Source organism: Siphonobacter sp. BAB-5385 (genome assembly GCF_002261125.1).
Classification (GTDB): Bacteria; Bacteroidota; Bacteroidia; order Cytophagales; family Spirosomataceae; genus Siphonobacter.
Window position 1 is genome coordinate 1 of record NZ_NMPS01000033.1, and the last position, 50,752, is coordinate 50,752.

Consider the following 50,752-nt stretch of genomic DNA (forward strand, 5'->3'; position numbering starts at 1 on the left):
TGACTTTGCCCGTGACCATCATTTATACCGGGCAGAAACGCTGACGGACTCAGCGATGCACCGGATTGTTTCCAAATACTATAACCGCTTACCGGAGCCCGAAGTGGTATCATTACCCGAACCAGTGAAGCAATTGGGCTCGAGTGCTGCTTAAACGTGAACTAGAAAGTCCGCCTGTGAAAAAAGATAGGTGCAGGAGAGAAGAGGCGGACTTTCTAGGAAAGCGTAACGTTTTCGTTAACGGGCTTAAGTCGATTAATCACGTCACGTAAAACGATGATTTGTTCTTTCAGTAGAGCAATCACTTCATCACGGTCACTGACCTGTTTTTCAAGGAATTGAATTTGTTTTTGTAGTAATTCCACGCCGAGTAAGGGGCCTTCCGTTTCCGCATTAATGCTTTCAGAAGGTACTACAGGCGTAAGCGTGATGTACGTCTGACCCGTGCCACGAAGTAACCAGTTACAGTCCAGGTCATGGTAAACCGTGGCAATGGAAGTAAGGGTATCGTAGCTGGGCTGCGTTTTCCCCTTAAGAATCGAGTACAATTTAGCGGGTTTCGAAAACCCTAGTTCCTGACTGAAACGATAAGGCGTCAGCTTCTTGAGCTGGATGAGGTGAGAGAGTCTTTCGTAGATAGTCGTCATTGAAGATGATTCCATAGTGATGCAAGAGTTGTTGTGGCGTGCAGCAAAAGTAGTCAATCGTTTTTTAAATTCTTGCGTCAACTGCTCAACAAATTTTTGATGTTTCTAAAATAACGGGAATAGTTCCTGATTCTGAAATGATCAAACTTCATTCTGAACCGATACTGGGCCGCTTGTCCTCGCAACCTTCGGTGGAGCACCAATTGTTGCAGGGCCTGACATCCCTGAGCATACGTCAGGCAGCTACGCCTTCGGCAAGTATGCTGGAATTATATGAACACTTACGGGAAAATTCCACCTTTGGTACAGCCTGGCGTTTTCCCAAGTGTAGTGAAATCGGGCGAAAGCTGGGAAAAGATACGGTAGTAAAGCTTTTGTGCGTAACCCTGGCTGACTTATCGATAGCTGCTCAGGCAGACTGTCGGTTGTTGCCCGCTCAGATTAGCTCGCTGGCCGAAGAATTGGCTCAGCAGTTTCCCTACGAAAGTTACCGTGAATTTGTGGTGGCGTTTAAGGAAGTACGTTCACGCGTGAGTCGTTGGCGTAGACCGTTAAGCCGTCGCCGTATTGTTCAGCTTTTGCACAGTCACTTTGAGCGGCGGGCTGAATATCTGGAACGTTTTCATGGCAGTTTTTCCGAGAAAAATACGGCCTACCCCCAACGGGCCTAGTCTATAGATTGTTTTAACTAACTGAGTACCAAAAAGAAGTAAGCCATGCCTTCAAAAATAACCCCATCGCCGGTTCTTCCCGTTGAAGCAATGGCTTCAGTCGCTAGTCGTTCGCGTAAAGTAACGAAGGTGCCTAAAGATCTTATTGAAAAAGTTTCGCCGCAGGTTTGGCAGGAAGTTCAGGCCCTCAAGCACGAGTACAAAGAGCCTAAACGCTGGCCAACGCGGTTGCTACTCGATACACCGACGCTGGATTATCTCATTCGTGACGCGTACCGCCTTTCTCAAACGGCCGTGGTTGCCATTAACGAGCCGGGTACGGTGTGTTTCGTTAGTGAATGTTCCTGGCTCGAGCTGGCTGAAAAAATGAAACAGGGCTTGTACGGAATCCGGGTCAACTTTGGTGAGTTCATGCAACAGGTCATGAATCACTATAAGTTACAGTTACTACCTATGGATGCCCAGGCCCTTGAAAAATACCGTAATCTGACGGCTCTGACCGCCCCGACAAAACGCATTACCTGCGGCTGGCTGGCTGCTCAGGCCCTGGCAACCGGAGCAACGCTGATTTCCCCCGACGGCCATTATGAGTTATACCGTTCGCAGGGAGTGAAACAGCTTTGGTAAGCCTTGCAGCAAATTGTTTATTCTACCCACCTATACCTAACTAGGCCCGGTCTGTTTCAGGCTGGGCCGCTTTTTTTGCTAGGCAGGGTATCAGCCTTTAGGAAAAATGGAAAAGAAACCGTCGAAAAAAGCCTTTCAGTATGATCTGGACTTTCGGAAAACCAATTTTCGGGAGCATCCGGAATTGTATCGCGTAGGCGTAGGAGAGCAGGGGGTATTGCTAGTCGAACCCTATAAATCAGAAATCCTGCCCCTGTGGCGATTTCGGACCGAAGCCATTGCTCAGGAATCGGCGGAAGCGATTTATAAAAAATTTGAAACGTATCTGGCCGAGCAGGATTTTGTGGGAGCAGATATGGCCCGGAAGTATTTACAAATGGGCTTTACGCGAGCCCGACGATACGCCAACCATGCCAGCGGAAAAAAGTACACGGAACAGGAAAGCGATTATGAACCCGAAACCCGGGCGTATCCGTATTCTTCCGGAAGTATTCACAAGAAAAATCCGCTCCGTCCGCAGGAGGAAGATGCGTTGACCAGCGAAAAAGCAAAGGCCGCCACGGTCTTTAAAGCGTACTGGGATCAGGCCCGTCAGCACCCGGAATACCTGAAGCAAAAAGAAGCCTTTAACGAAAAGTACGTAAGAGGGAAGTAGCCGAAGTTGAAAATCTTCCCGAAAGCCCTAAGCCTTCGGGAAGAACGATCGAGCGATCGTTGATAATCAGGCAACCAGACGCCAGGGCTCACCCTGATTGAAATCAAAGTTTACTTCTTTCCAGGTTTCCAGCAGAAACTGATACTTCTTACGACCCTCTGCCAGAAATTCCGGCGTTGTTTCAAACCAGAAAATATCGTACGGTTCTTTCTTCTGAACGCCTACGAAAATAAACTGCTTCCCCGTACCTCCCAGGCTATCCAGATAAAAGGCCGCCTGCCGGTCATATTCCAGATTATGACACTGACTGATAAAGTCCTGATACGAACGGGCTGAAGTAGTCTTCAAATCCAGTACGACCCGGTTTTGATACACCATATCCAGACGAGCCTTGCAGAGTAAATCCGTAGCCGAATCCGTAAATAACTGAGCGTGCTCCTTTTTGGAGTACTGACGGTACCAGTTAAACGCTTTATGGGAACGCAGATTCTTCTCTAGTAAAGCCAGTCGTTCCTGGTCTGCGGTATGTACCTCAATTTGCGGAACGTTCGGCTCCAGTAGCGTTGCGTGCAAAGCCCGGCCAAAAGTGGCAGTACGGGGAGGGATATACGATTTCTTACCAAATAAGTAATCCCGAAAGCGGCTTAGGTCGCTATTCGAGATCCGGCGAAGCTGCCGGTAACTTTCTTCATTCATTTTCGTCTCCATTGCTGATATAATTCCAGTCCCTGTGAAGTAGCCTGCGATAATTCGCGGGCCGTAAGTTTACAATCCCGATAGATCCTCATTCCCTCGGGCGTCAAGTGCCCATGCCGGGCTACGTCCTGACGAATACAGAGCAATGCGAATGATTTATTAGACATACGGGTGGCTGAAATTAAGAGGCAATTTTACCCGGCGTGAATGGAATTTCGTCGGCCACTTTCGGAGCCATATTGCGTAACAACGCCTCGGTCTGATTGAACGCGTGGGCGTACGCAGCGGCTGAAGTAGGTACGCAGCCATAGGCGTACAACATACCGGGCCAGTACCGAAGCCGCTGAATGGCCGGACACTCTTCCCGGTACGCCACGATCGTTACAAAACCGTCTTCCTGACGGAAAAAATGTTCGCCATCGGGCGTCTGATAGAACAAATCTCGTTGAATAATCATCGCGTGGAATGGTCAATAGTTGATATACAAATATACATAAATAGTTGAATAATTGACTCAAAAAAATAGATTTTATTTCAGTTTTTTACTTTTAATGCTGGCAACTATGCAAATGTTTGGGTATATTTGAATAAAAAAGATAATCACCGATGGAAGAAAATATTGTTCGTCAGAAAACGGTGAAGGATGCCGATCGGGAATTTGAACGGGCGTTGCGTCCCCTCTCGTTCGACGACTTTACGGGTCAGGAAAAAGTGCTGGAGAACCTGAAGATTTTCGTTCAGGCGGCGAAGCAACGCGGCGAAACGCTCGACCATGTATTGTTACACGGACCTCCGGGTCTGGGCAAAACGACGCTCTCTCACATTCTGGCTAACGAGATGGGAGCCGGACTGAAAGCAACCACTGGACCCGTACTGGAAAAGCCCAGTGATCTGACGGGCGTGCTAACTACCTTACAAATGGGCGACGTACTGTTCATTGATGAGATTCACCGGCTCAATCCTGTGGTAGAAGAGTACCTGTACTCGGCCATGGAAGATTACCGGATTGATATTTTGCTCGATTCCGGGCCTAACTCCCGAACCGTACAAATCGGTTTAAATCCTTTTACTTTGATTGGAGCCACGACGCGGGCGGGGCTGCTTACCTCACCGTTACGGGCCCGGTTTGGTATCAACTGCCGACTGGAATACTACGACGCGGATTTGTTGTCCAGCATTATTACCCGTTCTTCGACCATGTTGGGTACGCCCATCGAGCCGGAAGGAGCCATGGAGCTGGCTCGCCGGAGTCGGGGTACGCCGCGGATTGCCAATAACCTGCTGCGTCGTACGCGTGACTTTGCTCAGGTCCTGGGGAATGGAATCATTACGCGGGATATAGCCTCGCTGTCTTTGAAAGCCCTGGAAGTAGATGAGGGAGGGCTGGACGAAATGGACAACCGGATCCTACTGGCGATTATTGAGAAATTCAAGGGAGGTCCGGTAGGTCTTTCCACCATTGCCACGGCTATCGGGGATGAAGCGGAGACAATTGAAGAAGTATACGAACCGTTCCTCATTCAGGAAGGATACCTAATGCGTACACCCCGGGGTCGGGAAGCTACCGAAAAAGCGTATCGTCATTTAGGTTTTGATTTTCCTACAAAGACAAACGCCTTTCAAATCGCTGCTTAAAAAGGATTTTGAAGCTTAGTAGTAATCTGAATTTCAGGAAAAGAACAGGTAAAAAGAGTTGGTATTACCGACTCTTTTTTTTGTATCACCTGAGCTGATTTTAAAAGATTGAATTACCAGAAATGTAAATTTAATCAAACATAAACCAGACAGGTAATTAAGGATTTATTAGGAAATTATACCTAACATAAAAGACGAAGTATTGAAAACTAGTATGAGGCTTAAATAATGATAGTTCATTAAGTCATACAAGCCTTATCAATCATTAAAATGTTCAGCGTATAAATGTATGAATATAAAGCAGAGCCTCAATAACCGTATTTTTTTAAGTTTAATTTAAAAATTGATCATTGATAACTGCTACGAATAGAAGCTGATTGCCTACTTTTGCACGTCTCCTTTTAAACAGGAGATTTAATTGAAGTAAGTTTGGCGGCTTAGCTTCAATTTATGTAAAGTAGAAGCGTCGATGTTTTTAATATCGACGCTTTTTGTTTGAAAAAAAGAGGATAATAGATTCTGAAAAGAAGAAGATTAGAGTACTAATAAAAGCAAATTAAATTTTTTCAAGAATCTAAAAGGATCAACAAATAAGAAAATAAAGTAAGGATTAGTGGGCTGGATTTTATTCGCCACCAGCCGTACGCTAACAGGTACGGCTGGCGATTCATCGTCTTACGCTCGGTTGGTCGTTTCGCTTAAGACTACGGGTAAATCCAACAGGCGGGCCACTCGCATTTCGGCTTCTCTGAATTCACTTTCTGTACAGGGATCGCAGGCCAGTTTGCCCAGCGTGTCCGGACGCATACGAGTCCGTTCAACAAGCGGATTAAACTCATACAAACAGATAATCTTCACTTCGTCACCCTGGCATTTAAAATACTGGCCACCGCCTTTTGATTTCATAAAAATGGTTTCCTGAGTCATGGCTGTTAACTGGGTTGAGTAGGGTTACAATCTATTTCGGGTTTACTTGCTCAGGCCGCAATCTGGCCTGATAACGGAAACAACCGTGTATCTATCTCGGGCCGAATCCGCTCGGTAAAACGTCTTTGAACAAAACTGTTCTGTAAGTATTCGGGCAACGTAGCCAGAAACTCACGGTACGCCGCTACACCCATCGCTTTCACTACATACGCTTCGTGTACGGCGTTGATATGGTCCACGATGTCAAGCAGACATACATTGAAAAGCTTAAAATCCAGGTCAATATTCACGAAACGTTCTATCTCGCGATTCGTAGAGGAAATCCGGAGTCGCGAAAACAAATCCAGAAACGTTGTTAAACCAACCCGGTCGGAGAGTTCCTGCCAGTTTCGCTGACTGAATTTTTCCAGAATCTTACCCGTACGTTCACTCCGTAAAGCAATAGCAGGGTTGGTCTGTAATTTCTGCCGCAGCGAACGGAGCTGTAGGGTCCGCGTCGTACGCAAAAACTGTCCTACCTGAGCCTGAGCTTCAAAGGGAGTATCTGCCAGTAATAAACCCGGTTTCCGATGCCCACGCGGCAGTCGGTGCACGTGGTAATGATCCAGCGGACCGTCGGCGTAAAAGCTTAGGTAACGGGGGTAGTATGAATTAGCGACCAGTCGACTGGTACGTCGGCGAATGTTCATCTCGTCGTTGGTCAGTACGCCCTGCGTAGCCAGAAACGCCCGCAGGCTATACCACACGCAGTAATAGGCCTGGGGGAAGGTCCAGTGTAAGGCATTCGACAGAAACGAGTCATCACCCATGGAGGCTGTATTCCGCAGTGCATATTCGGTATTCCAGGCATTCAGTAACATCCGCTTGGTCATGTCCAGACTTGCCTCGTTCATACGGGGAGCGTAGGTACGGAATCGATCCAGATCAGCTAATTTGCTATTCTCTTCCGTATGCCGGATGTGGTAGTGAATACCAAAAAAGTGGTTCAGAAAAACGCGGGCGGCAATGGACTGTTTCCACTGCTCGTCCTCTTCCTGATGTATCGCTAAGGACTGATTATTTTCTTGCATTTTTTCAAGGAGGCTTATGGATTAATAGAACATCCTTTACTAGACTTATGTTCCTTAAAGATAATTATTTTGTAGGAGATAGTAATCTGATAATCAATATTTTAATACTATATTTTTTGCGATTTTGAAATATTTTTCTGACTTCAAAAAAACAGGATTCTGGCGGGTCGAATCGGACGCTTATTCAAGCGAAAATCAGAGCGTTTTTACGTCAGAAATCGTCGGAATCCAGCCCCGTCGTCCGTCCGACAAACGAATGAATTCGTGGGCGGCAGCAGTGCCCAGTACGTCGATAGTCGTTCCTTTAGGAAGTGTATCCGCTACGGCTTCCGTGAGGTTTTCCCGGAAGATTCCCATCGTCGTAAGTTTCCGTCGACTGAGCCGTTTATCCGTAGGCTGAATACTGCTGGCGAGTACATACCCTCGCTGCCCTTCGGGGGTCTGGACCCGGAAGTATCCCTTGGTGGCCGCTTCCACCCATACGATCGCGTGTCGGGGCAACCGTTGTCGGGTCGTACGCGACGGGGGCAAACTACTGAAGAGGGCGGTCGCTTCCCGGGTTCGCAAGGTATCCGCGGATCGTTTGGAAACCGTAGCGGCGGGCAATTCCGGGGCCTGTACGTACGGGAGGGGATCAACCGCCCCGCCTGAGCGATAGATGCCAAAATGCAGGTGTGGAGCCGTCGTGATGGCGTTGCCCGTATTGCCAACCGTTCCCAGCGTATCGCCCGCTCGTACGCGTTGCCCGGACTGAACCAACTGCTGGTCGAGGTGAGCGTAGTAGAGCGAGAGATTCAAGCCATCGGCGGAAAGATGAACGACGTTACCTCCCAGCGGATTCGTACCCGTGCGAGTGATGTAACCCGGCACCGAAGCCAGTAGGGGCGTACCGCGAGGAGCAATCACGTCAATTCCCTCATGTGAGCGGGCTCCGCCATCGCGGGCGGCTCCCCAGAAACTAATAATGTGTTGGGCGGATTTCCCGGCAACGGGGAAAGCCAGCAGGGGTTCCGTCCGTAAACGAAGCGAAAACTCACCTTCGGATTGTGAAAGCTGCGGTTGCAGGCGGAGCAAAAGCGGCGTATCGTCCGTCGCCTCCCAGCGGAGGATGCGGTTTTTCTCCGATACATATGCCAGACGTTGAGGGGAGGCATTTTCCCGGAGCTGAAACAAGTCGAGAAAGTACAGACTATCCGTACTGTTCAACTGAACTTCCAGCCGCCGACCCGCGGGTAGGGTAAACTGGTACGTAAACACCCGCTGACCACCCGCCGGGAATACGCCGTCTTCCCGAAACGGCAGTGAAACAATCAACGAATCGCGAAGGGCCGTTTCGCCCGCATGAAGCCATTGCTGTACGGCTTCTGTTTCGAGCATGCCCTGTTTGCGTAAGGTACGGACGTAGGTGTCACGGGGAGATTGTTCACCCAGGAGTGCCTGAATGACGGTGCTTGGCTTATTGCAGGCACTCAGCAAGCCAAGCAGCAGCAGCGTGACCAGTGTATATGATTTCATAGCTATACTTCGGAATAATCAGACGGGTATTCCAGAAAAGAGAATGCCAGAGAAAAGGGCCAAAATCAGGGTGGTTTTTCGGGTCAGGCTAGGGATGCGTTCACCGGATCGCGTCTTTATAGCGAATGATGCTGTATCGATGCTATGAAGAAAATCCTTGTTTTTGCCAGTTTGCTGGTTAGTCTCTCGTTTCAAACCCTCGATTCCCGGAAGCAGGTCTTCCTGATTGGCGATTCGACCCTGGCTACTAAACCGAATCCACAGGACCCCGAACGGGGTTGGGGACAAATGCTGCCCGAATTTCTGGATGAGACCGTAGTGGTTCGTAATCACGCCGTTAACGGTCGCAGTACGAAAAGTTTCATTAACGAAGGTCGCTGGAAGAAGGTGCTGGACGAGCTGCACGCGGGGGACTGGGTACTAATTCAGTTTGGGCACAACGATGAAAAAAAGGAAGATTCCACCCGATATGCCGATCCGCAAACGACGTACCGCGAAAACCTGACCCGTTTTATTCGGGAAACGAAAGCGAAGGGAGCACATCCCGTACTGATTACGCCCGTGATGCGTCGCCGGTTTGACGAAAAAGGAACGGTTCAGGATACGCACGGCGACTATCCGGCGGCCGTAAAAGCCGTGGCTCAGCAACAGAACGTACCTCTGGTGGATTTGCATCAAAAAAGCCGTCAATTGCTGCAAACCATGGGCGTAGAACCCTCCAAACGCCTGTTTTTGTGGTACACGCCCGGCTACTTTGCCAGTCGGCCCAAAGAAGTGAAAGACGATACGCACTTTTCGGCGTACGGGGCTGCTCATATGGCCGCTCTCGTGGCCGATGGCCTGCGGGAAGAGAAAACGGAATTGGCCAAAGCTCTGAAAAAGAGTCCATTTCAGGAAAAGCTGGCCTACGAACTTCCCCAGATTTATCAGCCTGTTTTCCGGAAAGATACCTTTCGGATTGAAAACTACGGAGCCAAAGCTGACGGACAGACCCTAAATTCTATCGCCATCAATAAAGCCATTACAACCTGTAGCGAAGCCGGTGGCGGCACGGTACTGATAGCCTCGGGCTTGTGGTTAACGGGACCAATTGTCCTGAAAAACAACGTCAATCTGCACCTGCAACGCGGAGCTTTGTTGCAATTCAGCGATCGTAAAAGTGATTATCCCTTGGTAAAAACAACCTGGGAAGGACTGGACGCCATTCGTTGTCAGGCTCCCATTAGTGCTACCGACGTACACGACATTGCCATTACGGGCGAAGGTTTTATCGATGGAGCCGGAGATGGCTGGCGAGCCGTGAAAAAAGCAAGTTAAACCCGCCCGCCTGGGAGAAACTCGTGGCCTCGGGCGGTGTTGTAGACGGGGAAATCTGGTACCCGTCCGAGCAGTCACTCAAAGGGGCTAAAGTGAAAGGAGCGGTAAGTCTGGCGAATGGCTTTGATTTCAAGAAGTCCGAAGAAATCCGGGATTTCCTGCGGCCCAATATGCTGAGTCTGACGCGTTGCCAGAACATTCTACTTGAAGGCGTTACTATTCAAAACTCACCTGCCTGGTGTGTACACCCGCTTTTATGTCAGGATATTACGCTGAAAAACGTGACGGTACGGAATCCCTGGTACGCTCAGAATGGCGACGGACTGGATCTGGAATCCTGCAAAAACGCTCTGATCGACGGCTGCACCTTCGACGTAGGGGACGACGGCATCTGTATCAAATCAGGCCGCGATGAAGAGGGTCGCAAGCGGGGAGTACCGACCGAAAATGTTATCGCCCGCAACAGTACGGTCTTTCACGCCCACGGCGGTTTTGTAGTAGGAAGCGAAATGTCGGGTGGTGCCCGGAATCTATTCGTATCGAATTGCTCGTTTCTGGGAACGGATGTCGGACTGCGGTTCAAAACTACGCGTGGCCGGGGTGGAATCGTGGAGGATGTATTCATCTCCGATATTCAAATGACCCGCATTCCCGGCGAAGCCATCTTGTTTGATATGTACTACATGGCAAAAGATCCCGTTCCGCAGACGGGCGACAAATCCGATCCGTTGCCGATCGAAGCCAAGCCCATCAATGAAGGTACGCCGCAATTCCGTCGGTTTTTCGTTCGGAACGTGGTTTGTAAAGGGGCCGAAACGGGAATCCTCGTACGGGGTTTGCCAGAAATGAATATTCAGGATATTCTGATTGAAAATTCCGTAATCGAATCCAATAAAGGATTGGTTTGTATTGAAGGACAGCGTATTACGTTAAAGAATGTACAGCTACTGAGCAAACAGATGCCAGTCATGCAGGTACAGAATAGTCAGGCGATTACACTGGATCGGATCGGGTATTCGCCTGCTTCTTCGCTCTTACTGAAAGTTTCGGGAGACCGTTCGAAACAGGTCGAATTGTTACATACGGATACTTCCAAGGCTAAAAAAGTACGGGAAGACGCTCGCTAAGGCGGACCTTCTGGATAGGAATGCCTTTCTTTGAGGCCGATTAACTCCGAGAATTATGGATCCGAAAGAATTACGTTTTGTGAAAGCTGATGACCTCTCCTGGGAAACCGTAGGTGAAGGCTTACGTCGGAAAGTACTCAGCTACGATTCCAGTTTAATGATGGTTAGGGTGGATTTCGAGCGGGGAGCGGTAGGAACGATTCATCAGCATCCGCATACGCAGATGAGCTACGTGGAAAGCGGTGTATTTGAAATCATCATCGGCGAAGAACGTCAGATGCTACAGAAGGGCGATGCCTACTACATTCCGCCCCATATGCCCCACGGAGCCGTGTGCCGCGAGCCGGGGGTACTGGTGGATGTATTCACACCGATGCGGGAGGACTTTGTGTAAATGCCACGGGTACCCGTGCAAATACCAAGGGTTGCTCCCATGGCTAGTTGTATGGAACTCCTTCGGAGTTTGTAATTTCAACCCCGAAGGGGTTCAAACTGATTAGCCCCGCATGCAATGCGGGGTATTATTTGCACCAGTCGTATGCCAACCCCGGAGGGATATACCCCCACATACAATGCAGGGACCCCATAGAAAAAGGGATACGGAACACCTTCCGTACCCCTTTTTCTATGTTCAAACAATCCTTACTTCGGTAATAAAGAAGTCAGGTGAGCTACAAACTCATCACTGTTATAATTAGCCATCCCTTCGTTCCGATCCACAATCTTGCCGTTGGCATCGATCACGAACGTTACAGGAATCGCCTGTGTTTCAAACGCTTTCGGTAGCGGTCCGGTAGGAGCGTACACGGGAAAGGAATACCCTTCTTTCTTGATAAAATCACGGGCGGCCTGAAGCTCCTCGTCTACGGTCAGCATCACAAATTCTACCGGTTTGCCCTGCATTTTTTTGTACAGCTTTTCAATGTCCGGCAACTCTGCCCGGCAGGGAGGACACCAGGTTGCCCAAACGTTCATGAATACGACTTTTCCTTTCAGGTCCGAAAGATTGATCGTTTTGCCGTCGAGCGTTTGTAGCGGAAAATCACCGGCTTCGGTTGTAGCCGTTTGAGCTGATTCTGCGGTCTTATTTTCGGTGTTTTCGGCCTTGGGTGAACTCTGACAACCCGTCAGAAACAACCCGGTAGTACAAAAGAGCATCGCTAATACCGACACCGTACTTTTTTTCAAGTTCATGAAACCTCTATTTATTTTTTAATCCAGTCTATCGCCCCAAAGCAGTTTTCTATTCAACATGCTTCTTGCGTAAAGATAAGCAAACCCTACGGCTTCCGGGCTATCCTGGGTGATTACATCGCATCGACGGGCTGAGGATGGGTAGGCTTGGTTAGCTTGCCAATGGTAAGGCCCTGGGCGATGAGTGAGAATACCACCACGAAATAGGTGATGGATAGAAATAGTTCATTGTTTAAGTGACTGTCAATGGAAAGGGCCAGAGCTACGGAAACACCACCGCGAAGACCACCCCAAACCAGAATCACCATCGATTGACGGTCGAGTTTTTCCCGAAACGGAATAATGCGGGAAGGAACGGCGATGGAAATCCAGCGAGCCAGCAGCACAATCACGATGGCAATCGTACCCACCAGCCAGTATTTACCCAAATCAGGGATCAGAATCAGTTCAAAGCCAATGAGCAGGAACAGACAGGCATTCATGATTTCATCAATCAGTTCCCAGAATTTTTCCAGGTAATCCTGCGTAATTTCCGACATCGCCTGCGTTTTTCCGTAGTTCCCTACCACCAGACCAGCCGCCACCATCGTCAGCGGACCAGAAATGTGTATGGCCTGGGCCAGCAGATAACCACCCATGACCACAGCCAGCGTAATCATAACGGATACTTTATAGTCATCGATACGTTTCATGGATTTGGAAGCAATAAAACCCAGAATGAGACCGACCAGCAGACCACCGACTGCTTCCTTTACGAGTAATAACGAAATAGAGGCTAGTGAAAATTCCGTACTGCTTTCGCGGGCCATTTCCAGCAACGTCAGGAAAACAACGACGGCTACGCCATCATTAAAGAGCGATTCACCCGCAATTTTGGTTTCCAGAGATTTAGGAACACCCGCCGCTTTTAGAATACTTAGTACCGCAATGGGATCGGTAGGGGAGATCAAAGCTCCAAAGACCAGACACTGAATGAGCGGAATATCCATATGTAAAAATCCCAGCGTAAGGTAGAGCAATCCGCCCACGAGTAAGGTAGATAGAATAACGCTGATGGTGGAGAATACAATGACGTACCGTTTTTCTTCCCGCAAATCACCAATGTGAATGTGAATGGCCCCGGCAAAGAGCAGGAAGTTCAGCATGGCTCCCATGAGAATCTCTTCGAGGTTGGCTCCTTTGATAAAGCGGGCGGCATCATCGAAAAAATGCGGCCAGAAGCGTCCAAAGCCTACCAGAAAAACGGAAGAAACCAAGGCCATCACCATGATACCGATAGTAGCCGGCAACCGTAAAAACCTAAGATTCAGGTAGGAAAAAATAGCGGAGACAACGATAAGAACGGAGAAGGTGTAATATAATTCCATAGATACAAGGACGTTGGTATGTCTTAAAAAGTAACGTAGACGCTAGAAAGATGTTTTTTCGGGCGTACAGAATCCAGCCCTTTTAGGATTAGAAAATTTTAATGTCCGGTTGCATAACTATTTCTTTAAAATCCTTGCCAGATGCCGTATCGTTCCCATAAACGCTGGTTTTCTGGAGAAGTCCTAATCAGGAGCATCGGAGAAATAGCAAGTCCTGGCTACCTAAAATAACGATGCTACCAAAGATCCATAGGCTATGAATTAAGGAACGATCCTACAGAGAATGCCCGGGATTGCCGCAGGTTTTTAGGTTGATTCCTCTATCTTTGCCCCCCGAATTCCGTTTTCTCAAACTTCGATTTTTCGAAAAACCTTTTATGGCCGAACAACAGGAACCCGCTGGCTCGCTCAAGGACATCATCGCCCATGCCAAGGAGTACGGCTTTGTTTTCCCCTCCTCTGAAATTTACGATGGCTTACAGGCCGTATACGATTACGGTCAGTATGGCGTCGAACTGAAAAATAACCTCAAATCAGTCTGGTGGAAAGCCATGACGATGCTGCATGATAACGTCGTAGGAATTGATGCCTCGATTTTCATGCATCCGCTTACCTGGAAAGCTTCCGGTCACGTGGATTCGTTCAACGATCCGATGATCGACAATAAAGACTCCAAAAACGGTACCGGGCCGATCAATTGCTCGAAGCAAAAGCCGAAGAATACGCCAATAATGGTCATCCCGAACGCGGTGGAACCTTGCTAAACCGCATGGGTCGTCTGCTGGACGCCAATGATCTGGAAGGCGTACGCGAACTGATTATTTCAGAAGGAATCGTTTGCCCGGTTTCTGGTACCGATAACTGGACGGAAGTACGCCAGTTCAACCTGATGTTCTCGACCCAGGTGGGAGCCGTATCCGACGATGCCAGTTTGATTTACCTGCGTCCGGAAACGGCTCAGGGGATCTTCGTAAACTTCCTGAACGTACAGAAAACGGGTCGGATGAAAGTTCCCTTCGGTATTGCCCAGATTGGGAAAGCCTTCCGGAACGAGATCGTAGCCCGGCAGTTTACCTTCCGGATGCGGGAGTTTGAGCAGATGGAAATGCAATTCTTCTGCCGCCCCGGTACCGAAATGGAATGGTACGACAAGTGGAAAGAGACTCGGATGAAATTCCACCAGGCCCTGGGTATTCCAGCCAGTAAGCTTCGTTTCAAACCCCACGATAAGCTGGCTCACTACGCCAATGCCGCCGTGGATATTGAGTTTAAGTTTCCTTTCGGCTTCCGGGAAATGGAAGGTATTCACTCCCGTACAGATTTCGATCTCAAAAGCCATCAGGAGCTTTCGAAGAAAAAACAGCAGTACTTTGACAACGACCTCAACGAAGACGGCAAGCCGTACGGAAATTATATTCCATACGTAGTGGAAACGTCAGTAGGAGCCGATCGTCTGTTCCTGGCCGTATTGTGCAATGCGTATACGGAAGAAACTAGCGAAGACGGAAAGACCCGTACCTATCTGAAACTGCATCCCGCCGTGGCTCCGATCAAGGCTGCAGTATTACCTCTGGTGAAAAAAGACGGCCTGCCCGAGAAAGCCCGCGAGATTCAAAACCAGTTGAAATACGATTTCAACGTATTTTACGAAGAACGCGATAGTATCGGAAAACGTTATACCCGTCAAGATCTGATTGGTACACCGTTCTGTATTGCGGTGGATTATCAAACGCTGGAAGACAACACCGTAACCATTCGTCACCGCGACTCAACCGAGCAGGAGCGTATTGCCATCGCTGATCTGAAAGCAAAAATCGGTCACGCTGTATCCCTAGAGCGGATTTTCGAAAATTTATAATGCATAATGAATTACGATAAAGCCCGTACCCTTCCCGCGAAGAGTACGGGCTTTATCGTACGTAAGAACTATGATTGAAGTACAAATTGAATCCGTACAGTCAGCAGATGCTCAGTTTTTATTGGCTGAAGCGGTACAAGAGCTGCAACGTCGTTACCCCGATTTCCCGGCCAATGAATATCATTCTGCCGAAGCTCCGGGTTCAGCCTTTGTCATTGCCCGCATCGAAGGAGCAGCGATAGGGTGTGGAGCCCTACGACCTTATGCTCCGGGGGTAGTTGAAATCAAACGAATGTTTGTACTAGAAAGCTACCGTCGGCAGGGAGTGTCCCGGCGACTGTTGGAAACGTTGGAGGAAGAGGCCCGTCGCCTGGGTTACCGTCGCGTTATACTGGAAACAGGTGTTCGTCAACCCGAAGCGATTGAGCTGTATCGACGTACGGGCTACGAGCAAATTCCCAACTATGGCTACGATGGTGAAGACAGCCTTAGTGTATGCTTTGGTAAGGATTTATAAATCTGTGGCACAGCTTTTTACGAAAACCATTTTTGTTCAATTATCCTGCACTTTGAGGAATAATGAGAAAAAAATAGGAAAAAAAATAAAAAAATATTGAAATTTTTCCTCTCAATATCCGCTTTAGACAGCTTTTGGTAAGCATCTGAGGGTCAGTGGGGGTAGCTCCATCTAAAAAAGATACTCGCTCTTACGTAACCCTTAGTCAGGCCTTTCGGAACTCCGAAAGGCCTTTTTCGTGCCAGCCATTCTGCCTACCTTTAAGAACCTCATTGTGACAACAAACCGAATTTTATGCTAAGAAAAGTTCTTCTAGCAGGTTTTTTTACCTGCTTCCTGAATGTATCTTTTGCCCAACGAGCGGCGGTTGAACAGGAAACAAAAAGTACCCGACTGGAACGTTATACCAATGACGTCCTGAATTTTGCCGAACAGCATCTGCACATTCGGTATCGCTCGGGTGGCACGACCAAAGGCGGATTCGATTGCAGCGGATTTGTTCGGTTTTGCTTCAAAAACTTTGGCATGCTACTGCCTCACTCCAGTGCTTCCATGGGATCGCTGGGCCACGCAGTAGATACCAAAGATTGCCAGCCCGGCGACTTAATCTTCTTCAAAGGCGGAAATTCACAAAGCCATCGAATCGGACACGTAGGTATCGTTTCCGAGGTGAAAGATGGAAAGATTCGCTTCATTCATTCGGCCTATAATGGAGGCGTTCGCTTCGATTGGCTTGATCAGGAAAAATACTACCAGAATCGTTTTACAGGCATTCGACGCGTGATTGGCGTACTGGATTATCTTCCTTCTGAATCGTAACCAGGGTGTACAGCCATAAAAAAGGCGATCGTTTCGAAAACGATCGCCTTTTGCTTAGGTAGATTTGCCTTAGGCCTGTTCAAACTGACGCAGGAAACGAACATCGTTTTCGGAGTACAGTCGCAAATCCCGAACGCGATATTTCAGGTTCGCGATCCGTTCGATACCCATACCAAAGGCAAAACCCGTGTATTTCTTGGAATCAATACCACAGTTTTCCAGAACGTTCGGATCAACCATACCTGAACCAAGAATTTCTACCCAGCCCGTTCCTTTACACTGATTCTGCGTTCCGCCGCAAATCCGGCAACCACCGGGACGGTGCATTTCGCAGGAAATATCCATTTCCGCACTAGGCTCGGTGAAAGGAAAGTACGAAGGACGGAACCGAACCTGCACTTCTGAACCAAACAGCTCCTGGGCAAACTGATACAAGGTATCCTTCAAATCCTTGAAGCTCACATTCTCATCAATGTACAAGCCTTCGATCTGATGAAAAAAACAGTGAGCACGGGCCGAAATGGCTTCGTTACGATACACGCGTCCGGGCATAATACTGCGTAAGGGCGGCTCCTGTGTTTCCATCAGCCGAACCTGAATATTGGATGTATGCGTGTGCAACAGAATATCCTTGCCAGGGCCATTTTTCTCGATGAAAAACGTATCCTGCATTTCACGGGCCGGGTGGTTTTCGGGAAAGTTCAGTGCCGTGAAGTTATACCAGTCTTCTTCGATCTCTGGTCCATCGGCTACATTAAAACCTAAACGTTCGAAAATCTCGACAATACGTTGACGAATCAGGGTAAGGGGGTGCAAACTGCCTGTCTCGTTGGGAACGGTCGGCAGGGTTAAGTCTACGTCGGGCATAACCTGCTGGCTTTGAGAGTTTTCCAGACGTTCCTGAGCCGACTGGAAAGTTTCCTGAGCTAAATCTTTCAGGCCATTGAGTTCCTGACCCATCGCCCGACGCTCTTCAGCAGGAACGGTTTTCAGTAATTCAAACAAACCCGCTACGGCTCCTTTACGACCCACGTAGGCTATCCGGAAATCTTCCAGTTGTTCCTTAGTATCAATGGTATACGCCGTGATTTGCCGGCGAATTTCGTTGACTTGCTCTATCATGCTACAAAAATAGCTTTTTGCCGGCTTGAATAGATAGAGAATTTTTGTTTTTCAATAGGTATGTACAAATACTTATTTTTAAAAATAAATTCAAGTTAATTAGTGATTTATACTTAATTTTTTACAATTTTGTGTTGGACATCAGTTACTTTCTCGTACCTAATGCTAATACTATGTATCCAACCCCTTCTCTAGAATTTACTTCAAAAAACTGGGCTCTACCCGAGGGTACGTTACCCGTTTTTGACCGCCATGTTCAACATCTGCCAATGAAGGATATTATCCTGATTCAGGGGGATGGTAATTACACCCTATTTCACTGCAGTAACGGAAGACGAATCATGGTCTCGAAAACACTACGGGATTATGAGAAACTCATGACAGAGAACAGTTCGTTTTTCCGGGTGCATAAATCCTACTTAATCAATCTGACCTACGTGCAGCGGTATGATGTGAAAGGAGAAGATTGCGTATGGATGAAGAATGGACAAATTATATCCATCGCCCGGCGTCGGAAGCACCAGTTTGCGGCCTTCATGCGGCAGTACCTTGGTCTTTAACAAGGCAATGGTGTAGTGCAGAAACAGAAATAGCCGCTAGTCTTAGCGGCTATTTCTGTTTCTGTATATGAGTTGCACTAAAATACTTTCATTCCCAGAGTCACCTGCCAGTTCTTCGATTTCTGTTTGAAAGGATCGCTACCGTTAGGCGTACTGATGTTCACAAACCGAACATTGGAAAGACTGTCTTCGTAACGAACATCCAGTGAGAAATTACCAATATCCAGACCCCCGCCGAGCTGGTAACCCCAGGCGGCCTGATTAAACGTATCGCTCACGCTACCTTGCGTGTACTTCGTGATCGCTTCTTTAATACTTTCATTGGAGCCGATGAGAAAAGAGGCCACTGGACCCGCATTCACGCGAAGCGGACCAAACTTTAGTCCCAATAAGACGGGTACGTCAATGTTTTCGGTTTTTACTTTTACCTGTGTAGGACTGCCTACCGCTTGTCCATTTGCGTCAATGGGTTGCACTAAATACGAACCTCCTTTACCCGTATACAGTACCTCGGGCTGTATATAGAGCGTTCGTCCAAAACGCATGTAGATACCTCCTACAAAACCAGTACGCGTATCGAGGCTTTGCTTGAGGTTCTCCCGGAGTGTAGAGCCGCTATAGCTACCATTGGCTACAAAGTTGCCCGTTTTAAGCTGGGCTAGATTCGTTCCCGCTTTAATTCCCAGCTGAAACCAGGGTTTGTCGCGTTGGGCAAAGGTTGAAGCAGCCGACAGACATAGGAAGCTGCATAGTAACAAGTACTTTTTCATGGATATAATGGTAATACGTTGAAGAACTATCGTAAAACGTTGTACCACCGGTGTTTTGTTATAGAAAAGGTCCGAAACCTTTTCTGTATCCTTGTCTTTGAACGTTTTTTAGTGTAAATTACTAATCGGCAGAAATCTAAAAACTGCCCGTTTACATCTCAATGGCGAAAGTAAAAACCTCTTATTTCTGTCAGAATTGTGGGTACCAGTCGCCCAAATGGCTGGGAAGATGTTCTTCCTGCGGGGAATGGAATACGATGGTCGAGGAAATCATCCAGAAGGCGGAACCCGAAAAAGGTCGCTGGCGACCTGCTTCAGCGGGGCCAAATCTTGCTGCCCGCCCTAAAGCCATTACCGAAATTGATTACAGCGAACAGCCCCGGGTATTAACCCCTGATGCTGAGCTAAACCGCGTACTGGGGGGAGGCATTGTGCCCGGCTCCCTGGTGCTGATTGGGGGCGAACCGGGGATTGGAAAGTCCACGCTGATGCTGCAAATTGCTCTGAATCTCCCGGGAATTCGGGTACTCTACGTTTCGGGTGAGGAATCGGATCAACAGATTAAAATGCGGGCTGAACGATTGGGAACGAATTCCGCCAACTGCTTCATTCTCACGGAAACGTCCACGCAGAATATATTCAAGCAGATCGAAAATTTCGAGCCCGATTTACTGGTCATCGATTCCATTCAAACCCTGCAATCCAATCTGGTCGAATCGGGGGCGGGGAGTGTATCCCAGGTACGCGAGTGTACCGCGGAGCTGATGAAATTCGCGAAAGAGTCGGGAACGCCCGTATTCATGATCGGTCACATCACCAAAGACGGGAATCTGGCCGGACCTAAGGTTCTGGAACACATGGTGGACACAGTACTGCAATTTGAAGGCGACCGCCATCTGGCCTACCGGATTTTACGAACGACCAAGAATCGCTTTGGCAGTACCTCCGAGTTGGGCATTTACGAAATGCAGGGGAGTGGGTTACGGCAGGTAAGCAACCCGTCAGAAATTTTGATTTCCCAGCGGGAAGACGCCCTGAGTGGTATCACGATCGGTACCATGCTGGAAGGAAATCGGCCCTTGCTGATTGAAATTCAGTCATTGGTATCCATTGCCACCTACGGAACGCCCCAACGTAGTAGTACGGGCTTCGACGCGAAACGGCTGAATATGTTGTTGGCCGTTCTGGAGAAACGCGGTGGTTTTCGACTGGGGGCTCAGGATGTTTTCCTGAATATTGCCGGAGGTCTGAAAGTGGAGGATCCGGCTATTGATTTGGCCGTCTGTGCTTCGCTGGTTTCTTCGTACGAGGATATTGCGATTCCGGCGTCAGTCTGCTTCGCGGCGGAGGTAGGATTGGGCGGCGAAGTACGGGCCGTAAATCGAATTGAAAACCGGATTGCGGAGGCTGAAAAACTGGGCTTTAAGGAAATCTGGGTTTCGCGATACAATGCTAAAGGCCTCAATCTGGACCAGTACAAAATTCGGGTACGGACCGCCTCTAAGCTCGACGAGGTTTTCATTTCTTTGTTGCGGTAAGTTGAGAAAAACCTTGCCCGCTTCATGACTTGCACATTTTTTGACGGTAATAAGAGATTGGTAGTCAGTAAATTAATACGTCAACCAAACCTTAATACCGTCATGAAATGTCTTCTTTATATCTGGTTTTTGAGCGGAACGATGAATCCGAACATCCAGCAAATGCTTACTGATTCAGGAGCTCAAGTATTGAACGCCCGCGTGGTAGAGGAAGTTGTACGCGTAGATCCTGCAATTACCACAACCCGTACCGAGCGACGGGCTCGCCTGCTCTACAAAAACGATCCCACGCTGGCACCAGCCTTCGCTTCAAAAGCCACCCGGATGGAACGAATTCCGGATTCGCTACGCATACTGAAACCTAATCCCAAAGCTCAGGCTGAACCTACGGATGCGTTTATGCGGGAAAAGCAGGATTGGATGGATCGGATTAGTCTCCAGTTAACGGAGCTTGATCAGGAAATTCAGATGGTGCAGAATAATACGCCGCGTTCCGGACGATTGAAGCAGTTAAAAAACCTACATCTGAAAACGCAGACGAGCCACGAAATAATGGATAAAGCCAATACGGCCGAACAATTGCAAAAAGCCATTCGGAATGTTAAGCCGATTTTAGCCCAAACCCAACGATATTTATCCGCAGGCTAACAGAAAAAAGCGTATGCGTTCGTTGTAGGTAGATTATTTTGAAAAGGAAATTTATCCATTCAAATGATCCTCCCTCCACTAATAGAAAAAAAAGTCAGTATTTAGGGAAGTACGCTATTTTTGACTTAGCATTACGCACGATTTTAACCAACATTAACCATGACTAAATTACGTATCTGGGCTGCTGCGGCGGCTTTGGTGTTCACATTAAATGCACAGGCTCAATCCGTTGATGAAATTGTAGATAAACATATCGCTGCCCGTGGGGGTGCCGATAAACTCAAAGGCATCAAAACCCTGGTGATTGAAAACTCGATGAGTATGCAAGGGATGGACATCCCGATGAAGCAGATGATCGCAACGGGCCGTGGCATGCGTATGGAAATCTCAGTGATGGGTAATGAAATGATTACGGCGGTAGACGGCGACAAAGGCTGGACGATCCGCCCCGCGATGATGGGTGGTACGGGTGAACCAGAAGACCTGCCCGCCGAGCAAATCAAAAGCTCAACCAGCCAGCTTGATCCTGGAGGACCTCTTTTCAACTACAAGGAAAAAGGTACGAAGGTGGAACTGGTAGGTAAGGAAAAAATGGATAAAAAAGACGCCTATCACCTGAAAATCACGACGAAAGATGGTACGGCTGTTGATTATTTTCTGGATGCGAATACGTACCTGCTGGCAAAGCAAATTGCACAGTTGAGCATGCAGGGTCAGGAAGTAAAGCAGGAAATGAATTTCTCCGATTACAAAGAAGTGTCAGGCGTTAAGTTTCCGCATACGATGGAAACGGCATCTCCCATGGGCGGTGATATGACGATCATTACCAATAAGATCACGGTTAATGGTCCGATCGACGAAAAAATGTTCGCTAAACCGATAAAGTAGGCAATAACATTTTCGTAAAAACTTCCGCAGGACTCCCTGCGGAAGTTTTTTTTTGCCCCACAGGTTGTATTACTAAAAACAGTTTTGCATGAAACGGCGTATATGCTAAGGAATCAATCCTACGTTAAAAGGATTCAAACCTTCACACTACATTTTATGATCAAAAACCTTCTGTCGATCCTGGCCCTGGGAATTTCACTGGGTGTTCAGGCCCAGAACTTCAACGGAATCGCTCACAGTAGTGCCGCCGGTACAAACAAGGTGTACACAAATCCAGCGTTAATTGCGGGTTCGCCTTACAAATTACACGTAAATCTTTTCTCGGGAGGGGCTAATATCTCCAATAACTACGCGGATTGGGTCGGACCTTATAAATTAAACCGACTGGTATTCGGAGGCATTCCCCAGGCGTATCGGAATTCAGACGGAAGCCCCGCCCTAGAACCGGAGTACTTTCGGGAAAACCTCGATGGTAAACCCAAAGATGGTACCGGCTGGGCCGAAGTACGGGGGCCGGGTATACTGATTGGATTAGGCCGTAAGCATAGTATCGCTTTTACGAGCCGAGCCCGGGCCTCGGTTCAGGCTTTTGGAGTATCTGAAAACTTTCTTTCGCTGGTTCGACAAGGTTTGGATTTTGCCACGCTCTGGAATATCACCAACGTCGATAACAAGTTTTCGCTAAATGGAAATATTTATGGAGAACTTGCTTTTACCTACGCCGGCACCCTTATCGAAGAGGGGCCTCATCAACTGAAGGCAGGTGTAACCGTGAAAAAACTGGTTGGGTTCTATTCGGCTCACATCCGCAATCGGGAATTGACGTACCGTGTCATAGAGGATCCTGAACGGCCTGGCAAAGGGCTTTTTGTGATGGATCGTATGGACGCCGACTTTGGGTATACCACCCAGGAGCCCATTAAAGATGGGGTAGGGTTACGGAAATTTTTAGGTAGTAAGATGCCCGGTTCCGGCTGGGGGTTTGACGTAGGCTTCGTTTACGAGTTTAATCCGGATTACGACGAGGAGCCCTACCGCCTTCGCTTGTCTGCCGCTGTGATGGATGTCGGAACAATTCGCTACGAAGATCGTTCGCAGATCAAAGGATATACCATTTCACGCACGAACCGAACCATTCAGGAGGAAGATTTTGCGAATATCAAAGGGAGCGATGAACTGGTACGTCTCATCGAAAGTAAAATGGAATTGCAACCGAATGAGGCTAAAACTAGTTTTACTTCGGGATTGCCCATGTCGCTCAATACCAACGCTGATTTACGACTGAGCTCGTCCCTGTACGTTACCGTTTCGTACATAAAGGATTTACGAAGTGTGAATGTAATATCGGCCCGTCAGCCTACGGTTTTTTCAGTGGTGCCACGTATTGAAACGGAGTCGGGACTGGAAGTAGCTGTACCGCTCACCTGGATTTTCCAGACCTTTTCGCCCGGCTTGTCCGTTCGATTGGGACCGGTTTTTGCGGGTACGGATAACCTGATTGGTTTAGTAAGTAATAGTCGGCGAATAGCTCCGAAAGGCATGGATGTCTACGCTGGTATAAGTATACCTTTGTTTAAACGAAACGAACGTTAACCGATACCCACGAGTGCATTAACCAACGAATGAACCATGAAAATTGGAATCGTATTTTCCGGAGGAGCCGTACGCGGATTTGCTCATTTAGGAATTTTGAAAGCTCTTCAGGAAATGGGCATTTCGCCGGATTATATCTCGGGGGTTAGTGCAGGTGCTATTGTGGGAGCCTTTGCAGCCAGCAAACTGGAAGCTGAAGCCGCCTACGATCTAATTGAACGTAGTAATTACAAAAGTTACCTGAAACTGGCCTTTAGCCGGATGGGTTTTCTGAAGCTCGATCGGGTAGAGGACCTGATGCAACGGCATTTGCCGCATACGTTTGAAGAACTGGCTCTTCCACTTAGCGTCAACGCCACGGATCTGACCACGGGCAATGAGGTCTTTTTCAATTCTGGTCCTTTGCTTAAACCCATTCTGGCCTCCTGCTGTCTGCCGGGTATTTTCGAACCCTTGTGGATTAATCAGCAGCAGCTGATTGATGGGGGCGTGCTCAATCAGATGCCTTACGAGCCGCTCGAAGCTCACTGCGACATACTGATTGGCTGCCACTGTAACCCGATTGGTGATCTGGAAAGTCCGATTACGTCCATGAAAGCCGTGGCGATGCGAAGTTTGTATCTGGCTATGGCGAAAGCCAGCCATTTCAAGTCCAAGCGTTTTGATGTATTCATCGAGCCGCCGCTCTTACAGAACTTCAACGTTTTTGATACCAAGAAATCCAGGGATGTCTTCCGCGTAGGCTACGAATACACGCATCAGATGGCCCCGGAACTGGAAAAACTGAGGGAACAATTGAGTTTTTAAAAAAAGAAGCCCCGAAGCAATGCTGCTTCGGGGCTTCTTTTTTAGTAGAGAACCTTAACCATTAATTATACCCAGGGTTCTGTACCAGCTGGCTGTTAACGTCCGTTTCGCGTTGTGGGATTGGGTATACCAAATTATTGGCATTGAAAGAAATAGCCCCCACTGAACGACGCGTACGCTTCAAATCGTGTAAAAGATGACCTTCAAACATCAATTCCAATTTACGCTCTTTTAAGATGGCATTAAGCGTAAGACTGGTTGACGTAAGGGATGGTAAATTTACCCGATTGCGGATCAGGTTAATATCCGCTAAAGGCGTTGCTCCAACGCTGGTATTGAGTCGAAAATTAGCTTCAGCCCGTGTCAGGTACATTTCGGCTAACCGAATGATGGGAACGTTTGAGTAGATGGTATTGAATTTCTCCGTAAAGAAGTCATCGTCCTCATAAAACAAATTCGCACGTTCATCTCCCTGTTCGTATTCATTGAGATGATTAGCCGTGATATGGATTTCCCCTCTGGAATCAATCGAATAGAAAGTCCGGAGTGAATTATCTCCATCCTGCGACGTCACCTGCGTGGAAAAAATGTTCTCGGGAGAGTTCATATTTACCAGGTTAAACGATGACGCATAATTCTGGTTCAGAGCATACCTGTTACTCTGAATGACGCGATTGGCCGCGTCGCGTGCGGACGCATAATTCTGCTGCATCAGGTACACGCGAGACAGGATACCAGCGGCGGCCCATTTCGTTGCCTGACCAGTCATTTTACCTGAAGTCTGGTAGAAGCTGCATCTGGTAACAACGATTCAGCCGCGATCAAATCTTCAAGAACCTTCGCATACACTTGTGCTACACTATTCCGGCTTACGTATGACCCGTTGTTGATCTCCGTAGTAGGGGTGAGCACCAGGGGTACACCCGGATTGACCGTGTTATCTCCATCGCCCCAGGTTTTAGCAAACAGACGAACCAGCTCAAAATATACACTAGCCCGGATAAACAAAGCTTCTCCCTGAATGCGGTTCTTTTTCGTGGCATCAACCTTATCAATGTTCGCTAAAACATTGTTACAAATGTTGATGGCACTATAAGAATTAGTCCAGATGTTAGACGCGTACAGGTTATTCGTGAGAATTCGCTTGTCATAAAACTGACCGGGGTCTACAAAACTACCGAGCCATTGTAGCTCATTCGTAGCGGCCAGCAGATCAGACGACATTTGGATTTGTCCTCCCCAGACGTAATAATTTCCCAGGGCATCATACGCACCGATTAATGCAGCTTCGACGTCTTTTGAGGTTGTAAGAGCAACATCCTGATCAATCGACTGGGTAGGAGCAATATCTAATTTATCTCCGCACGACGACACCGTTAAAGTAATCGCCGCGAGAAGTATATAGGTGAAACGTGTTTTTTTCATTGAATTGAATGTTAAATATTCCTTCCACAGCATTAGAATCCAATTTGTAAACCAACCGTAAGCGTCTTGGCTTGTGGTGCTGAATAGAAATCCTGTCCTGCTGCAATGTTTCCTGAAACAGCATCGGTACTAACTTCAGGATCCCAGCCCGTGTATTTGGTAAAGGTCAGTAGGTTTTGGGCCAGGAAGTACACGCGGAGTCGATCTACCTTTAAACGGTTCAGTACAGGTTTAGGAATCGTATAACCGAAAGAGATATTACGTAAACGAACGTAAGAGGCATCCGACAAATAGCGACTGGAGACCGCGGTACCATTCGATCCACCCAACCGGGGTTCCGGCGTTGAGGCATTGGGGTTTTCGGGAGTCCAGTAATCCAGTTCAGAAGCCAGGTGATTGTCGAAATAGTCACCAGAAGCTCTTTCAAACTTACCACCGGCCATATACACTTTATTACCAAACTGCCCATTAAACAGGATGCTCAGGTCGAAACCAGCGTAGGAGAAAGTGTTGGTGATCCCTCCAAACCATGTGGGTAGGGGGCTTCCCATGAACACCCGCTGAGCCTCGTCAGGATCATTGGTTGTCGTACGGTCGCCTTCCGTATCATTTCGGTAGTACAGGGCATCTCCATTCGTTTTGTCTACACCCGCGTATTCAATCATGTAGAAAGCACCCAGGGGCTGACCAGGATACGCTCGGTTAACCTGATCAAAACCACCTGTGATGGGGACAGGCTCGCCCGAAGGAGTCTTATCAATTTCGACTACCCGGTTTTTGTTATTTGAAACGTTTAGGCTGGTGCTCCATTTAAAGGCTCCGATCAGGTTTTGGCTATTCAAAGTAAATTCGAAGCCTTTGTTCTGCATCTTTCCGATGTTTCTCAGCTGAGTCGTAAATCCTGCCGTTCCGGGAACGTTCACGGAAAGTAACAAGTCATTCGTATTTTTAACGTAGTAATCAATCTCTCCATTGATCCGGTTATTCAGGATTCCGTAATCAAGGCCAATATCCGTTTGGGTAGTCGTTTCCCATTTCAAATCTTGGTTCCGCAACTGACTCGGCGACTGACCAGCTACGCCCGCGTAACCCGAAGAAGACCAGAGGCCTAAGGCAGGGAAGTTGGTGATTTCAGCATTACCGGTTAAACCATAGCTAGCTCTCAGTTTCAGGAAGCTTAACACTTTTGCTTCTTGCAAAAACTTCTCCTCACTAAGAATCCATCCGCCAGAAACAGCAGGGAAGAAACCGTATTTGGAATCGTTACCAAATCGGCTTGATCCATCTACCCGACCGCTTAAGCCTACTAAGTATTTGTCAGCAAATTTATAGTTGGCACGCAGAAAATAGGAAAGGAACGCAAACCGGGTACGCGTGGAGGAACCTCCGGTGATGTCCGCAGCTGAAGCGATTTGGCGGTATGCATCCGAGGGGAACTGCTGTCCTTCCACAAAGTTCTCGTCAATCCGGGTTTCCTGATACGACATACCAAGCGTAGCCGTGATGGAATGAACGTCGCCAATTGCTTTGTTGAAGCTAAAGTAGTTATTGGTGTTATAGTTCATTACCTGCGAGTAACGACTTTCACCCAAACCATTGGCGGCACCCGATACGTTACGAACCGTTTGCGTACCGTAATAGGTGTTTTCGTTCTGATTCAACAGATCAACCCCTAATTCAGAGCGGAAACTAAGCCATTTGGTGAAATCTACCTGACCATATACATTGCTGATATTACGGAAAACTAACGTCTTATAATCGGAATATTTAGCAGAAACGAAGGGGTTATAGTAAATAGGGAAGTTAGCCGAAACTCCGGGAGGTGTACCCGAAGTCAATCCAGTTCGGGGATCAATCAAGGGAGTAATGGGCGGAATCGCTACGGCCTGCATGGGTGTCGAGAAGGCGTTATCGTTAGAAACGCGGTTCTGCAGGGTACGGGCCAAGCTCATATTCATTCCGATCGAAAGCCAGTTGTTGGCCTTATGATCCAGATTAACCCGACCGGTATAACGTTCCAGGGAGTTTTTAATAAGAATCCCTTTCTGATCCAGGTATTGACCCGAGATGTAGAATTTCGTCTTTTCATTACCCCCGGAAATGTTCAAATCCGTTTGACTGAAGGGAGCATCCTGAAAAGCAGCTTTTTGCCAATCGTACGTAGCTGCACCAGGAGTCGTCCCAGCGACTGAACGATTGATAATGTTAGTGAGCGAGGTAGTCGAGTTTGTGTTCGCCGCAGCTACTCTAAAATAAGACAACCATTCTTGGGCGGTCATGTAATCACGAAGGTTGGTCGGCTTACTGGAGCCGTATTGGAAACCTACGTTAACGTTCGTCTTACCTGCTTTTCCGCGTTTGGTCGTAATCAGTACCACGCCATTCGCGGCACGAGCTCCGTAAATGGCTCCAGCCGAAGCATCCTTGAGAATTTCCAGGGACTCAATATCCTGCGGGTTCAAATCGGCAATGGGGTTGGTAGGAGCCGTATTATTCGAAAGGTTTTGCGTGTTAATGGGCACCCCATCAACTACGTACAAAGGCTGGCTCGAGGCAGAAATCGATGAAGTACCCCGAACACGTACCGAAATACCCTGTCCTAACTTACCATTACCCTGGGTGATTTGTACACCGGCTGCATTTCCCTGCAGGGCCGCTTCAAAAGAGGGGTTCGGGATATTTTCAAGTTTTTTAGAATCAACCTTGGCAATATTTCCCGTCACGTCTCGCTTGATCTGCGAGCCGAAACCCGTTACTACGACTTCGGTAAGTTCGCGGCTATTGGAGCCCAGCTGTACATCAATCTGGGTCTGGTTACCCACGGCAATTTCCTGGGTAATCATGCCGATAAAACTGAAAACCAAAGTAGAATTATCCGGGACGGAAAGCCGGTACGTACCCGTGGCGTCGGTGTTAACGCCGCGGCTGGTTCCTTTGGCCTGAACGCTTACGCCAACTAAAGGGGTTCCGTCTTCTGAGGAGGTGACTTTTCCCGTCACGACTCTGTCCTGGGCAATTGTACTATAGCCGCTCAACAGTGCTCCGACCAGGAAACATAGATGTAACAGTCTTCTCATTATGGTTAAGAATTAGAATTGAAAATTCTTACAAAAGTATAAACAAATTCAAAAAAAGCCTGAGCTTGTATACAGATATAAATTTTAGAATAATGAAGGATAACTTCCTTACAGTACTACTAAAATCTTCTATTTATAATTAAAAATTAAATATTTTATTTGGATAATGCAATGATTTTCAAAAATGATAATTATTGTAATAGTTATATTTTGGAGGGTGGATACGGGAGGTAGATAAATATACTTAAGCAGCAAACTTTTCTTGTACGATTCTAAGATGTAAGTTTCGCAAATCCTAACGCCTCTCCTGAAAAATTAATTCAGTGACTAACTTACCTCTCTGAATGAAAAATTACGCTTCTGCCCGGGACGAAATCCAGAAGGAAGCCTAATGAAAATGCTGACTTCTGGCGGAAGGTTCGTACTTTTGAACCGGACTCGTGGCGGAGCAGAATTTTCGCTATCTTTCTTATTTCTATGCTTTCCATCAATAACTTAAGTTTCTACTTCGGCAGTCGGGCATTATACGACGAGGCCTCTCTTCATATTAAACCCAAAGATCGCATCGGACTGATCGGGGCCAATGGTACGGGTAAATCCACGCTCTTGCGGCTCGTCGTAGGTGAGTATACGCCCGACGGGGGGACCATTTCCAAATCCGGCGATTGTTCCATTGGCTTTCTCAACCAGGATTTGTTAAGCTACGAATCGAGTGAGTCGATTCTGAACGTAGCTATGCAGGCCTTCGAGCGGGAAATGGTGCTCCAGAAAAAGATCGACGAAGTGCTCCACGAAATGGAGACGAATTATCGGGATGAGCTCGTCGATAAGCTGGCTAAGTATCAGGAAGAGTTCGAAGCTCTGGATGGGTATACGATTCAGGCCAAAGCTGAAGAAATTCTCGAAGGTCTGGGCTTCAAAACCGAAGAGTTACAGGTACCGCTCCAACGCTTTTCCGGGGGCTGGCGGATGCGGGTAATGCTGGCAAAACTGCTTTTGCAAAAGCCCAGCTTACTGCTGTTAGATGAGCCCACCAACCACTTGGACTTACCCAGTATCGAATGGGTGGAAAATTACGTGCGTAACTACGAGGGAGCGGTCATGATTGTCTCGCACGACCGCTATTTCCTCGACAATTGTGTCAATATTATTGTAGAGGTATCGGGAGGGAAGCTCAACTATTACCCCGGTAACTATTCATTCTATATCGAAGAAAAAACACTGCGAAACGAAATCCAGCGGGGAGCGTACGAAAACCAGCAGGCCAAAATCCGCCAGACCGAACGCTTCATCGAACGCTTTAAAGCCAAAGCCAGCAAGGCTCGTCAGGTACAAAGCCGCGTGAAATCGCTGGAAAAACTGGATTTCGTGGATGAGGTCATTGACGATACCGCTCGGGTAAACTTCAAATTTACGCTGGCTACGCAGCCCGGGAAAAATATTTTCCAGCTCGAAGATGTTTCGAAGGCGTACGGCGAAAAACGTATTCTTACTCATACGGACGCGTACCTGGGGCGGGGTGATAAAGTCGCTCTGATCGGGGCCAACGGTAAAGGAAAATCGACGCTGCTGCGGATCATCGCCGGTACGGAATCCATTGAAGGAAAACGGCAGATCGGTCATAACGTGGCTTTCGCTTTCTACGCTCAGCACCAGCTGGAAGCGTTGAACATCGAGAATACGCTCATCGACGAATTACGGGAAATGGGTACGGACAAAACGGAAGCTCAGTTACGGGGTATTCTGGGTTGTTTTCTGTTTTCCAGCGACGACGTATTCAAGAAAATTAAAGTATTGTCAGGGGGTGAAAAATCGCGGGTAGCCTTAGCGAAAATGCTACTTTCGGAAGCTAACTTCCTGCTTCTGGATGAGCCGACCAACCACTTGGACATGATCTCAGTGAATATTCTGATCCAAGCCCTGCAACAGTACGAAGGAACCTACGTGATTGTCTCGCACGACCGGTATTTCGTGTCGGAAGTAGCCAATAAAATCTGGTACATCGAAGACGAGCAGATCAAGGAATACCCTGGTACCTACGATGAGTATGTACTCTGGCAGCAGGAACGCGAGGCCATCCGCAAAGAGTCGGGTGCCGCCCGTACCGAAAAGCCAGTCGAAGTAAAGGTGGCGAAACCGCAACCGACGGTATCGGATACGGAGCGGAAACAGTCTCAGCAAAAACTCAAAAAGTTACAGCAGCAAGTGGAAGAGCTGGAAAGTCAGGTTAGTAAGCTTGAAAAGCAGAAAGCGGATACCGAAGCTCAGTTGGCTGATCCGGATATTTATCAAAATACGGTTAAGTTCAATGAGGTTCAGAAAGCATACGACCGGGTGAAACAGCAGCTATCGCAAGCTAACGACGCCTGGGAATCGGCGATGATGGAAGTAGAATCCCTGGAAAAGCTGGCATAATCCTGCATATTCATAAGAAATGCTGAGGATTCGGGTTTTAGCGGAGATACTTTGATCCACTAAAATGCGAGTCCTCAGCGTTTTTTATATCCTTATGAAGCGAAAATCCTTTATGAAAGTGCTAACCTCATTTGTACTGGCAATCGGCCTTATTTTTCTGGTAAACCAATTGATTGCCCAGGCCCTGGAAAATAGTCGGCGGGAAGGACCGCTCCGTTACGAAGATTTTATCTACGATGCCTCCGTCAAAACGCCCTTGCTCTTTGCTACGGGTGCTGTAGTTAGCAACGACGTGCTGCAACCACCCGTGCTGGACCTGAATCAGGGAGGGACCATGCGTCTGGAATTTGACTGGCTGGGCAAGGATCAACCACAGTTTCGGGCCAAGATTTTGCATTGCAATGCCAACTGGCAGCCTTCGGCCCTGAACGACGTCGAGTTTTTACCCGATTTCAATGAATTTCCCATCTACGACGTCAGAGTAGCCCAGGGTACCAAAGTAGGTTACGCTCATTTCTGGCTGGATTTGCCCCGGGTGAAAGTGAGTGGGAATTACGTATTGGTAGTATACAAAGGTCGGCGGGAAAGTGATGTTGTATTCACGCGGCGATTCATGGCGTTCGATCAGAAGGTAAGCGTTGGGGGACGCGTCAGTTTTTCGCAGGATATTCCGCGTCGCAATACGCATCAGCAGGTTGATTTTGCCCTGAAGTACGGAAATTATCCCATTCTGAATCCTAAGCAGGACGTGTATATTGTGATTCGTCAGAACTACCGCTGGGATCGTACCGTGGTGGGATTGAAGCCGTATATGGTTCAGGAGTTTGACCGCACACTGGAGTACCGTTTCTTCAATAATGAAAACCTGTTTCCGGGAAGTAATGAGTTTCGGGTGTTTGACATTCGGAGCCGGCAGGTGAAGGGCATCAACGTAGCCCGACTGGATTTCAATCCCAATTTCAATGCGGCGTTTCTCTTTCCGGACGATGGACAGGCCGGAAAGTCGTATTTGCAGCAAAATGATCTCGACGGACTATTTGCCGTTTCCACGCGTGATGACTTTGGCGATCCGGATTATTTCCCCGTCACGTTTACCCTGCGTTCAGCCGAGCGGGAAGATGGGAAGATACCGTACGTGGTGGGAGGATTTAATTTTTTCGAACTTTCGAAAGACAATCAGATGCACTACGAACCTTCGGCACAGGCATATCAGGCTACGATTTTGTTGAAACAAGGCGTTTACAACTACATGTACGCCGTGCCTGATGGAAATAAAGCGAATGAAGTACCCATTGAAGGGACGCATTCCATGACGCAGAACACGTACGAAATCTTCGTTTACCACCGCTCACCCGGCAGTCGGGCCGATCAGCTGATTGGCTATCAGGTGATTCATAATTAAAAGAAAACTTGTTACTTATAAAAAGAGGGAGCTTCACGAAGCTCCCTCTTTTAGTAAATACTGAATCGGTGAAAAGCTACACGTTGAAACGGAAGTGCATAATGTCACCATCCTGTACTACATATTCTTTTCCTTCGACCGCCATTTTACCAGCATCTTTGATAGCCGCTTCTGACTTATAATGATCGTAATCGGCCAGTTTGATTACTTCCGCCCGAATGAAACCGCGTTCAAAGTCCGAGTGAATGACTCCGGCTGCCTGCGGAGCTTTCCAGCCCCGCTGGATCGTCCAGGCCCGTACTTCCTTCACACCCGCCGTAAAGTAGGTGATGAGGTTTAGTAGCCCGTAAGATGCCTGAATAAGCTGGCTCAGACCAGACTCTTTTAATCCATATTCTTCCAGAAACATCTGACGTTCGTCCAGATCTTCGATTTCGGCAATCTGAGCTTCGATAGCCGCACAGATGACGATTACCTGGGCGTTCTCTTCGGCCACGGCCGTTTTCAGTTGCTCAACCCACTCGTTCGTACCCTGACTCAGGCTGGCTTCATCCACGTTAGCTACGTAGATGACGGGCTTGATCGTCAGCAGGTGCAGATCGGCTACGGCTGATTTCTCTTCTTCCGATACCTCAACCGTACGGGCTGATTTACCCTGCTCCAGCGTTTTCTTAAAGCGGTAAAGAATTTCAACTTCGGCTTTAGCCTTCGCGTCACCGCTGGCACGGGCAGCTTTCTCGATGCGTTGCAGTTTTCGGTCTACAGCTTCGAGATCTTTCAACTGCAATTCGTAATCGATGATTTCTTTGTCCGATACCGGATTAACGCGTCCTTCGACGTGGACAATATTGTCATCATCGAAGCAGCGAATGACGTGAATGATGGCGTCTACTTCGCGGATGTTAGCAGGAATTTATTACCCAAACCGGCTCCCTGACTGGCTCCTTTTACCAACCCGGCAATATCCACGAATTCAATGATTGTAGGAATTACTTTCTGCGGGTTAACCAGTTGTTCGAGCGTACGGAGGCGTTCGTCGGGTACTTCCACTACGCCTACGTTGGGTTCGATGGTACAGAACGGATAGTTGGCCGCTTCGGCCTTGGCACTCGATATCGCACTAAATAACGTAGACTTTCCGACGTTCGGCAAGCCCACGATTCCACATTGCAAACCCATGGGTAAGGAAATATATTGATTTTAAACTCAGTGATGATGCACACGTAGGAAGGCTAAACCTTCTCTTCCGCAAAGGTACGACTATATAAACGAAAAAAGCCTTCGCCAAAGCAAAGGCTTTCTTAAGTTCTTCACAATCAGATAAAACTGTTAGGGGTATCAGTTAATCATAGCAAACAGATTGTGGTTAATCCCATTTCAGGTCGCTGCGGTACTCGTCGTCTTCTTCACGAGCAGCAAACTGCGTGAAATCGAATTCCGGCATCAACTCCGTCTTGACGTGATCTACGGCGTTTTTGAGAGCGTCTACAAACTTGTCAAAATCTTCCTTGTACAGGAACATCTTGTGTTTTTCGTACGCAAATCCATCTCCCTGGGGGTAACGACGACTTTCAGTAATGGTGATGTAGTAATCGTTGGCACGGGTGGATTTCACGTCGAAGAAGTAAGTCCGCTTCCCAGCCTTTACACGTTTCGAGTAGAGTTCTTCTCGTTCTTTTTCAGCCACAATTTTGGAAGTTTATGGTTTGAGTCGCTGGTAAAAATAGAAAGAAAGCGTTTGGTCGCAAAAAAATCGTAGAAAATAAGGTAGGTATTTATACAAACCGTATAATCTATGGTTAGAGTCTGGCAGCAGGAAAGGGCAGCTTTTTTAGTCAGAAGGTTAAAAAGAATGATCAAAAACCTTTTGAACAGGTTTCAGTTTATTCTTCTACCCAGTATTAAATCGGCAGAAGATTTAGTACTTTTTTGTACCGCCCAATATAATAAAAAATAAGTGGATGTCAATTTTCAACCTGTGGAATTTATATAACTTTATGAACAATCTTTTGCCTAAAACGTGGAAAATAGTACCAGTCTCAGAAATTTGTCGTACGTTTGTAGCTGAACTCTACTCAGTTCAAGGCAATTCGCCCGAAGTGCTCCCGCCGCTGCTGAAGCATAACGTTAGTTCTTTGAACCACAAAACGAACTGCCTATGAATATATGGACACGTAGAGCGGTAACAGCAATGTTACTGAACTTAAGTATATTGCCCTGTATCGCTCAGGCTCATTATTCGGTGTATTACAAGAAATACCCTCCAGTCAAAAAACCACTGGGGAAAGAATATCGGGGTCGGGCTACTTACTACGGTAAACAGTACTTTGGTAGAATCACCGCCAGCGGCGAACGTTTAAAAAATGGTACGTGTGCACACAAAACCTTACCATTTGGTTCAATGGTGGAAGTGACTAATCTCAAAAATGGCCGTAAAACCATCGTCAGAGTAATTGATCGTGGGCCATTCGGAAAGAATCGCGATATAGATCTTTCCTTTGATGCCGCAAAAAAATTGGGTATGACTCAAGCCGGCGTCGCACAAGTAAACCTTAGGGTAGTGGGTACAAACGGTATCGTTTTACTCCGACCCAACAAATATCTTCTCGAAGATAACGCCACGATTACCGCCAGGGCGGACATGGCAGCACTAGAGTAGATTTTAGGGAGGTACAACAAAGAGTGTACCATTACATGTTTCAGCGGCAGCTTTTCTTAACCGCAAGCTTCGTTCAGTGGATAGAGATAACTGGTTCAGTCTCTAAAAGCTTTCCGGAGGTTGCGGTTCTTTTTTTGCCCATACTTAAAAGATTTTTAGCTGCTCTCCCTAAACATTACCCGCTTTTTCCGTTATTCATTTAAGGTTATAAGAATAGTTACTGGCCAAGGTTGAAAATCACTTGGGAAATGAAAGCTATCCCTTGTAAGTAAAAATAGCTTGCCGGATCTGATTACGAATCTCCTAAACCTTAATCACTCGTACCGCATGGCCCTGGATCTTACCAAAGCCCGAGAATACGGAAATATTGAATTTCTGGCCCGACAAATGGTGGAAGGCTTCATCACGGGTTTGCATAAATCGCCTTTTCACGGCTTCTCGGTTGAATTTGCTGAACATCGCCTGTACAATACCGGTGAAAGTACCCGGCACGTAGATTGGAAAGTATACGGCAAAACCGACCGTCTATATACCAAACAATACGAAGAAGAGACGAACCTTCGCTGTCATCTGTTACTCGATACGTCTTCTTCCATGTATTATCCCGAAAAAACGAACGGGAAAATTACCTTTAGTATTCTGGCGGCGGCGGCACTGGCGTACCTGCTCCAAAAACAGCGGGATGCCGTTTCCTTAACCACTTTTTCGGAAGGCGTAGAAGTGCAATTGCCAACTCGGTCGACGGCCTCACACATCCACAAGATTTTTCTGCAATTACAACAACTACTCCAGCAGCCCAAACCCAACCGTAAATCTTCCGTGGCGGAAGTGATTCACCAGATTGCCGAGCAGGTTCACCGCCGCTCGCTGGTCGTTATTTTCAGTGATATGTTCGATGACATTGAAAATTCGGATAAGCTCTTTTCGGCCCTACAACATTTGAAGCACAATCGGCACGAGGTATTGCTCTTTCACGTCAGCGATCGCCAGACGGAAGAAGAATTTGCCTTTGAAGAACGGCCGTACGAATTCATTGACCTCGAAACGGGCGAGCGGGTTCGGGTGCAGCCGGGGCAGGTACGGGACTATTACCGAAATGCCATCCAGAAATTTTATTACGATCTGCGGATGAAATGCAATCAGTATAAGATTGATTTTATTGAAGCAGACATCTCTAAAGGTTTTGATCCGATTTTATCAGCGTATTTGGTGAAACGCTCCAAAATGCGTTAGCCAGGGACAAGGGGCTGTTCTGTCGTCTTTATACCTGATCCGTTCTTTTTACTTTCTAAACCATGATTCGAAAGTTAATCCCGCTTTTAGCACTCACGGCCTTTTCGGCCTTCGCTCAAAAACCATCCACGCCCCAAAAGCCCGGAATGGTTTCGTACACCTATCGTCACAGTTTCCAGCGGGATGTAGCCGCTACGCTGGATACCATCAAAGCTTTGGGCATTACGGATATGGAGTTTTCCAATCTGTTTGGCCGTACGGCTCAGGATATTCGAAAATTGCTGGACGAACGGGGAATGCAGTGCTCCTCGTTTGGGGTAGGGTACCCCGACTTTCTTAACAAAACGGCGGAAGTGGCCCAGAACGCCAAGACCCTGGGAGCCAAATACGTACGTGTCGCCTGGATTCCGCACGAAGGACCGTTTACGCTGGCCATAGCGGAAGAAACCGTAGCCAATTTTAACCGGGTAGGCAAAATCCTGAAAGAAGAACACGGCCTGACTTTCTGCTACCATAATCACGGATTTGAGTTTGAGCCGTACGAAAAGGGTACCTTGTTTGATTACATCGTTCAGAAAACGGATCCTAATTACGTAAGCTTCGAAATGGATATTCTCTGGACGTATTTTCCCGGGCAGGACCCCATACAATTGTTAGAGAAGTACCCCAAGCGTTTCAAGCTCATGCACCTGAAAGATTTACGCAAAGGGGTGCAGGGTAACTTATCCGGCGGTACACCCGTCGAAAACGACGTAGCACTCGGGACGGGGCAATTACCCTTACCGGCCATTATGAAAGCGGCGAAAAAAACCAGCATTCAACATTATTATATAGAAGACGAAAGTCCGAACATTAAAACCCAGGTGCCCCAGACAATCGCGTATCTGAAAACGCTGAAATAAAAAAAGAGCAACTGTCGTAACAGTTGCTCTTTTCATTTAGGATTTTTTCTTGGCCTGCTGATTCAGCATAAACTCAAAGTAATTTTCGAGTTCCTCGGCGGGAATCTTCCGGGCAATAATTTTTTTGTCTTTGTCCAGTACGTAAATGGTTGGCGTCGCCTGGGCATCAAAGGTTTTCAGGTAATCCGTATAGTGAACGGTCTGGGCTGTCTTGGCATCCTTATGGATATCGATGACGTTCGTGAACTCCTGAATCTTGTACTCCTGAATGAACTTTCGCCATTCCTTCGGATCACGTCGTAAATCCGTTGCGTAAATCTTCACACCCCGGTTTTTATACTTCTGATAGAAGGCTTTGAGTTTCGGCATGGAATCCCGGCAGTGTCCGCAGTCATCCGAATAAATGAATACAATCGTGTAGTTCGCCTTGAGGTCGTGTAGATTCAGTGAGCGGCCTAGAGTATCCGTCTGATACATGTTCGGGATGGTTTTTCCAACCAACAGAGGCTTCAAAATGGCAATCCGGTTTTTGAAGTTGGTCACCGTACTGGAATCCCAAAGGGCAGGTTCGCCCACGTAGTACTTCTCGCCCATGTGTACAAAAAAGCCATCTACGCCCAGCACTTTCGATTGTTCGTAACGACTCGTCATCCAGTAAGCCAGATACCGACGCATTTCCGTTCCTTTAGCCCGGCTCATGATTTTATCGGCTTCCTTACTCAACGAGTCGGGAGACTGATACACCAGATTTTCGAAGAAATTTTCCAGTTTTTGCTGGAGAAAGGGTGTCCGCAGGAGTCGTTCGTCACTCAGATCAATGCCATCGAAGTAATGATTTTTATAATAGCGGTACGCAAAGGTAGAATCCGGACGGCCGTTGGGCAGGAGTGGGGCCGGGGGGATTTCCGGTTCGGCAGCGGCTTTGAACAACTGGGCCGTAAACGAGCCCGCGTGCTCCCGAATGAATTTCTTGCGATACTCCGTCAATTCTTTTTGAATCGCTTTTACTTTAGCCGCTGCGGTTGGATCTGATTGAGCCGTTTGCCGTAATTGCTGTAAGGGTTCGATCCGGCTTTGCATCTGATGGTTGAAAGCGTAGAAAAGTTCATTTTCCATGGATCCTACCGCTTTCATATGCTTGGGCGGATTGCCCGCCGCAACACTTTCCTTATCCGTAATCAGCTCAAAGTCCTGATCGGCATCGACAATTAAATCAAACAGTTTCCACTGCGAGATGGAAATGACGTACAGCCCTTCCGGTAGTTTTTGGGAACCGGTGAAAATGACATTGCCCTGAGCATCGGCCTTTGCCGTATCCTGTACGAAAAACTGACCACTGCCGAGGCCCGTATAGTAGGCCAGATAGCAGGTGCTATCACGTAAACCCTGAATACGGGCCGTAATTTTATAGCCGCTTTGAGCCGACAGGGTATACGCTAAAAAACTAAGTAAAAAGGTAAAGCAATAACGAAGCATAGAAGAATACAGATTGTCATTCAAAGGTAAGGTTTCACGCCTAAAGTTGCCGACCTTTGGCCGCCATCTTACAAACGTTTAAGTACAGCTATCTATGTTTTTTTTACTTTCTAAAATTTTATTTTATCTATTGATGCCCATCACCTTTCTGGTGTATGGATTAGTGATAGCTGCTTTTTCAAAGTCACCCCGCCGGAAACAATGGGCTATCTGGACAACGCTGGCCTGGCTGTTTGTAAGTAGTACTGATGTTACAACGAACGAATTGGCCCTAGCCTGGGAATATGCTCCTGTAACCTTGAAAGCGGATGAAAGCTATGATATCGCCGTTATATTGACCGGCGGAATAACGGGTAATAAAGATGGAAAAGTATTTTTTGGTAACTCTGCTGACCGGATTCTGCAGCCTTTACTTTTATACAAAGAAGGAAAAGTAAAGAAAATTCTCATCTCGGGAGGATCAGGTATATTGTCCGCTCAGGCTGATTCTACTTCAGAAGGCAAAGCAGCGGCTCAGTTACTACATATTTCAGGAGTGCCCCAGTCGAATATTATGTTGGAAGGAACGTCCCGCAATACGAGAGAGAATGCTACGCATACGGCTCGAATGCTTGGTAATAATAAACCGAAAATACTGCTGGTGACTTCAGCGTTTCATATGCGTCGGGCGGTCGGCTGTTTTCAGAAAGAAAATATACAGGTAACCCCTTATCCAACGGACTTCTTTGCCTCCGAGCGGCAAACCGCCTGGGATTACTTTCTGGTACCTAAAGAATACAACCTGTTGTGTACCTACCGCATCGTACACGAGATGGTAGGTTACGTGGTATACTGGGCTCTAGGGTACCTTTCCTAGGGTAAAAATGATAGAGTAAAGAGTCGAAAACAAAGATTCTCCGCTCTATACTCTATCATCCTTACCCTAAGAAAGAATATGCACCATGCGTAACAGATCGTCGGAGATGGGCTTATCCTTGGTAATACATTCAATAAAGGGTGTATACACCAGACGATTGTTTACGATACCCGTCATGACGTTTTTCTGACCACGGAGCAAACCTTCAATGGCACCCAGGCCCAGACGGCTAGCTAAAATGCGGTCGTACGCAGAAGGAACACCGCCCCGCTGAATGTGCCCAAGGGTCGTGACCCGAATGTCCACTTCAACGTCAATACTTTTCTTGATTTTTTCGGCAATTTCGGTAGCCCGGCCTTCTTTTTCTCCTTCTGCAACGACTACGATGGAAGAAGACTTCTTCTTCACAAAGCCCTGCTTCAAAGTTTTAATGACGGATGAAACGGGTTCAGAAAGATCTTCCGGTACCACCACAAACTCAGCTCCACCGCCAATACCCGACTGAATGGCGATGTAACCCGAATCGCGGCCCATCACTTCGATGAAAAATACGCGGTCGTGCGAATCAGCCGTATCCCGAATTTTGTCAATCGCGTCGAGTGAAGTATTTACGGCCGTATCGTACCCAATGGTATAATCCGTTCCGTACAGATCATTATCAATCGTACCCGGAGCACCTACCGTTGGAATTTTAAACTCATTGAAGAAAATCTCAGCTCCGGTGAAAGTACCATTTCCACCGATGGCTACCAGCCCTTCGATCCCTAAGGCTTTCAGGTTCTCGTAAGCCTGCTGGCGGCCTTCAGCCGTAGTAAAGCGACGCGAACGGGCGGACTTCAGAATAGTGCCTCCCCGTTGAATTATATTAGAGACATCGCGGGATGTCATCGGATAAATATCACCTTCGATCATGCCGCTGTACCCCCGCCGAATACCAAATACTTCAACTTTGTGGTACATGGCACCCCGTACGACCGCCCGAATGCAGGCGTTCATGCCTGGAGCATCTCCCCCGGAGGTAAACACTGCAATACGCTTCATATTTGTGGTCAAACCCTGTTAGATTATTTTGGTTACAAATGGGATTACGGAACTTTTGAGCAGGCCCTCGTAAACTCGATGCAAATTTACAGCTTCTTTGGATCGATTGGCTTTATGAACTTCAAAAATCAAAGAGTTCATGGTAATTTAATAAGATTCAATCTTATTTTCCATGTTTTTACGTACATAGGGGCACACTTTATCAGTTATTTTTCGAAAATTTGGCGTATCCTTCCATCTTAAATAAATCCAATAAACATTTATCATTATCGTACTAAAGGAGAAGGGTGAAGACCCTTGGGGAAACCCGTATGAAGAGAGTAATCACAATTGTTTCCATACTTTTAGGTGGAACTGCGTCTGACGTTTCAGCTCAGTTTTTGTTAGGGCAGACGGGCAGCAACTACGCAGGCATTCACGGGGTATACGCCAACCCGGCCTCGGCCGTGGATACCCGTTACAAAGTACATATTCACTTAGCCGGTTACGAAAACTATCTCTATAACAACTACCTGGTCTGGGAGGCTCCGTATTCGCCGATTGCCATGCTGACGAATACGGTTTCTTCCAAATACCGGGGGCCCAGCAAAGGAATCATCTTCCGCGATCAGGAGTACCTAAGAGAAAAGCTCAACGGTCGCGATAAGCACCTGCGGGCTGGGGGTGAAGTGCGAGGACCGGGTGTACTAATTACGTTAAACGAGAAAAATGCTCTTTCGTTTAATACGCGTATTCGGGCTGGAGCGGCTCTAACGCATACATCTCAATCGGTTGCTCAGTTAATCAAAAACGGAACAACGATAGGAAGATCCATTGAACCTGAGGACTTTGGTACGCATCTGTACGCGAATACCAACGGTATGGTCGAGCTTTCGGGAAGCTACGCCCGCGTGATGTACGACGAAGACGAAGATTTTGTGAAAGTGGGTGTCACCGTGAAACGCGTCATTGGTTTGCACCAGGGCCATATTCTGGGTCGGAATATTGACTATGAATATGTTCAGGACCCAACGTATGCTACCGAAGCCGCCGTTCGTCTTAAGTCCGTAGATGCTCAGTACGGAATCACGAATGAAGGGGCTTTCCAAAGCGTCAGCTTTTCACCGGTCTGGCTGTTGGGAAACGCTCCGGCGGGTAGCGGCTGGGGAGCTGATCTGGGAATGGTTTATGAATATCGTCCGGACGTTCGGAAGTACTCGTACCGGGATCGATACGGGGTACATCGTGACGCAAGCAAGAATAAGTACTTGTATCGGATCAGTGTATCCTTACTGGACATAGGACGAATTCTATACAAGAATCCCAATTACGTGGAAGCGTATAAACTACAGCGGCGGGATGCCATTCTGGCGGAAGATAACTTCACGGGGATGCAGGGAATTGATGGCTTTATGTTGGGTTTGAATCAAACCCTCAATCCTTCCGAAAACGAACGGATTGCGGCTTACCGTACCGCTCTGCCCACCCGTTTGCAGGCAAGCATTGATTACAATGTCAAGGAAAAGGTATACGTCAATGCCATGCTCATGCAGGGATTTGTCTCCAATAAACGGGCTGCTTTCACCATGCCCTCGGTTCTGGCTGTAACGCCCCGGTACGAAGGAAAATGGGTAGAAGTGGCCATGCCGGTCGCCTTGACCGATAATTACAGCCGACTGGCTCTGGGCCTGGGGGCCCGCCTGGGTATTGTTTACTTCGGTTCGGACAATCTGCTTTCCACCCTCAATATCGGTAATCCTAAAGGGGTGGAATTTTATTTCGGTGCCCAGATTCCTATTTACCAGAAAGCTCCGGAATCGAATCTGAAATGTTATCCGCAACGGGAAAAGCGAGGCTTATTTGGATTTTTGAAGAAGAAATAAGTACTGAAACGAAAAACCCCGGACTAAGCAGTTCGGGGTTTTTCGTTTAACTCTTGATCATTCCGATGCCAATCAGCAGCAAGCCCGATCCCAGCAACAGAAAAAAACCAGGAGCCAGCCAGGTAGCCAGCGGAGCATCAACGCGGGACTGGCCGGGTTTGTCGAGGGCGTAGCGGATGGGCAGTGACCGTCCCTGTAAATTGGTGCGGGTGATGCGTAAAGCATAACTCTGACCCGCTACTTCATAAACGATCCGGCCGTCTTCCACCTGGCCAAACGTGCGGCCCGTGGTTTTCATCCAGCTCCGACGTTTCTGTAAGACGGTCCAGCCAATGAGAAAGGCAATGGCTCCAATAACCGTAACGATAACTCCAAAAACTACCATTCAATCAATGGATTAAAGAATATATTGACTCAGATCGCGATTCTGTACCAGTCCTGCCAGACGCTGTTCGACGAGTTCTTTCGTGACTACCACCTGAGCATTCGGTCCGATCTGATCGGGAATGTCAAACAGAACGTCGTTCAGCAATTGACTGACTACCGTTTGCAAACGACGGGCTCCAATATTTTCAACTTCCGTATTCAACTGGAACGCCACTTCGGCCAACGCATCCAGGGCTTCTTCGTTAAAAGACAAACCTACCGATTCGGCCTGTAACATGGCTTCGTACTGGCGGGTCAGGGCGTTCCGGGGTTCTTTCAGAATCCGCACGAAATCGCTCTTGGTCAGCGGCTGTAACTCGACCCGAATCGGGAAACGGCCCTGTAACTCCGGAATCAGATCGCTGGGTTTAGAGACGTGGAAAGCCCCCGCGGCAATGAACAAAATGTGATCCGTATGAATAACCCCGTATTTGGTATTCACCGTCGAACCTTCCACAATGGGCAGTAAGTCCCGCTGAACGCCTTCCCGCGATACGTCCGGACCCGAACCGCCACTTTTGGCGGCGACTTTATCAATTTCATCGATGAAGATAATGCCCAGGTTTTCGGCTTTCCGAATGGCCTCTTCCTTCACTTCATCCATATCAATCAGCTTGGCTGCCTCTTCGTCGAGCAAAATCCGCTTTGCTTCGCCAATGGTTACCTTCCGCTTTTTGCGTTGTTTAGGCATCATTCCCGAAAGCATTTCCTGGATGTTCATCATGGAACTTTCGTCAATGGGACCACCCATCACGCCAATGTTGGGCGAGGTACTTTGCTGAACGTCGATTTCAATTTTGCGGCTGTCCAATTCACCCGTACGGATTTTTTCGCGGAAACGCTCCCGCGTTCGTTCGTTGAGTTCCGCATCGGAGGCATTTTCGGGCGAAACGCTAACGGAGGACGAATGAAAACCCGTGGGTTGTTTAACCGGCGGAATCAGGGCATCAAGGATTACTTCTTCTACGGACTGAGCCGCCCGTTCTTTCACGGACTCTTTTTTAGCCGCCCGTACCATGTGGATGGCCTGTTCCACCAGATCGCGTACCATGCTTTCCACATCGCGGCCCACGTAGCCCACTTCCGTAAATTTGGAAGCTTCCACTTTGGTAAAGGGAGCATCGGCAAGCTGGGCAAGCCGGCGGGCAATTTCGGTTTTTCCGCAACCCGTAGGCCCAATCATCAGAATATTGTTGGGCATGATTTCCCGCTGCATTTCTGCGGCAGCGTTCATCCGCCGCCAGCGATTCCGCAGGGCAATGGCCACATTTTTCTTCGCTTCGTGCTGACCAATGATGTATTTATCTAATTCCGCCACGATCTGACGGGGGGTAAGAGCTTCGAGACTTTTGGCTTCTCCGGGAGTCATAGATGAATTTCTGTAAAACGGTACATTCCTGGCCAGTCAAATGGGATACACAGGAAAAATCAACAAAAGTGTCAGTAAACCAACGAAACAGGTGTAGCTGACAAGATGACAACGTCACATAACGAATCGGCAACCAGTAACCTATACAAAGATGGTACCACAAGCCTGATTCTAATAAACCGTGCGGGCTGACAGGCCGAAGAAGGTGTAATTTTGGCGGTATCTTGTCAGGCCATCGGACGGGATACCGTCTGACCATACGTCATTTTTCTAAACCTGTTTTTCATATGGCTGTCCGTTACGATACCGTTCGTAGTCTGGCCCTGGAATACCCGCACGTAACCGAAGGACTTGCCTATGGAACACCTTCGCTTCATCTAGGCCGCAAATTACTCGGTCGTTTGCAGGAAGACGGCCAGACACTGGCCATAAAGCTGAATCCCGAGGAACGGGAAACGTATCTGGAACAGGCTCCTGATACATTTTTTCTGACGGATCATTACCGAAATCATCCCGTCATCCTGGTAGATTTGACGCTGGTGCGATTGGAAGATGTGGAGCTGCTGCTAGAGAAAGCCTGGCGGTTTCTGGCTTCAGCCCGGCAAGTGAAAGCGTACGGACAGAGAGTAGGGAAGCAATAAATTGACCCTCAGGGGTTAAACGTAAAATTTTTAACATCTGTTGTAGCTGATCTTACCGCATGCCAGCGTTTATTAAACGTATACGTTCAGCAAGCTGGATGTAATGGAGCATACCAAAATCAGATTTCATACCCCTTTATCGCTCTGCTTATGAGAAAGTATACTTGGATGGCTTTACTTGGGTTAGCTCTAGGCGGTTTTTCTTGTCAACGGGCAGCCTTAGATCCCACTTACAAGCCGGTGCTTTTTGTTATGAAAGAAGGCGATCAATGTCTGATGCTTACGGAAGGGCAAGCCTGGCCCGGCACCCCGTTATTTGACCCGAAGCAAAAGGTGCAGTACTTGCTGGATAATCAGCCCACGGAGAATACGCAACTTTTAAAAGAGTTGTTAGCCCAACAGCAAATCAGTAAAATCATGGTTGGAGAGTCCCCGCGAAAAAAAGAAAAAATGATAGCGTTTACTACCAGGCCCTAAGCTCGAATCAACAAAGAAATGCAGGCTATGTGGAAGGTCTTTCCCGTCACGAGAAAAGACAAAATCAGTACACGGTCGTTGCTGATGAAACGACGAGTCTTTGGTTGGACAAAATATCTTCCTTCACGGCGGCGTTAGGGCTAAAGCAAGTCCTCGCGTCCCCCTGTATTAATTTTTACTTAGGATTGAACTTTCTTTTTGGCGAATCCTTTAAAAACTACAAATTTTGTAGGGAGAATCGTTTGATTTAGAGGGCTTGTCGGGGAAATATGCAAGAAGTCAAAAAAGGAATTATACAAGGAGTAGTGATACTGGTGGCCCTGATCTATCTGGCCAAATTATTTTATCTACAGGTGATTGACGAAGGCTACTCGGAGGCAGCCGTTAGCAATGCGATTGAACAGGTCGTGCAGATTCCCTATCGCGGTCAGATTTATGACCGAAAGGGAAATCTGATTGTCTACAATACGCCGACGTACGATTTGTTTATCACCCCCAAAAAGCCCGCATTCCGGATACACTCCGTTTGTGTAATTTGCTGGGTGTTACCAAAGTTCAGTTTGACAGTATGTACAACGTGGCGAAAACGTATTCCAAGTTTAAGCCTTCCTTGTTCATGCGTCAGCTCTCCGTCGAGGATTTTGCCCGTATTCAGGATGCCATGGTGGATTATCCTGGTTTCACGTTCGAAACCAGTGCGTTCCGTACGTACAATACATCGGCTCTGGCGAATACACTCGGGTACGTAGCGGAGGTAAGCCCCAAACAACTGGAAGATCAGGAAGAACGCGGTGAAAATTACTACCGCCAGGGGGATTATATCGGACAGAGTGGTCTGGAGAAGCAGTACGAGGAAACACTGCGGGGTCGTAGGGGGATGAAGTACATCATGAAAGACGTACACGGCGTAGTGAAAGGGCCCTGGAAAGGGGGAGCGGCGGACATCGTTCCCGTTGCTGGAAAGAACCTGTATACTTCGCTGGACGTGGAATTGCAGCAATACGCGGACAGTTTGTTTCAGAACAAGTCGGGCAGTCTGGTGGCGATTGATCCCAGTACTGGTGAAATTCTGGCCATGGTATCGGCTCCCACGTACGATCCGAAAATGTTATCGGGACGTAACTACTCCAAAAACTATGCTCGCCTTGCTCTGAATCCATTCAACCCCCTGCTCAACCGGGCCTTGCAGGGTACCTACCGACCGGGTTCTACGTTTAAAACCATCGAAACGCTGGTGGGTTTGCAGGACGGAGCCATTACACCCGGTACGGTTCTGGGGCACTCAGGGATTCGTATGAACTGTCACTGCGGCAGTAGTTCAAGTACGCTGCACCGGGCCATTCAGATGTCCTGTAACCCGTATTTCTACCACGTCTTCCGGCGAATCATTTACAACAACGACGAAACCAACGTTTTCAAAAAATCGAAAGTAGGATTAACCCGCTGGCACGATCGGGTTGCCAAATTCGGAATTGGACAAAAACTGGGCGTGGATTTACCCTACGAACGTAAGGGTCTCTTGCCGGATGTCGAATACTACAACAAACGTAACAAAGGCGAAAACAACTGGAAATTCTCCAACATCTATTCCGTAGGTATCGGGGAAGGGGAGTTGCTCGTTACACCGCTGAAACTGGCGAACGTAGCTGCGATTATCGCCAACCGGGGCTGGTACATTACGCCGCACCTGGTACGGGCCATTGGTAACCCCAAGGGCGATCCACTGCCCGAATTCAAGGAAAAACATTCAGTAGATATTGATTACCGGCATTTCGAGACCCTCATTGCGGGGATGTCAGACGCCGTTCGGGCGGGTACGGTGATGCGGGCTGCGTACATTCCGGATCTTGAAATCTGCGGAAAGACAGGAACCTCGCAAAATCCGAAAGGCCCCGCGGATAACTCTGTATTTATCTGCTTTGCTCCGCGTAATAATCCTAAAATCGCAATTGCCGCGGTAGTCGATTACGGAAAATGGGGAGGCACCACTTCGGCTCCCATTGCCATGATGGTGGCCGAGAAGTACATCAAGGGAACCGTTAGTCACAAAGGACTGGAGCGGGAACTGATGAACAAAAATCTCCTGTACCTGCCGCCGCCTTCTCCCAAGAAAAAGCCAACGCCTCTGCTGCCGAAAGACCGGATTCTGATTGTAGAAAATGGAAAAGTGAAATCGGTACCGACGACTAAATCAGCTTACCCCCAGTTTTCGGTATATGATTTCATTACGATGCAATAGGTAAGGTTTGAATCATCTTTTAAAGAATAAGAAATTGGCTTCCCGCGAGAATAGTGTTTTAAACCGACTGGACTGGATTACCGTAGCCCTGTATATAGCCTGCGTGGTGGTAGGCTGGCTGAATATCTACGCCGCTGTTTACAATCCCGAACAACCCATCAGTATTTTTAATTTCGATACGAATTCCGGGAAACAGCTGGTATTCGCGGGGTTTGCCGTTTTCATTATCATTGCCATTCTGGTGATTGATTACCGATTCTGGGAAACGTTCGCTTTTTTCATTTACGGATTCGTCCTGCTGCTACTGATTGCCGTACTCTTTCTGGGGGCGAATATCAAAGGTTCGCACTCGTGGTTTCGGATCGGACCGATCGGTTTTCAGCCCGCTGAGGTCGCGAAGATGGCCACGGCGTTAGCAATAGCGAAGTATCTCAGTACGCCCGGGACCAACCTTACCCGGTTCAAGGATCAGCTGAACGTGGGAATCTTCATGCTGATTCCGATGATTTTGATTCGAATTTCCGACGAAACGGGTCAGGCTCTGGTGATTGTAGGCTTGCTACTGATGCTGTATCGGGAAGGGTTGCCGGGGATTTATCCACTGATCATCATTGTGGCGGCAACGTTACTGGTTCTTTCGCTAACCGTCGAAACCCTGAACATTGCCATTGGACTGGCCGTTGTCGGGGCTTTAGTCATTTTTTTTCTGCCCCGTTACCAGCGAAACCGAAAGACCTATACGGCCATGGGACTCATTTACGTGGGTTGTATCAGCATGGTACTGGCGACGGATTTTATCATTAATGACGTGCTGGCTCCCCACCAGCGGTCCCGAATTGAAGTACTGATCGATCCCAACAGCCATAAACGCGGGGCGGGCTGGAACGTGATTCAGTCCAAAATTGCGATTGGTTCGGGAGGTATTTTCGGAAAAGGCTTCCTGCAGGGTACACAAACCAAATTTGACTTTGTACCCGAGCAAAGTACCGACTTTATCTTCTGTACTGTAGGAGAGGAGCACGGCTTTATGGGCAGCATACTGGTGATTGGCTTACTAATCGGGCTAATCCTGCGATTAATCATACTGGCCGAACGACAGCGTATCAAGTTTGCCCGCGTGTATGGCTACGGCGTTATCTCTATATTTTTCTTTCACTTTCTGGTGAATATTGGCATGACCATTGGGCTAATGCCCGTAATCGGGATTCCCCTGCCTTTCTTTAGCTATGGGGGGTCGAGTTTGTGGTCCTTCACCATTTTACTATTTATTTTCCTGAAGCTTGACGCTCAGCGTTCTCAAATTATGTCGCGGGTGTAAGTGTCCAACCGCCAGACCATGCCTTTTCGCCTTTCAGCCTAAAGTGGTGGGCGGGTTGACCGGGATCGGCGTATTTGGGAAGGATAACTTCCTACACCTATGCCGATCCTGCAAACCCACCAACTGGAATTTTACTTCCGCAAGGGCCAACCGATTGTTCGTCAGGTTGATCTTAGCGTACCCAAAGGCTCTATTTTCGGATTTCTGGGTCCGAATGGAGCCGGGAAAACGACTACCATTCGGCTCATACTCGGTTTGTTACGGGCGAGTGGCGGACGGGTGGAAATCTTCGGTCAGGAGCTGGAGTCCAACCGTTCCGAACTGTTTCAGAAAATTGGTTCGCTCATCGAGCAACCTTCCCTGTATCTACACCTGACGGGTGAACAAAACCTGGAAATTGCCCGTCGGTATACCCAGGTCCCTGCGTCGCGTATCCCGGAAGTACTCGCTATGGTAGGCCTACAGGCGGCGGCCCGGAAGCGGGCCGGAGCGTATTCGCTCGGTATGAAGCAACGCCTGGGACTGGCCATTGCCCTTCTGCATCAACCCGAACTGGTGATTCTGGACGAACCCACGAATGGCCTGGACCCCGCCGGGATCATCGAGATGCGGGAACTGCTGAAAACCCTCAATCGCGACCACGGCATTACCTTCTTTGTATCAAGCCACCTACTAGCTGAGGTGGAGCGGATGTGTACCCACGTCGGCATCATTCATCAGGGAAAGTTACTGTTTCAGGGAAGTATTGAAGAGCTGCAATCGGCTCAGGTACAGAAACGTAGCGTACAACTGGAAACTAATAATGTAGACCAGGCCGAGGCCTTACTCCGCCAGCAGTACTCTGTTCAACGGCTTGCCAATGGTAAACTTAGTATTCCCTTCGAAAGTAAATCGCAGGTAGCGGCTCTGAATCAGTCGCTGGTACTGGCGGGCTTTGAAGTCTACGAACTCAGCCTACAGGGAGCCGATCTGGAAGAGATGTTCCTGGAAATTACGGGGCCACTTCGTATGGAATCGCTGGTATAAAGTTGATTTTGAAGTTTGTTGATTCGGAGTTTCGTTATTTACCTAGACCGAGTTTGGTCCTCCTTATTGGCCGACTAGGAGCCCATGAGCCTTCCAGGCTGGACCCCTCCACGACTGACAACAGCCTGCTGTAAGGCCACCGCGTTGCGGCTGTCATAGGTCGTTCCGTTGCCATTCCATGGTGGCCCCCATGGAATGCTCATGGGCGGGAGAGATTTTCGTCTTCGGATGATTTATGTAGTTAATCATTGTTTGAAGTTTGCCGATTTCTACATGGGCGACTTAAACCCGGTCCCCGTCCTATCGTGAAAAACCGCCTTTTTCATCCGCAACGCGGTGG

General features: G+C 47.9%; 46 protein-coding genes and 3 pseudogenes. 29 read left to right on the forward strand and 20 right to left on the reverse strand.

What is annotated here, in order from left to right:
- Window positions 1-215: 215 nt before the first annotated feature.
- A complete protein-coding gene (locus BWI93_RS02750; protein ID WP_141217329.1) occupies window positions 216-662 on the reverse strand; it encodes a helix-turn-helix transcriptional regulator in 447 nt (148 codons plus the stop codon).
- A 122-nt stretch (window positions 663-784) separates the two neighbouring features.
- Here BWI93_RS02750 and BWI93_RS02755 point away from each other — a divergent pair, with 122 nt between their 5' ends.
- From BWI93_RS02755 to BWI93_RS02765, 3 genes are all read left to right on the forward strand, one after another.
- The gene (locus tag BWI93_RS02755; protein WP_094808643.1) at window positions 785-1,318 is read left to right on the forward strand and encodes a hypothetical protein; all 534 of its coding nucleotides are present in this window, start codon (window positions 785-787) and stop codon (window positions 1,316-1,318) included.
- Between the two features lie 90 nt (window positions 1,319-1,408).
- Window positions 1,409-1,945 (forward strand): type II toxin-antitoxin system VapC family toxin, encoded by a 537-nt coding sequence (locus BWI93_RS02760; RefSeq protein WP_094808644.1) that lies wholly within the window; start codon window positions 1,409-1,411, stop codon window positions 1,943-1,945.
- A gap of 106 nt (window positions 1,946-2,051) precedes the next feature.
- Window positions 2,052-2,600, forward strand: a complete 549-nt coding sequence (locus BWI93_RS02765; RefSeq protein ID WP_094808645.1) for a DUF4385 domain-containing protein — start codon at window positions 2,052-2,054, stop codon at window positions 2,598-2,600.
- A gap of 66 nt (window positions 2,601-2,666) precedes the next feature.
- Here the strand turns inward: BWI93_RS02765 and BWI93_RS02770 are convergent, their stop codons facing one another.
- The 3 genes from BWI93_RS02770 to BWI93_RS02775 are packed head-to-tail and all read right to left on the reverse strand — an operon-like array spanning window position 2,667 to window position 3,753.
- Window positions 2,667-3,296, reverse strand: a complete 630-nt coding sequence (locus BWI93_RS02770; protein ID WP_176454107.1) for a PD-(D/E)XK nuclease-like domain-containing protein — start codon at window positions 3,294-3,296, stop codon at window positions 2,667-2,669.
- The gene (locus BWI93_RS27620; protein WP_158242700.1) at window positions 3,293-3,463 is read right to left on the reverse strand and encodes a hypothetical protein; all 171 of its coding nucleotides are present in this window, start codon (window positions 3,461-3,463) and stop codon (window positions 3,293-3,295) included. Before BWI93_RS27620 ends, BWI93_RS02770 begins: the two co-directional genes overlap by 4 nt.
- 14 nt (window positions 3,464-3,477) lie before the next feature.
- Window positions 3,478-3,753 (reverse strand): hypothetical protein, encoded by a 276-nt coding sequence (locus BWI93_RS02775; protein WP_094808647.1) that lies wholly within the window; start codon window positions 3,751-3,753, stop codon window positions 3,478-3,480.
- Between the two features lie 149 nt (window positions 3,754-3,902).
- On the opposite strand from BWI93_RS02775, the gene ruvB reads away from it, so the two are divergent.
- The gene (ruvB, locus tag BWI93_RS02780; RefSeq protein ID WP_094808648.1) at window positions 3,903-4,931 is read left to right on the forward strand and encodes a Holliday junction branch migration DNA helicase RuvB; all 1,029 of its coding nucleotides are present in this window, start codon (window positions 3,903-3,905) and stop codon (window positions 4,929-4,931) included.
- 675 nt (window positions 4,932-5,606) lie between these two features.
- Here the strand turns inward: ruvB and BWI93_RS02785 are convergent.
- The 3 genes from BWI93_RS02785 to BWI93_RS02795 all read right to left on the reverse strand — a co-directional run bounded on the left by BWI93_RS02785 (window position 5,607) and on the right by BWI93_RS02795 (window position 8,443).
- Complete coding sequence (locus tag BWI93_RS02785) at window positions 5,607-5,858, reverse strand: hypothetical protein (protein ID WP_094808649.1); 252 nt, start codon at window positions 5,856-5,858, stop codon at window positions 5,607-5,609.
- 50 nt (window positions 5,859-5,908) lie between these two features.
- On the reverse strand, window positions 5,909-6,928 hold the full coding sequence (locus BWI93_RS02790) for a hypothetical protein (RefSeq protein WP_094808650.1): 1,020 nt from the start codon (window positions 6,926-6,928) through the stop codon (window positions 5,909-5,911).
- Window positions 6,929-7,123: 195 nt separating this feature from the next.
- Window positions 7,124-8,443 carry a M23 family metallopeptidase gene (locus BWI93_RS02795; RefSeq protein ID WP_094808651.1) on the reverse strand — a complete coding sequence of 440 codons (1,320 nt, stop codon included), beginning with the start codon at window positions 8,441-8,443 and terminating at the stop codon, window positions 7,124-7,126.
- 144 nt (window positions 8,444-8,587) lie between these two features.
- Here BWI93_RS02795 and BWI93_RS29345 point away from each other — a divergent pair, with 144 nt between their 5' ends.
- The 3 genes from BWI93_RS29345 to BWI93_RS02805 are packed head-to-tail and all read left to right on the forward strand — an operon-like array spanning window position 8,588 to window position 11,281.
- Complete coding sequence (locus tag BWI93_RS29345) at window positions 8,588-9,760, forward strand: GDSL-type esterase/lipase family protein (protein WP_369679083.1); 1,173 nt, start codon at window positions 8,588-8,590, stop codon at window positions 9,758-9,760.
- A gap of 23 nt (window positions 9,761-9,783) precedes the next feature.
- On the forward strand, window positions 9,784-10,887 hold the full coding sequence (locus BWI93_RS29350; protein ID WP_369679084.1) for a glycoside hydrolase family 28 protein: 1,104 nt from the start codon (window positions 9,784-9,786) through the stop codon (window positions 10,885-10,887).
- Between the two features lie 55 nt (window positions 10,888-10,942).
- Window positions 10,943-11,281 (forward strand): cupin domain-containing protein, encoded by a 339-nt coding sequence (locus BWI93_RS02805; RefSeq protein WP_094808652.1) that lies wholly within the window; start codon window positions 10,943-10,945, stop codon window positions 11,279-11,281.
- A 248-nt stretch (window positions 11,282-11,529) separates the two neighbouring features.
- Here the strand turns inward: BWI93_RS02805 and BWI93_RS02810 are convergent, their stop codons facing one another.
- The gene (locus tag BWI93_RS02810; protein WP_094808653.1) at window positions 11,530-12,081 is read right to left on the reverse strand and encodes a TlpA disulfide reductase family protein; all 552 of its coding nucleotides are present in this window, start codon (window positions 12,079-12,081) and stop codon (window positions 11,530-11,532) included.
- A 113-nt stretch (window positions 12,082-12,194) separates the two neighbouring features.
- Window positions 12,195-13,448: a sodium:proton antiporter gene (locus BWI93_RS02815; RefSeq protein WP_094808654.1), complete on the reverse strand. Its 1,254-nt coding sequence runs from the start codon at window positions 13,446-13,448 to the stop codon at window positions 12,195-12,197.
- Between the two features lie 377 nt (window positions 13,449-13,825).
- Between BWI93_RS02815 and BWI93_RS02820 the strand changes: the two are divergent.
- From BWI93_RS02820 to BWI93_RS02830, 3 genes and pseudogenes are all read left to right on the forward strand, one after another.
- A pseudogene (locus tag BWI93_RS02820) lies at window positions 13,826-15,306 on the forward strand (glycine--tRNA ligase).
- Between the two features lie 70 nt (window positions 15,307-15,376).
- The gene (locus tag BWI93_RS02825) at window positions 15,377-15,823 is read left to right on the forward strand and encodes a GNAT family N-acetyltransferase (protein WP_094808655.1); all 447 of its coding nucleotides are present in this window, start codon (window positions 15,377-15,379) and stop codon (window positions 15,821-15,823) included.
- Between the two features lie 294 nt (window positions 15,824-16,117).
- Window positions 16,118-16,642, forward strand: a complete 525-nt coding sequence (locus BWI93_RS02830) for a C40 family peptidase (RefSeq protein WP_094808656.1) — start codon at window positions 16,118-16,120, stop codon at window positions 16,640-16,642.
- Window positions 16,643-16,711: 69 nt separating this feature from the next.
- Here BWI93_RS02830 and pheS read toward each other — a convergent pair whose 3' ends face one another.
- Window positions 16,712-17,764: a phenylalanine--tRNA ligase subunit alpha gene (gene pheS / locus BWI93_RS02835; protein WP_094808657.1), complete on the reverse strand. Its 1,053-nt coding sequence runs from the start codon at window positions 17,762-17,764 to the stop codon at window positions 16,712-16,714.
- A 269-nt stretch (window positions 17,765-18,033) separates the two neighbouring features.
- Here pheS and BWI93_RS02840 point away from each other — a divergent pair, with 269 nt between their 5' ends.
- Complete coding sequence (locus BWI93_RS02840; RefSeq protein ID WP_176454108.1) at window positions 18,034-18,324, forward strand: LytTR family DNA-binding domain-containing protein; 291 nt, start codon at window positions 18,034-18,036, stop codon at window positions 18,322-18,324.
- A gap of 77 nt (window positions 18,325-18,401) precedes the next feature.
- On the opposite strand, the gene BWI93_RS02845 is transcribed toward BWI93_RS02840, so the two are convergent.
- A complete protein-coding gene (locus BWI93_RS02845; RefSeq protein WP_094808659.1) occupies window positions 18,402-19,094 on the reverse strand; it encodes a porin family protein in 693 nt (230 codons plus the stop codon).
- Between the two features lie 161 nt (window positions 19,095-19,255).
- Here BWI93_RS02845 and radA point away from each other — a divergent pair, with 161 nt between their 5' ends.
- From radA to BWI93_RS02870, 5 genes are all read left to right on the forward strand, one after another.
- Window positions 19,256-20,632 (forward strand): DNA repair protein RadA, encoded by a 1,377-nt coding sequence (radA, locus tag BWI93_RS02850; protein ID WP_094808660.1) that lies wholly within the window; start codon window positions 19,256-19,258, stop codon window positions 20,630-20,632.
- 102 nt (window positions 20,633-20,734) lie between these two features.
- Entirely contained in the window at window positions 20,735-21,280 is a 546-nt protein-coding gene (locus BWI93_RS02855) for a hypothetical protein (RefSeq protein ID WP_094808661.1), read from the forward strand.
- 159 nt (window positions 21,281-21,439) lie between these two features.
- Window positions 21,440-22,168, forward strand: coding sequence for an outer membrane lipoprotein-sorting protein (locus BWI93_RS02860; RefSeq protein WP_094808662.1), 729 nt, complete (start codon window positions 21,440-21,442; stop codon window positions 22,166-22,168).
- 156 nt (window positions 22,169-22,324) lie between these two features.
- Window positions 22,325-23,761: a DUF5723 family protein gene (locus BWI93_RS02865; RefSeq protein ID WP_094808663.1), complete on the forward strand. Its 1,437-nt coding sequence runs from the start codon at window positions 22,325-22,327 to the stop codon at window positions 23,759-23,761.
- Between the two features lie 36 nt (window positions 23,762-23,797).
- Window positions 23,798-24,568 carry a patatin-like phospholipase family protein gene (locus tag BWI93_RS02870; protein WP_094808664.1) on the forward strand — a complete coding sequence of 257 codons (771 nt, stop codon included), beginning with the start codon at window positions 23,798-23,800 and terminating at the stop codon, window positions 24,566-24,568.
- A 61-nt stretch (window positions 24,569-24,629) separates the two neighbouring features.
- Here the strand turns inward: BWI93_RS02870 and BWI93_RS29355 are convergent, their stop codons facing one another.
- The 3 genes from BWI93_RS29355 to BWI93_RS02880 are packed head-to-tail and all read right to left on the reverse strand — an operon-like array spanning window position 24,630 to window position 29,070.
- Window positions 24,630-25,337, reverse strand: coding sequence for a RagB/SusD family nutrient uptake outer membrane protein (locus tag BWI93_RS29355; protein ID WP_369679085.1), 708 nt, complete (start codon window positions 25,335-25,337; stop codon window positions 24,630-24,632).
- Entirely contained in the window at window positions 25,334-25,993 is a 660-nt protein-coding gene (locus BWI93_RS29360) for a RagB/SusD family nutrient uptake outer membrane protein (protein WP_369679086.1), read from the reverse strand. Before BWI93_RS29360 ends, BWI93_RS29355 begins: the two co-directional genes overlap by 4 nt.
- Before the next feature lie 32 nt (window positions 25,994-26,025).
- Window positions 26,026-29,070, reverse strand: a complete 3,045-nt coding sequence (locus BWI93_RS02880; RefSeq protein ID WP_094808665.1) for a TonB-dependent receptor — start codon at window positions 29,068-29,070, stop codon at window positions 26,026-26,028.
- Window positions 29,071-29,547: 477 nt separating this feature from the next.
- On the opposite strand from BWI93_RS02880, the gene abc-f reads away from it, so the two are divergent.
- Window positions 29,548-31,485 carry a ribosomal protection-like ABC-F family protein gene (gene abc-f / locus BWI93_RS02885; protein ID WP_094808666.1) on the forward strand — a complete coding sequence of 646 codons (1,938 nt, stop codon included), beginning with the start codon at window positions 29,548-29,550 and terminating at the stop codon, window positions 31,483-31,485.
- 112 nt (window positions 31,486-31,597) lie between these two features.
- A complete protein-coding gene (locus BWI93_RS02890) occupies window positions 31,598-32,887 on the forward strand; it encodes a DUF5103 domain-containing protein (protein WP_176454109.1) in 1,290 nt (429 codons plus the stop codon).
- 76 nt (window positions 32,888-32,963) lie between these two features.
- Here BWI93_RS02890 and ychF read toward each other — a convergent pair.
- Together ychF and BWI93_RS02900 are read right to left on the reverse strand one after the other, a co-directional pair.
- Window positions 32,964-34,066: pseudogene (gene ychF, locus BWI93_RS02895) on the reverse strand (redox-regulated ATPase YchF).
- 187 nt (window positions 34,067-34,253) lie between these two features.
- Window positions 34,254-34,574: a DUF3276 family protein gene (locus BWI93_RS02900; protein WP_094808668.1), complete on the reverse strand. Its 321-nt coding sequence runs from the start codon at window positions 34,572-34,574 to the stop codon at window positions 34,254-34,256.
- A 471-nt stretch (window positions 34,575-35,045) separates the two neighbouring features.
- Here BWI93_RS02900 and BWI93_RS02905 point away from each other — a divergent pair, with 471 nt between their 5' ends.
- The 3 genes from BWI93_RS02905 (at window position 35,046) to BWI93_RS02915 (ending at window position 37,681) form a co-directional block, all read left to right on the forward strand.
- Window positions 35,046-35,546, forward strand: coding sequence for a septal ring lytic transglycosylase RlpA family protein (locus BWI93_RS02905; protein ID WP_094808669.1), 501 nt, complete (start codon window positions 35,046-35,048; stop codon window positions 35,544-35,546).
- Between the two features lie 327 nt (window positions 35,547-35,873).
- Window positions 35,874-36,779, forward strand: coding sequence for a DUF58 domain-containing protein (locus BWI93_RS02910; RefSeq protein WP_094808682.1), 906 nt, complete (start codon window positions 35,874-35,876; stop codon window positions 36,777-36,779).
- Between the two features lie 62 nt (window positions 36,780-36,841).
- Window positions 36,842-37,681 carry a sugar phosphate isomerase/epimerase gene (locus BWI93_RS02915; RefSeq protein ID WP_094808670.1) on the forward strand — a complete coding sequence of 280 codons (840 nt, stop codon included), beginning with the start codon at window positions 36,842-36,844 and terminating at the stop codon, window positions 37,679-37,681.
- A gap of 36 nt (window positions 37,682-37,717) precedes the next feature.
- On the opposite strand, the gene BWI93_RS02920 is transcribed toward BWI93_RS02915, so the two are convergent.
- Complete coding sequence (locus BWI93_RS02920; RefSeq protein ID WP_094808671.1) at window positions 37,718-39,157, reverse strand: redoxin domain-containing protein; 1,440 nt, start codon at window positions 39,155-39,157, stop codon at window positions 37,718-37,720.
- Between the two features lie 133 nt (window positions 39,158-39,290).
- Between BWI93_RS02920 and BWI93_RS02925 the strand changes: the two genes are divergently transcribed.
- Window positions 39,291-40,013 carry a YdcF family protein gene (locus BWI93_RS02925; RefSeq protein ID WP_176454110.1) on the forward strand — a complete coding sequence of 241 codons (723 nt, stop codon included), beginning with the start codon at window positions 39,291-39,293 and terminating at the stop codon, window positions 40,011-40,013.
- 66 nt (window positions 40,014-40,079) lie between these two features.
- On the opposite strand, the gene pfkA is transcribed toward BWI93_RS02925, so the two are convergent.
- The gene (pfkA, locus tag BWI93_RS02930; protein WP_094808673.1) at window positions 40,080-41,054 is read right to left on the reverse strand and encodes a 6-phosphofructokinase; all 975 of its coding nucleotides are present in this window, start codon (window positions 41,052-41,054) and stop codon (window positions 40,080-40,082) included.
- 311 nt (window positions 41,055-41,365) lie between these two features.
- Between pfkA and BWI93_RS02935 the strand changes: the two genes are divergently transcribed.
- Window positions 41,366-42,916 carry a DUF5723 family protein gene (locus BWI93_RS02935; protein WP_102200872.1) on the forward strand — a complete coding sequence of 517 codons (1,551 nt, stop codon included), beginning with the start codon at window positions 41,366-41,368 and terminating at the stop codon, window positions 42,914-42,916.
- A gap of 46 nt (window positions 42,917-42,962) precedes the next feature.
- On the opposite strand, the gene BWI93_RS02940 is transcribed toward BWI93_RS02935, so the two are convergent.
- Both BWI93_RS02940 and hslU read right to left on the reverse strand, forming a co-directional pair.
- A complete protein-coding gene (locus BWI93_RS02940; protein WP_094808675.1) occupies window positions 42,963-43,301 on the reverse strand; it encodes a hypothetical protein in 339 nt (112 codons plus the stop codon).
- A gap of 12 nt (window positions 43,302-43,313) precedes the next feature.
- Window positions 43,314-44,711: an ATP-dependent protease ATPase subunit HslU gene (gene hslU, locus BWI93_RS02945; RefSeq protein ID WP_094808676.1), complete on the reverse strand. Its 1,398-nt coding sequence runs from the start codon at window positions 44,709-44,711 to the stop codon at window positions 43,314-43,316.
- Window positions 44,712-44,998: 287 nt separating this feature from the next.
- Here hslU and BWI93_RS02950 point away from each other — a divergent pair, with 287 nt between their 5' ends.
- The 6 genes and pseudogenes from BWI93_RS02950 (at window position 44,999) to BWI93_RS02970 (ending at window position 50,412) form a co-directional block, all read left to right on the forward strand.
- Complete coding sequence (locus tag BWI93_RS02950) at window positions 44,999-45,352, forward strand: MmcQ/YjbR family DNA-binding protein (protein ID WP_094808677.1); 354 nt, start codon at window positions 44,999-45,001, stop codon at window positions 45,350-45,352.
- Window positions 45,353-45,502: 150 nt separating this feature from the next.
- Window positions 45,503-45,829, forward strand: a complete 327-nt coding sequence (locus tag BWI93_RS02955; RefSeq protein WP_094808678.1) for a hypothetical protein — start codon at window positions 45,503-45,505, stop codon at window positions 45,827-45,829.
- Window positions 45,830-46,098: 269 nt separating this feature from the next.
- Window positions 46,099-46,293, forward strand: a pseudogene (locus tag BWI93_RS28455) (peptidoglycan glycosyltransferase); the annotation flags it as partial.
- A 104-nt stretch (window positions 46,294-46,397) separates the two neighbouring features.
- Window positions 46,398-48,068 carry a penicillin-binding transpeptidase domain-containing protein gene (locus BWI93_RS02960; RefSeq protein ID WP_255157690.1) on the forward strand — a complete coding sequence of 557 codons (1,671 nt, stop codon included), beginning with the start codon at window positions 46,398-46,400 and terminating at the stop codon, window positions 48,066-48,068.
- Between the two features lie 7 nt (window positions 48,069-48,075).
- Entirely contained in the window at window positions 48,076-49,386 is a 1,311-nt protein-coding gene (rodA, locus tag BWI93_RS02965) for a rod shape-determining protein RodA (protein WP_255157691.1), read from the forward strand.
- A gap of 99 nt (window positions 49,387-49,485) precedes the next feature.
- Window positions 49,486-50,412 carry an ABC transporter ATP-binding protein gene (locus BWI93_RS02970; RefSeq protein WP_094808681.1) on the forward strand — a complete coding sequence of 309 codons (927 nt, stop codon included), beginning with the start codon at window positions 49,486-49,488 and terminating at the stop codon, window positions 50,410-50,412.
- The last annotated feature ends 340 nt before the right edge of the window (window positions 50,413-50,752 follow it).

Coding starts and splice junctions, on each gene's coding strand:
- BWI93_RS02750 (WP_141217329.1), bottom strand. CDS start 662: ATGGAATCATCTTCAATGACGACTATCTACGAAAGACTCTCTCACCTC.
- BWI93_RS02755 (WP_094808643.1), top strand. CDS start 785: ATGATCAAACTTCATTCTGAACCGATACTGGGCCGCTTGTCCTCGCAA.
- BWI93_RS02760 (WP_094808644.1), top strand. CDS start 1,409: ATGGCTTCAGTCGCTAGTCGTTCGCGTAAAGTAACGAAGGTGCCTAAA.
- BWI93_RS02765 (WP_094808645.1), top strand. CDS start 2,052: ATGGAAAAGAAACCGTCGAAAAAAGCCTTTCAGTATGATCTGGACTTT.
- BWI93_RS02770 (WP_176454107.1), bottom strand. CDS start 3,296: ATGAATGAAGAAAGTTACCGGCAGCTTCGCCGGATCTCGAATAGCGAC.
- BWI93_RS27620 (WP_158242700.1), bottom strand. CDS start 3,463: ATGTCTAATAAATCATTCGCATTGCTCTGTATTCGTCAGGACGTAGCC.
- BWI93_RS02775 (WP_094808647.1), bottom strand. CDS start 3,753: ATGATTATTCAACGAGATTTGTTCTATCAGACGCCCGATGGCGAACAT.
- ruvB (WP_094808648.1), top strand. CDS start 3,903: ATGGAAGAAAATATTGTTCGTCAGAAAACGGTGAAGGATGCCGATCGG.
- BWI93_RS02785 (WP_094808649.1), bottom strand. CDS start 5,858: ATGACTCAGGAAACCATTTTTATGAAATCAAAAGGCGGTGGCCAGTAT.
- BWI93_RS02790 (WP_094808650.1), bottom strand. CDS start 6,928: ATGCAAGAAAATAATCAGTCCTTAGCGATACATCAGGAAGAGGACGAG.
- BWI93_RS02795 (WP_094808651.1), bottom strand. CDS start 8,443: ATGAAATCATATACACTGGTCACGCTGCTGCTGCTTGGCTTGCTGAGT.
- BWI93_RS29345 (WP_369679083.1), top strand. CDS start 8,588: ATGAAGAAAATCCTTGTTTTTGCCAGTTTGCTGGTTAGTCTCTCGTTT.
- BWI93_RS02805 (WP_094808652.1), top strand. CDS start 10,943: ATGGATCCGAAAGAATTACGTTTTGTGAAAGCTGATGACCTCTCCTGG.
- BWI93_RS02810 (WP_094808653.1), bottom strand. CDS start 12,081: ATGAACTTGAAAAAAAGTACGGTGTCGGTATTAGCGATGCTCTTTTGT.
- BWI93_RS02815 (WP_094808654.1), bottom strand. CDS start 13,448: ATGGAATTATATTACACCTTCTCCGTTCTTATCGTTGTCTCCGCTATT.
- BWI93_RS02825 (WP_094808655.1), top strand. CDS start 15,377: ATGATTGAAGTACAAATTGAATCCGTACAGTCAGCAGATGCTCAGTTT.
- BWI93_RS02830 (WP_094808656.1), top strand. CDS start 16,118: ATGCTAAGAAAAGTTCTTCTAGCAGGTTTTTTTACCTGCTTCCTGAAT.
- pheS (WP_094808657.1), bottom strand. CDS start 17,764: ATGATAGAGCAAGTCAACGAAATTCGCCGGCAAATCACGGCGTATACC.
- BWI93_RS02840 (WP_176454108.1), top strand. CDS start 18,034: ATGAAGGATATTATCCTGATTCAGGGGGATGGTAATTACACCCTATTT.
- BWI93_RS02845 (WP_094808659.1), bottom strand. CDS start 19,094: ATGAAAAAGTACTTGTTACTATGCAGCTTCCTATGTCTGTCGGCTGCT.
- radA (WP_094808660.1), top strand. CDS start 19,256: ATGGCGAAAGTAAAAACCTCTTATTTCTGTCAGAATTGTGGGTACCAG.
- BWI93_RS02855 (WP_094808661.1), top strand. CDS start 20,735: ATGAAATGTCTTCTTTATATCTGGTTTTTGAGCGGAACGATGAATCCG.
- BWI93_RS02860 (WP_094808662.1), top strand. CDS start 21,440: ATGACTAAATTACGTATCTGGGCTGCTGCGGCGGCTTTGGTGTTCACA.
- BWI93_RS02865 (WP_094808663.1), top strand. CDS start 22,325: ATGATCAAAAACCTTCTGTCGATCCTGGCCCTGGGAATTTCACTGGGT.
- BWI93_RS02870 (WP_094808664.1), top strand. CDS start 23,798: ATGAAAATTGGAATCGTATTTTCCGGAGGAGCCGTACGCGGATTTGCT.
- BWI93_RS29355 (WP_369679085.1), bottom strand. CDS start 25,337: ATGACTGGTCAGGCAACGAAATGGGCCGCCGCTGGTATCCTGTCTCGC.
- BWI93_RS29360 (WP_369679086.1), bottom strand. CDS start 25,993: ATGAAAAAAACACGTTTCACCTATATACTTCTCGCGGCGATTACTTTA.
- BWI93_RS02880 (WP_094808665.1), bottom strand. CDS start 29,070: ATGAGAAGACTGTTACATCTATGTTTCCTGGTCGGAGCACTGTTGAGC.
- abc-f (WP_094808666.1), top strand. CDS start 29,548: ATGCTTTCCATCAATAACTTAAGTTTCTACTTCGGCAGTCGGGCATTA.
- BWI93_RS02890 (WP_176454109.1), top strand. CDS start 31,598: ATGAAAGTGCTAACCTCATTTGTACTGGCAATCGGCCTTATTTTTCTG.
- BWI93_RS02905 (WP_094808669.1), top strand. CDS start 35,046: ATGAATATATGGACACGTAGAGCGGTAACAGCAATGTTACTGAACTTA.
- BWI93_RS02910 (WP_094808682.1), top strand. CDS start 35,874: ATGGCCCTGGATCTTACCAAAGCCCGAGAATACGGAAATATTGAATTT.
- BWI93_RS02915 (WP_094808670.1), top strand. CDS start 36,842: ATGATTCGAAAGTTAATCCCGCTTTTAGCACTCACGGCCTTTTCGGCC.
- BWI93_RS02920 (WP_094808671.1), bottom strand. CDS start 39,157: ATGCTTCGTTATTGCTTTACCTTTTTACTTAGTTTTTTAGCGTATACC.
- BWI93_RS02925 (WP_176454110.1), top strand. CDS start 39,291: ATGCCCATCACCTTTCTGGTGTATGGATTAGTGATAGCTGCTTTTTCA.
- pfkA (WP_094808673.1), bottom strand. CDS start 41,054: ATGAAGCGTATTGCAGTGTTTACCTCCGGGGGAGATGCTCCAGGCATG.
- BWI93_RS02935 (WP_102200872.1), top strand. CDS start 41,366: ATGAAGAGAGTAATCACAATTGTTTCCATACTTTTAGGTGGAACTGCG.
- BWI93_RS02940 (WP_094808675.1), bottom strand. CDS start 43,301: ATGGTAGTTTTTGGAGTTATCGTTACGGTTATTGGAGCCATTGCCTTT.
- hslU (WP_094808676.1), bottom strand. CDS start 44,711: ATGACTCCCGGAGAAGCCAAAAGTCTCGAAGCTCTTACCCCCCGTCAG.
- BWI93_RS02950 (WP_094808677.1), top strand. CDS start 44,999: ATGGCTGTCCGTTACGATACCGTTCGTAGTCTGGCCCTGGAATACCCG.
- BWI93_RS02955 (WP_094808678.1), top strand. CDS start 45,503: ATGAGAAAGTATACTTGGATGGCTTTACTTGGGTTAGCTCTAGGCGGT.
- BWI93_RS02960 (WP_255157690.1), top strand. CDS start 46,398: ATGTACAACGTGGCGAAAACGTATTCCAAGTTTAAGCCTTCCTTGTTC.
- BWI93_RS02970 (WP_094808681.1), top strand. CDS start 49,486: ATGCCGATCCTGCAAACCCACCAACTGGAATTTTACTTCCGCAAGGGC.